The following is a 56,952-nucleotide window of genomic DNA, read 5'->3' as shown; positions in this document are numbered from 1 at the left end:
TCGTCGATTGGGCCGATGCCGTCGCGGTCGCGCAGCTTCAGCCAAGCCTGGTGAAAGTTCAGCCCGTCGAAATCGCGCCCGTGATGGCCGAAGGGGTGGAAATACCGATCCTCGCCCGTGTCCCAGCCGACGAATTCGATACCCAGCTTGTAGCTGCCGCCGGTGGCGGACAGGAACCGGCCTTCGTCTAGCCCAAGCAGGCGGTTGAAGCCGATGATCGGCGGGATCGTCGCCTCGCCAACACCGACCGTGCCGATCGCGTCCGATTCGACCAGGGTGATGCGGCGCTGTCCATCGTCGAGGAAGCGGGCAGCGGCGGCGGCGGCCATCCAGCCGGCGGTGCCGCCGCCGACGATGACGACATGGGAGATCGGCTGGGTCATGCGTGCCTCATGCGGGCGAGATAGGCGGGATAGGGGGGGAGGCGGGCGGGGAGGGCGGCGAGCGTGGCGTGGAGGTGGTCGAGCGGTGCGGGGGCGGGGGCGGAGAGGGCGATCGGGTCGGGGCGGGCGGGGCGGATGGTGGCGGCGAGGACGGCGAGCCAGCGTTCGGGGCCGACGCTTTCCTCCTCGAAATGGGGGAGGAAGCCGCGGCGGGCGAACTGGGCGAGGGTGTGGGCGAGGCCGGGGCGGGGGGGCGCGTGGCCGGCGAGGTGGTGGTGGGCCGAGAGGAGGTCTGCGAGGCGGTCCGCGCGGAGGGACGCGCGGCGGTTATATTCGGCGAGGAGGAGCGGGGGCATGTCGCGGCCGGGGAGCAGGGACAGGGCGAGGGATAGGTTCGCCAGCGCGAGCGCGAAGCCGGTCCAGCAGAGTGGGCCCATGACGGCGGCGGCGTCGCCAAGCGCCAGTCGGTTGCCCTGCCAGGGCTCCGCGCGGCGGCCGGGGCGGATGGGACCGGTGCCGAGCGTGGCGGTGCCGGTGAGCGTGCGCTGCGCAAGGGGCCATGTCGCCTGCCAGCCGGTGTCGGTGGCGCGGTAGGTGTCGCACGGGTCGGGAGCGGTGCCGGTCGTTTCCGCAAGAGTGAGGGTGGTGGCGGGCAGCGCGTCCGTCCAGTCGATCCAGTCGGGGGCGGATGCGGGGCCGGTCGCGTCGACGATCAGGTCGGCATCGACCCCGTCGCCAGACGCGATGCGCACGCCGGCGCGGGTGGCGCGGTCGGCGAGGAAGGGGGTGATCGCATCCGGATCGAAGCGCAGGCCATAGTCGTGGAAGCCGAGCGGACCGTCGGGCGCGGTCGGGTGGACGAAGCGCCCGGCATCGGCGAGCACCGCGGCGGGGCGATAGCGGTGAAGCGGGTGCCGGGGGGCGAGCGCATGATGGTGGTGCAGCGCGCCCGCGACGCCGAGCGGCATCGGCTGCCCTTCGCTGGTGATATAGTCCGCCGGGCCCCAGCCGAGAAAACGCTCGCCCAGCCGGTGCGTCGCGCCGGCGTATGCGACGAGGTCGGCCTCGTCCAGTTCGAGCTGTTCCAGCACGGGCGCGCTGGAGGGCAGGGTGGCGGGCAGGCGGTCGGTCAGCGCCGCGGGATCGACCGGCCGCATGATCCAGTCGATCCGCGCGCCGGGCAGCGCCTGCGCGAAGCCGAGCGCGGCGATGCCGGCGACCGGGCCGCCGCCAAGGATCGTGACGCTGCGCACCCTGTTCTGTCGGTTCATCGCGGCAGGCTCGCTTCATGGGGTGGCAGAGCGTCGATCGCGGTGCCGATGCCGGCGGCGAGCGCGGCCAGCGCCTGATCGAGTTTCGCAGGATCGGCGCCGTCCGCGCGCGGGTCCCAGCCGTCCGGCACGATGTTCTGGCCGAGATAGACCGCCAGCCAGCTGGGTTCGAGAAACAGGCCGTAGCTGTAATGCGCGACCTGCGCCGTTTGCCGCCACAGCGCAATCCGATCCGCCAGCGTGTCGGGGATCGCCATGGTGCGGACATGATCCCAGAAGGGGGAATCGTCGCGCGTGGTGGCGTGATAGTGCAGGATCAGGAAGTCGCGGATGCGGTCATATTCGGCATCGACCGCGGTGTTGAAGCCGTCGCGGTCGGCGTCGGTGACGCGCGCGTCCGGGAAATGTTCGATCAGCGCGGTGATCGCCATCTGCACCAGATAGATGCTGGTCGATTCGAGCGGTTCGAGAAAGCCCGAGGCAAGCCCCACCGCGACGACATTGTGCGACCAGCTATGCCGCCGCCGCCCGGCCCGGAAGCGGAGCAGGCGCGGCTCGGCCAGTGCCTCGCCCTCCAGCCCCGCAAGCAGCGCTTCTCGCGCGGTATCTTCGTCGCAGTAGCGGCTGGCATAGACATAGCCGTTGCCGACGCGGGTGGTGAGCGGGATGCGCCAGCGCCATCCGGCGGGCATCGCGGTGGCACGGGTCAGCGGCTCGATCGGCCCCGGCGCATGGGTGCAGGGCACCGCCACCGCCCGGTCGCAGGGCAGCCAGTGGGACCAATCCTCCCACGCCTCGTCCAGTTCGCCACCGATCAGCAGCGCGCGAAAGCCCGAGCAGTCGACGAACAGATCGCCCTCGATCCGGGTGCCGTCCGCCAGATGGATCGCGGTGACGCGGCCGTCCCGTTCGTCGCGGCCGACCGAGACGACGCGCCCTTCGGTGCGGCGGCAGCCCCGCGCCTCGGCATGGGTGCGCAGGAAGGGGGCGAAGCGGGTCGCATCGAACTGATAGGCGTAGCCGAAACTGTCCTGCAGTGCGTCGCTGGTCGGATCGGGGCGGGCGAAGCGGGCGCGCTCTCCGGCGACGACCCCGGCCGAATAGGCGCCAAGCGGCGTGGGATTGCCGCCATGGTGACGGCGCAGCCAGTAATGGTGGAAGCCGACGCCGCCGAGCGGCTGGCCATAGGTGCCGAAGGGATGGACGTAGCGATCGCCGATGCGGCCGAAATCGCGGAAGTCGATGCCGAGCTTGAAGGTGGCATGAGTCGCGGTCATGAACGCGATCTCGTCGATCCCCAGCCGCTGAATAAAGGCGCGCAAATGAGGCAGGGTGGCCTCGCCGACGCCGACGATGCCGATCTCTGCCGATTCGACCAGGTGAACGTCGGCCGCCGCAGGGATCAGCGTGGCCAGACCGGCGGCGGTCATCCAGCCGGCGGTGCCCCCGCCGACGACCACCACCCGCACGCGATTCCTCTCCTGCCCGGCCATGCTCCCCCTCCTGCGCGCTTGCAGCGCTTCTACGGCAGTAGCGGCTTTTCTGCCACGCCGCCAAGTTTACTTATATCAAGTTGCGTTATTTCACTTGTGGCCGTTTCGGTATCAGGTTAACTGACGAGAACTGAAACATTTTTTACTGCACGACGGAAGAACCGACCCGGCAAACAGACCGGATGGCGGTGGGGAAGTCATGTCTGGAGGGGGTTGCATGAAGGACCGTGTGTCGCGCGACGCTGCGCGTAATTGGCGTAATCTGAACATCGGTGTGTCGGCTCTGGCGCTGTTGTGCGCGGCGCAACCGGCATGGGCGCAGGACGCAACACCCGCCAAGCCGGCTGGCGAGGGATCGCAGGGCACCACGTCGGGCACGCCCAGCGTCGAGGCAGGAACGGCCCCGACCGCCATCGATCAGGCCGGTGCCACCACGGGCACGTCGGGTTCGTCGGAAGAAGCCGCGGTCACCCCGCCCGATACGGGTCGCGACGAAATCGTCGTCACCGGCGTGCGCCAGAGCCTGGCGACCGCGCAAAACATCAAGCGCAATTCGGACACCGTGGTCGATGCGATCACCGCGCAGGACATCGGCGCCCTGCCGGACCGTTCGGTCAACGAGGCGTTGCAGCGCGTGCCCGGCGTGGCGATCAGCCGCTTCGCCGCACCGACCGATTCCGCGCACTTCTCGGTCGAGGGATCGGGCGTCGTGATCCGCGGCCTGTCCTATGTCCGTGGCGAGTTCAACGGGCGCGACACGTTCGCGGCCTCGGGCGGTCGCGAGATCGGCTTCAACGACGTGCCGGCCGAACTGATCGGCTCGGTCGAGGTGTTCAAGAACCTGACCGCCGACCTGATCGAAGGTGGCATTTCGGGCACCGTCAACATCAACACCCGCAAGCCCTTCGACCAGGACCAGCGCCTGATCTATCTGTCGGGCAGCATGAATTACGGCGACATGGAGCAGCGCGGTGCGCCCTCCGTCGTCGGCCTGTTCAGCCAGCAATGGGATGCGCCGGGCGGCGGCCGCTTCGGTTTCCTGGCGAGCGGCAGCTATTCGCAGCTGCGCAGCCGGTCGGACGCGGTGTTCATCTCCGCCTATCTGCCGCGCTTCAACGACGACCGGAACGGCAACGGCGTGCAGGATGCCGGCGAGGGCCGCGTCATCAACGCCGGTACGGCCTATGCCACGCAGCCGCTGTTCGACACCTATCCGGTGCCGGCGGGTCGCGAGAGCGTCTATGTGCCGATGGGCGGCGGCAACCGCACCCAGTCGTTCAACCGCGAGCGTATCGGCGTGTCGGCGGCGGCGCAGTATGAGAATTCCGACCGCAGCGTGCTGCTGACCGCGCAGTATCTGCGCACCGACAGCCGGCTGGAGTGGATCGAGCACACGATCGAGCCGAGTCTGGGACTGGCCGATTCGTTGCAGGTCAAGCCGCTGCCCGGCACCACGCCGACCTATAACGACGATGGCGTGTTCACCAGCGGATCGCTGTACCGCCCCGGCTTGGTTCCCAGCTTCAACGGTGCGCCGCTGCCCCAGTTCGCCAATGAAGGCGGGCCGATCGTGATGGCCAACCGTTATACCAAGAGCAAGGCGGTCACGCAGGACTTCTCGCTGAACGGCAAGTTCGAGCCGGTCGAGCGCCTGCACCTGAATTTTGACGGCCAGTATGTGAAGTCGACGCTGAACAGCCGCGACGACAATGTCGGCAATCACACGTTCAGCGGGTTCAACCTGGACCTGACCGGCAACACGCCGCAAGTGACGTTCCAGCCGCAAGGTCGCGATGTGAACGCCTATTTCGGCAACCCCGCCTCGATCTACTTCCACGACGGCATGAACAACCGCAATCGCAACGACGGCACGGAATGGGCGTTCCGCGGCGATGCGCAATATGACGTCAGCGAGGACAGCTTCCTGCGCAAGGTCCGCGTCGGTGGCCGTTACGCCAAGCGCGACCAGACGGTGCGTACCAACGATTACAACAACTGGGGCGCGCTGTCGGAAACCTGGACGAGCGGCGGCCCGGTCGGGTTGAACACGCAGCCGGGTTCTATCGAGCGGTTCAACTTCGTCGATTATTATCGCAACCAGTCGACCCAGCCGCCGGGCACGCCGTTCATCTCGGACGCGGTGCTGCGCGATCACGAAGCCCTGACCCAGTTGCTGCGCGAAGTGACCGCGGCGGGCGGCGGCAGCTATGTCGCGCTGCAGGATCGTACCGGTCTGGTCGACGACTATTTCCGCGCATCGGAATATTACCGCAACCGGGAAGAGACGTGGGGCGCCTATGTCCGCGCCGATTTCGGGCTGGACGATTTTGCCGGCGGCATGTCGCTGTCGGGTAATATCGGCCTGCGTTTCGTGCGGACCAAGGATGCATCGTTCGGCTCGCTGACCTTCCCGGAACGCTTCCGCGTGCTGCCGGCGCAATATGCCAGCATCGCCGAATATTGCGCGGACCCGTCGCTTTCCACCGTGCCGACGCTGTGCACGGTGACCCCGGCGCAGCAGGCGGCGGCGCTCGCCTTCTCCAACGGCGCCTCGACGCCGGAGGTGGCACGCCAGGCGTTCAACCACTGGCTGCCCGCCGCCAACGTGAAGTTGCAGGTGACGGACACGCTGCTGTTCCGGGCCGCGGCGTCCAAGGCGATCTCGCGCCCGAACTTCGGCGACCTGCGCAACTTCGTCGGCGTCAGCTTCGGCGACAACAATGCCTATGGCTTCAACGCACAGTCGCGGAACCCCTTCCTGCGTCCGGTCGAGGCCAAGCAGGTCGACGTGACCGCGGAATGGTATTTCGCCAAGGTCGGCTCGCTGACCGGCGCGCTGTTCTACAAGAAGCTGTCGAACATCATCCTCGACAATTATGGTTATACGCGCTCGCTGACCAATAACGGCCAGACGTTCGACGTGACGATCAACGGCCCGGCCAACGCACCGGGCAGTGGCGACGTGAAGGGTGCCGAGCTGAGCTATCAGCAGACCTACGACTTCCTGCCGGGCTTCCTGTCGGGATTGGGCACGCAGGCGACCTTCACCTATGTCGATCCGGGCAACATCCCGAACGGCGTGCCGCTGAACGCCAATGCGGACAATGCGCCGCCGGTGGATACCGCGTCGCTCTATGCCAACCTGCCACTGGCCGGGCTGTCGAAGTACAACTTCAACCTCGCGGCCTTCTACGACAAGGCGAACATCTATGCGCGTGTCGCGTATAGCTGGCGCTCGAAGTTCCTGCTGACCAACCGTGACTGCTGCTTCCCGTTCCTGCCGGTCTATGCATTGGCGGCGGGGCAGATGGACGGATCGATCTTCTACACGGTCAACCGCAACTTCAAGATCGGCCTGGAGGTGCAGAACCTGCTCGATACGACGACCAAGACGTCCTACCTGCTGTCGGCGGACGGGCAGATGGCGCCGCGCTCCTTCTTCAAGAGCGATCGGCAGTTCTCGGTGACGACGCGCCTGACCTTCTAAGGTCGGCGCCGGCGAGGAAAGGGGGCGGCGGGCCGATGGGTCCGCCGCCCTTTTCCTATGGGGCGGTCGCATCCAGGAAGGCGGCGGCCCAGACCAGGGGTGCGTTCCAGTTGATCGCGACCTCGTTCATCGTATAGCTGCGCCAATCGTCCACCCAGCAGGTCTGACCGGTGCAGCGGCCCTTCAGCGGGGCGGCCACCTCGTCGTTCATCGCGGTGGAGTTGGGGCCGCCCGAGACGACGCCGGGCGGGGGCAGCGGATAGCGCGGGTCGGCCGCCTTGGCCCAGAAGCGGTGGTGCGGCTGCATCATCGGGCGCGCGCCCATGCCGGTGACATAGGACTGGTCGAGCGGATTGCGGCCGAGCAGATAGTCGATCACGCCGACCACCGCGTCGCGGTAGCGCGGATCGCGGGTGATCTGCCATGCGGTGCCCAGCAGCATGGCGCGGTTGAGCAGGTCGGAGTTCGAGCCCCAGCCGTAAGCGGTGCCGGCAAAGGGCACGCCGTAGCCGTTGCTGTCCTGCTCCTTCACCAGCCCGTCGGCGAGGGCGGTGATGCGGGACTGCAACGCCCGGCGACGGTCGGGGGACAGTGCCCCAGGATCGGTGGCGAGGGTCAGCAGGCCGGCGAAATCGGTCTTGCCCCAGGACAGCGCGAAGGCGGGGGCGGCGAGATAGGGGGAGCCCTCCACCACCTCGCGAAAACGCGCCTCGCCGGTGGTGGCGAGCAGTTGCGCGGCGGCCCAGAAGCGCTCGTCCGACCAGTCCTTGTCGCCGTATCCGCCGCTGCCGGCGAAGTCGGAGCTGGCGGGGATGGCGGGATTGCGCGCCGCGGCGTCCCAGGCGCGGATGGCGGCGGCCTGTGCGCGGGCGGCGAAGGCGGGGTCGATGTCGCGCCAGATGCGCGCGGCCTGTGCGGCGACCGCGGCGAGGTTCAGCGTGGCGGCGGTGGAGGGGGGGTAGAGCCGGCGCGGCTGCCGGTCCTCGTGCGGGGCGAGCGGCAGGCCGGTCCAGGCGATGTCCGCGACCTTGGTATGCGCCATCCCGCCCGCATCGATCGTGCGGAAGCCGGAGGCGGGGGCGCCGGTATCGGTGACGGTGGCGACCGTTACCCGCTTGCCACCCGGGATCTGCATGGCGAGCAGGAACTCGACCTCGACACGCGCCTCGTCGAGCAGGTCGTCGATGCCGTTGCCGGCTTCGGGGATCGGCAGTGCGCCGTCCGCGAACAGCGCCGGGCGCCCCCAGGCGGCGAGGCGTTCGTGAAGGTCGAGCAGCGTCCAGGTGCTGATGCCGCCGTTCACGACATATTTGCCGTGGTCGCCCGCGTCATACCAGCCGCCGGTGACGTCGAGGCTGTAGTCGCAGCCGGGCCAGCGGGCGCCGCGTTGGTCAGGCCCGGCGAAGCAGGTGACGCGCTCCGCGGCGTGGGCGGCGGGGCGGGCGAGGTCGGGGCGCTGGACGTGGGCGGGGAGGATGGGGGGGCCGCTGCGCTGTTGGTAGAAGAAGGTGGTCGCCTGGCGCGCGAGGGGGGCGAAGGGGTGGTCGGCGATGGGGAAGGGGCGGCTGGCGACGGGACCGACGGCGAGGCGGTAGCCGGGGCCGGGGGCAAGGGTGCGGGGCAGGGTGACGCGGTGGACGCGCGTTCCCGACGCCGGGTCGGGGCCGAAGGGCACCGACCGGCCGGTGGCGACGGTGCGGCCGGCGGCGTCGGTCAGGGTCCAGGGGAGCGGCGCGGGTGCGTCGGTGGCGACGATCGCCGTCTTCGGCCCGCGCGCCTCGAACCCCAGCTGGTCGAGGCGGACGGCGGGGAGCGGGGCGGTGGCGCCGAGGAGTGCCAGAAGGATCAATTGCGGCCTGCCTGTATCAGAATGGCGTCGGAGGGGAGGAGGTGGTCGAGGAAGGGGAGGATGGCGGCGCCGATGGCGGGGGCGTCCTGGGCCATGGCGGCGGGCATGATGCGCGCGCGGGTGGGCAGGGAAACGCCGTCGAGGGCGGCGGTGAGCTGTTCGGCGAGGCGGGCGATGAGCGGGCCGGGGAGGCGTCCGCCGATCAGGATCGCGTCGGGATCGAACAGGCAGGTGATCGCGACGCAGGGTTGCACCAGCGCACGCACCGCATCGGCGATCCAGGCGGCAATCACCGCCTCCTCCTCCTCGCACCCCGTGGGCAGCGCCGCGATCGTCTCGGCAGGGCAGCCGGCCGCGGCGAGGCGCGCGCAGAGCGCCACGAGCGAGACGGTATCCTGTACGATGGCGCCCGGATGCGCGCCGCCGGGATCGGGCATCAGCCCGATTTCGCCACTGCGCGCATGGGCGCCGCGGTGATAGGTGCGGTCGATCACCGGACCGCCGCCAAGCCCGGCGCTGATCAGCAGATAGAAGAAGCTGGGATGGTCAAAGGCGGGGCCATACTGCGTCTCGCCGAGCGCGGCCGCCGCCGCGTCATTGTCGCGGTGGATCGACCAGGGAAGGACGGGCCCGAGCAGGGCGACGATATCGGTCTCGTTCCACGCCTCATACCCGTCCGGTTGATGCGGCATGCGGATGCGGCCGAGATCGTCGGGCATCGCGACGCCGACACCCAGCACCCGATCGCGGTCGATGTCGCCGGCCGCGATCGCGCCGTCCAGTTCGGCCTGAACAAAGGCGACGACCTCGTCGGGCCGGGCAAAGGCGATCTCGCGGGTGATGCGGCTGCGCACCTCGCCGGTTAGGTCGAGGGTGACTAGCGTCAGGTGATCGCGGTCGATGTTGAGCCCGATGCCGAACGCACCGTCAGGTGCGACCTGGAGACGCAGCGCAGGCTGGCCGCGTCCGCCCTGGCGACGACCGGCGGTACGCACCAGCCCCATGTCGATCAGGCGCCCGGTGATGTTGGCGATGGTCGGAGCGGTCAGCCCGGTCTGCTGCGCGATCTCGACACGGGTGGTGTCGCGGTTGAGCCGGATCGCCTGGAGAACGGTGCGCAGGTTGTAGTCGCCGGCGCGTTCGAGATTGGTGCCGGACAAACCCCGCGACAGCCGCGCCGCGCGTGCCTCCGCCCCCACCGATTCGGGTCGCATATCCCTGGTAATCGCCAGTCCCATCCCGCTCTCCCCTTATCTCCCACGGTTATAATTTTCGCGGGACGCCCCTTCGGGTCAACATCTTTTATAGACCTGCACGATACCAAAACCCTACCTTTTGGGAATAGCGTTCATGGCGCGGATCGTAACGCGCAGATCGGGCGCAAATCCGCCCTCGCGGTCGTCTGTGTCTGGCCAAAGGACAGATAGGCGCGGGTCTTCACGTCATAGGCGGGCCAGCGCGGCAGGCCGGCGCCGTTGGGATCGCCGGTCTTCACGAAGTTGAGCCAGTAATGCGCGACCGGCGGCGCACCGGGCGCGGGCAGCGCGAAGACCGAGGCGAGTTCGCTGGCATGGCTGACGCTGCCGCCCGGTGGGGCATAATCGAACTGATATTGGAAAACCGGCACGCCGCGCGCGGCATTGGCGGCGGATATCGCGATGGTCGGGCAGCGAAAGGTAAGGTCGTTGGCGAGTTGCAGCGTGACGTCGCCCAGGCGGGGATCGTCGATCGGGGTGCCGCCGGGTTGCAGCCCGTAAAAGGCGAGCGCCCGCGGCGCACCGGCCCCGAATTCGCGGCGCACCGTATCGGCAGCGGCGGGCAGGCCGCCGTGCAGCGTCAGTTCCCTGGCGTTGACGCCGATCAGGAGCGGGCCGCGGTGGAAGCGGCCGGCGGCGATGGCGGTGGCGGGTGCCTCGCGCAGGAAGCGGCCGTCGACCACGGCCTGCAACCAGATGAAGCTGGCATCGGCGAGGCCGGGGACGGCGGTGCCCTGGTCCGCGGCGAGCAGGCGGGCGACGGGCACTGCGCGCAACGCGGCGGCGGAGGCGCGGTCGGACAGGCCGGCACGCCGGGCGATGATGGTGCCGACGACCTCGTTCTGGCGGAGCGAGCGGGCCGGCACGCCGAAGCCCGGCGTGCCGCTTTCCGCGATAGCGCGGGCGAACAGCGCCTGCGACGCCGGGGCAAGCCGGTGCAGGCCGACATCCTGCGCACCCGCCGATTCGCCGGCGATCGTCACGCGGGCGGGATCCCCCCCGAAAGCGGCGATGTTGCGGCGAACCCAGTCGAGTGCCGCCTGTTGATCCATCAGCCCGTAATTGCCGGACGTGCCCCCCTGTTCGCGGGTAAGCGCGGGATGCGACAGGAAACCGAGCGCCCCCAGGCGGTACTGGATCGATACCAGCACGATGCCCTGATCGGTGATGCGCGATTCGACCGTGCCGCCGCCCGATCCGGCGCGGTTCGATCCGCCGTGGATCCAGACCATGACCGGCAATCTGGCGTCGGGAGCGAGGCGGGGCGTGCGGATGTCGAGGAACAGGCAATCCTCGTCGCCGCTTTCGGCCGCGCGGCGGTTCCATTCGCCCGACATGGTCTGCGGGCAGGCGGCATGTTCGGCGACCGCCGCGCGCGGGGTGGTCCAGCGCGCGGGGCGTGCGGGCGGGCGCCAGCGCCGGGCGCCGACCGGGGGGGCGGCATAGGGGATGCGGCGAAACACCGCACCGGCACCGTCCGCTTCCCCGCGGACCGGGCCGTCGTCGGTGGCGACCACCGGCCCGGCGGCGGCAAGTGCAAGTGCAAGGGCGATCATCGCACGATCGCGCGCGGAGCGGGTTTGGCGAGCGCGGCCTTGAACGCGGCGTCCGCCACCGGCGCCATCGCGGCATAGCCCGCCTTGTTGGGGTGGACGCCGTCATAGGTCATCGATGCGCGCAGCGCCTGACCGTCGTGCAGGACGGACCAGTAGTCGGCATAGGTGTTGCCGGTCTTCCTGGCGTAATCCTTCAGCCAGGCGTTCATCGCGGCGATCTTCGGCGCGGTGTCGAGGCCGGGGCGCCAGGGAAAGCCGTCCGCCGGCGGGATCGAGGCGAAGATGACGCGGATGCCGTGCGCGCGTGCCAGCTCGGCCATCGACATGATGTTGGCCTGCGTCTGTTCGGGCGTCATCGGGCCGGTGTTGCCGGCGATGTCGTTGGTGCCGGCCATGATCTGCACCACCGCCGGTTTCAGGTCGATCACGTCCTGACGAAAGCGGAGCAGCATCTGGGTCGTCGTCTGCCCGCCGATGCCGCGACCGATGCGACCGGGGGTGAAGAAGGCGGGCACCATGTCGAACCAGCCTTGCGTGATCGAATCGCCCATCAGGACGATGCGCGGCGCACCAGGCGTCGGGCGAAGCGCGGCATTGTCCGCCTGATAGCGCTTCAGATAGCCGAAATCGGTGTGGAGCCGCTCTTCCCATTCGCGTTCCCACTGGGTCTTCTGCTCTGCGGTGGGGGTGGACTGGGCGGATGCGATGGCGGGGGCGCAGGCGAGCAGCGCGGTGAGAATCAGGCGCTTCAACATGGTCTGCGATGCTCTCTTAGAAATGTGATGGCCCGATCTTTCGATACGGTGCCTTTAGCGGCTACTTGCCCCTCCCCTTCAGGGGAGGGGTTGGGGTGGGGCCTCTCGGCAGGCGCCGCGTATGAGGAAGCGCCCCACCCCCGACCCAGTGGCAGGTCGGTTCTCGCCCCACGAGAACCTGAACAGCGTGGGGCGCTGTTCACCTACCACTCCTGAAGGGGAGGGGGGGGAAATGGATTGCTTTGGCATCATTGCCCCAGTTCCACCCGCGCCTTGGCGACGTTCCAGCCGCGCAGGGTGATGCCGGCGCGCTCGGCCTTGGCCGTCGGGTAGCGGACCTCGATCGTGCGGGTCTCGCCGGGCAGCAGCGAGACATAATTGTCGGTGAAGAAGGCGGGCAGCACCTGCTCGCCATTCTGGTTCATCACCGTCAGCTTCGCCTCGATCGCCGGTGTCGGCGTCTGGTTGGTCAGGGTGAGCGCGGCGATCGTCTCGTCGCCCTCGACGCGGGTGGCGACGCTGGTGTTGAGGCTGACCGGTGCCATGTCGTTCATCGCGCGGTAGCCGGCATCGTCCTTGGCCTGCCAATAGGTGTTGGTGGACAGGACCTGTCCGCCCGCATCGGTCGCCTCCAGCCGGACGATGGCGGGTCCGCGCTGGAGATGCTGGGCAAGGTCGAGCGTCAGCGCCGGGGTCGCCGTCTCGCCGCGTGCCTCCAGCTTGGCCTCCTGTTCGGCGAGCGTGCGGTTGTCGAGGCTGACGACGCGGGCGCGCACCACCACGCCCTTCAGCGCATCGCGGCCGTTATTGACCAGCACGACGCGGTAATCGGGCAGGTTCATCTGGACGTGGACCGGCTCCGACGCCTTTTTGACGCCGTAGAAGGCGGCATGGGTGTCGTAGTCCGAGGAGAAGATCTGCCACGCCGAGGACGGCCAGGCGGGCTGCGTCATCCACAGCATGCGGCCCGAATTCTCCGTCCACAGGCCGGCGTTCATCCCCTCGAAGATGGCGCGGTAGGACTCGTACTGGAGCATCTGCGCCTTGCGCTCGAAATCCTCCAGGCTGGTGCCGGGGCCGAAGCGGCGGTCCAGCACGTCGGTGAAGGTCTTGACCGCGCCGTTCCCGGTCTGGTGCCAGTCATGATAGGCCCAGGTGTCGCTGATCGGCCAGCGATCCGGTTCCGGAATGGCGCGCCGCCACGCCTCCAGCGTGGGCAGCGAGGGGGTGCCGACCTCCACCGAGAAGCCCTTGGCATGCTCGGTGAAATATTCGACCGGCGGGCGCCAGTTATAGGGGCCCGAGTTCTGGAGGTTCACCCGGTTGGACGAGCCCATGTAGAGGCGGGTGCCGTCGGCCGAATTGACCAGCTTTTCCAGCGCCTCGTTCAGAAGCGGCTGGGGCACGCCCTCGTTGCGGCCGAACCAGACGACGATGGAGGGATGGTTGCGATAGCGGCGCACCACATCGGCCGCGTTCGCCAGGAACAGTTGCGGGTCCTGCGTTTCGATATTGTAGTCCTGGGTCGATTCCCAGAAGTCGGACAGCACCATCAGGCCATATTCGTCGGCCAGGTCGAAGAAGCTGTCCTCGGTATTCTGGCCGACCCAGTTGCGCACGATGTTGAGATGCGCGTCGCGGTGCAGGCGGAACATCGGCTCCAGATGCGCACGGTCGATGCGCTTCATGAAGTCGTCCATGCCGATATTGCCGCCGCGTGCGGCGATGCGCACGCCGTTGACGCGGATGACGAGATGCGGGGCGAGGCGGGGATCGTCCTGCACGGGGGTGACCGCGGGCGACTTCTCCGCGCCGGGGACGAGGCTGGCCGTCCAGCCGTTCGTCGTCTTCCGGATGCCGGTATGGCTGCCGTCGACGACCTGCTGGCCGAGCGCGCGGGCGCGGGTGAGATCCAGCCCCACGCGCTCCAGATCGCCGTCCGCGTCCATCAGCGAGATGTCGTACGTCACCTGCCGCATGCCGAAGCGCGTCTTTTGCGTGTCGCTGGCCGTGCCGTTCACGATCGCGGTCAGCGTCAGGTCGTGCAGCGCCGGGTCGCCGTACCCGTTGGGCCACCACAGGCGCGGGTTTTTGACCGCAAGCTGCGCGAATTCGCGCGGGGTCATCGACACGTTGACGGTCTGGCCGGCGCCGACCTGTACCTGCTTTTCGACCACGACGTCGTCGAACACCGCGCGCACGGTGGCGGCGACCGCCTGGTCCGAGGTGTTGGTGACGGGGGTGACGATCTCCACCTCCGCCACCGAATTGTCGGGCTTGGGAAGGCTGGTGACGATCTGCGGATCGCCGATCGTGGCGGGGCCGGTGGCGGCGAGCGAGACGCCCTGCCACAGCCCGGTGTTGCGATCGCGGATCGAGGGGATCCAGTCCCAGCCCTCGGTCGCGACGAAGGTGGGGCCGTCCAGCATCATCATGCCGCCATTCTCGCCGACGCCGGCGGTGAGCGACTCCTCATGCGCGATGCCCGGGTGCGGCGGGGGCGAGACGCGCACCGCGACCGCGTTGCGCCCGGCCTGGAGCGTGACGGGGAAGCGGCCGCGGATGAAGGCGCCCTTCATGGTGCCGATACGCTGGCCGTTCACCCAGACTTCGGCGGCGTAGTTGACGCCCTTGAAGGTCAGCCACTGCTTCAGGCCGGCGGCCTCGGCCGGTACCTCGAACTCGGTGCGGTACCAGTAGTCCTGGCGCGCGAGGCTTTCCGGGATGGCAAGGTTGTTGAGGCCGTAGGCAGGGTCGGGATAGACGCCGCGATCGACCAGCGTGGTCAGCACCGTGCCGGGCACGGTGGCGGCATACCATTTGCCGGTGTCGTAGCCGGGGCGCGACAGGTCGGAGGCTTGCGCGGCGACCCTTGGCGCCTCGATCAGGCGCCAGCCGGCGACATCCCACTGGTTGGGGCCGGTGGCGACGAGGGCGGGGCCCTTGGGCTCGGGCTTCGCCTTGCCCTCGGTGGGAATCGGCGCCTTGGACTGGGGGAGCGTCCAGGCGTCCTGCGGCGCGGTCTGGCCGTACATCTGGCGGACCTGGACGGGCCAGTCGGGGCTGCCGGTCTGGAAGGCGATGCGCGACGGGTCGGGCGCGCGGCGGGCGAGAAGGCGGATGGCGACGCCGTCCAGCGTGCGCGGGTCGAGGCGGAAGTCGCCGACGCGGCCGACGAAATAGGGCGCGGTACCCGCCACCGCCGGGCGCGGGGCGAAGGTCGCGGTGGCGGGAACGGCGGCGGCGGCCATGCGGCGCTGCGTCACCTGGCGACCGTTGACGTAGAGGCGGGCGACCGCGCCGTCATAGCTGGCGGCGATGTGCATCCACTTGTCGCGATCGGGGCTGGCCCCGCCGGTCAGCGTGCCGCCCTCGGTGATCAGCGCGGGGTCGCCGTCGACCAGGGCCAGATAGCGATGCGCGCCCGAGGCGGGGTCGCCGAAGCCGGCGATCAGCACGGTGCCCTTGTTCGGCACCTGGCGCGGCTGGATCCAGCCGGCCATCGTCCAGTTGGTGGCGGCAATCGGCGTCGGTGCGATCGCGCGGGTATAGGCCGCCCCGCCGGCGGGCAGATCGACATGGATCGGACCCAGCGACTGGGCGGTGGCAAGCGCGCTCCACGCCAGTGCCCCACCCGAGACCAGCCCCGCAATCCAGCGCCTGCGCATCATCCATTCCACTCCCTGATCGACCCGGCGGCTTATGCCCCAATTCGTGCGCAGATGAAGCACGCACGCAGCCAAAAGCCAAATTGAATTATGAATTGTTGACAGCGGCCATGCCTGCCCGTCATCTGCCCGCCGCTGCCGCAACCCGAGACGGCACCAGGGAGAGTTCAGAATGCGCGCGAAGTTCAAGGCTTTGGTGGGCGTGGCCGGGATGACGGCCTGCGCGATCGGTGCGCCCATCGCGGCGCAGCAGGCAGCGGCACCCAATGCCTCGGCGGTGGCCAATCCGGCCAACTGGCCGCAATTGCCGATGAAATTGAAGCGCGATCCCAAGGTGGAAGCGCGCGTCGAGGCGATGCTGGCCAAGATGTCGGTCGAGGACAAGGTCGGCCAGCTGATCCAGGTCGACATCGCCAGCATCAAGCCGGCCGATCTGGAAACCTACAAGTTCGGGTCGATCCTGAACGGCGGCAACTCCGCGCCGAACAACGACGAACTGGCGCCCGCCCCGGAATGGCTGAAGCTGTTCGACGCCTTTTACGATGCGTCGATGAAGCGCAGCGACGGTCGCCCGAAGGTGCCGGTGATCTGGGGCACGGACGCGGTGCACGGCGCGAACAACATCGTCGGCGCGACGCTGTTCCCGCACAATATCGGCCTGGGCGCGATGCGGAACCCCGATCTGGTCCGCAAGATCGGCGCGGCGACCGCCGCCGAGACCGCGGCGACCGGCATCGACTGGAGCTTCGCGCCGACGGTCGCGGTGGTGCAGGACGACCGCTGGGGCCGCACCTATGAGAGCTATTCGGAAGAGCCCGAGGTCGTCGCCGCCTATGCCGGCGCGATGGTGGAGGGCATCCAGGGCACGATCGGCCGCGATTTCATGAAGCCGGGCCATGTCATCTCCTCGGTGAAGCACTTCCTGGGCGATGGCGGCACCGGCGGGCGCGATCAGGGCGACACCCGCGTGTCGGAGGCGGTGCTGCGCGACGTGCACGGCGCGGGCTACATGACCTCGCTGCCCGCCGGCGCGCTGACCGTGATGCCCAGCTTCTCGAGCTGGAACGGCGAAAAGATGACCGGCAACAAGAGCATGCTGACCGGCGTGCTGAAGGACCGCTGGGGCTTCCAGGGCTTCACGGTCGGCGACTGGAACGCGCATGGCCAGGTGCCGGGCTGCACCAACGAGGACTGCGCGGCGGCGATCAACGCGGGCCTCGACATGTTCATGTATTCGGGCCCGGGCTGGAAGCAGCTTTACGCCAACACGTTGCGCGAGGCGAAGGACGGCACCATCCCGCGCGCACGTCTGGACGACGCCGTGCGCCGTATCCTGCGCGTCAAGGTGATCGCCGGCACGTTCGACGCGGGCCGCCCGTCGGCACGGCCGCTGTCCGGCAAGTTCAACCTGCTGGGCGCGCCGGAGCACCGCGCGATCGCCAGGCAGGCGGTGCGCGAATCGCTGGTGCTGCTCAAGAACAACGGCGGCGTCCTGCCGCTGAAGCCGAGCGCCAACATCCTGGTCGCCGGCGCCGCGGCCGATGACATCGGCCAGGCCTCCGGCGGCTGGTCGATCACCTGGCAGGGCACCGACGTGTCCAACAAGGATTTCCCCAACGGCCAGTCGATCTGGTCGGGGATCGACCAGGCGGTGCGCGCAGGCGGCGGCAAGGCGACCCTGTCGCGCGACGGCAGCTTCACCGCCAAGCCCGATGCGGCGATCGTGGTGTTCGGCGAAAAGCCCTATGCCGAATTCGCCGGCGACCGTGCGACGCTGGAATACAGCCCCGAGGACAAGTCGGATCTGGCGCTGCTCAAGAAGCTGAAGGCGGCGGGCGTGCCCGTGGTCGCGGTGTTCCTGTCGGGCCGGCCGATGTGGGTGAACCCGGAGCTGAACGCGGCCGATGCGTTCGTCGCGGCGTTCCTGCCGGGCACCGAGGGCGGCGGCGTCGCCGACGTGCTGGTGGCAGGCAAGGACGGCCGGCCGGCGCACGACTTCAAGGGCAAGCTGTCCTTCTCCTGGCCCAAGCGCGTCGACCAGTATGTGCTGAACCGGCGCGACGCCAATTACGACCCGCTGTTCCCGTTCGGCTATGGCCTGACCTATGCGGCGGGCGCCACCGTGCCGGTGCTGGACGAGACCAAGCCCGACGTGGCGGCGGGCGATGCCAGCCAGTTCTTCGGGCGCGGTCGCGCGGCGCCGGGCGTGATGCTGGAGGCCGGCGGCGCGCTGACCAGCGCGCGGGTCGACCGCCGGGCGCAGGAGGATTCGCTGCGCTTCGTGTTCAAGGGCGGCGGCGATGGCCGGGTGGCGCTGGCCGCGGGTACGCCGCGCGACCTGAGCCGTGAGGCCAATGGGCAGTTGAGCCTGGTGGTCGAATACCGCGTCACCGCCAAGCCGCAGGGCCCGGTGATGCTGGCGATGGAGAATAACGGCAAGTCGGCCGCCGTGCCGATCACCGCCGCGCTGAACGGTGCGGGCAGCGACTGGGCGACGCTGGCGGTACCGTTGTCCTGCTTTGCGTCGAAGGGCGTCGACATGACCAAGGTGGCGCGCCCCCTCGTGCTGACCAGCGCCTCGGCGCTGGGGATCGACATCTCCGACGTGCGGCTGGCGATGGCGCAGGGGCCGATGGCCTGCCCGTCGAAGTGAGGTGATAGGGGCCCCTTCCCGGTGGGGAGGGGGCCAATTCACGGCGGCGTGGTCGAAGTGCGGGACTACACGACCATATCCAGCGCCTCGCCGATTGCGTGCCAGACGCGGGCGAGGTCGTCCGCTGCGATGCTGTAGGGCGGCATGACGTAGAGTGTGTTGCCGAGCGGGCGGACGAGCAGGTCGCGGTCGCGGAAATGCGCGAGCAGGCGGGGCGCCAGGTCAGACAGATAGCCTTCGTCGTGCCCCACCTCCAGCGCGGCGATGGTGCCGAGCTGGCGGGGATTTGCTGCACGGCGATGCTGCGCGGCATCGGCGAGGTGGGCGGCCTGACGCGCCGCCAGCGTGGCGATGCGGTCCGCCACCGGTTCTTCCCGCCAGATCGTGAAATTGGCGCGGGCGGCGGCGCAGGCGATCGGGTTGGCGGTGTAGCTGGACGAGTGGAAGAACTGGCGCGACCGGTCGGTTGATCGATGCGCCTCGAAGATCGCCTCGCTGGCCAGCGTGACGGCGAGCGGCACCGCGCCGCCGGTCAGGCCCTTGGACAGGCACAATATGTCGGGCACGACGCCGGCCTGTTCGCAGGCGAACAGCGTGCCGGTGCGGCCCCATCCGGTCATTACCTCGTCGGCGATGAACAGTACGCCGTGGCGGGCGCAGATCGCGCGCATCTCGGCCAGCACCGCGGGCGGGTAGATCAGCATGCCGCCCGCGCCCAGCACCAGCGGCTCGACGATGAAGGCGGCGGCGCCGGCGCGCGCCTGTGCCTCCAGTGCGTCGAGCGTTGCCTGCGGGTCGGTGGGAAAGGGGATGGTGCCGACATCGAAGAGCAGCGGCGCATAGGGGCGGTTGAACACGCCGCGCGCGCCGACCGACATCGCGCCGATCGTGTCGCCGTGATAGCTGTGCTGCATCACCAGAATGCGCTCGCGCGGCTCGCCACGGTTCGCCCAGAAGCCGAGCGCCATCTTCAGCGCGACCTCGACCGCGGTGGAGCCGGAGTCGGAGAAGAAGACGCGGGTGAGTTCGGGCGGGGTGAGGCGGATCAGTTCGGCGGCGACGTCCTCGGCGGGTTCGTGCGTCCAGCCGGCGAAGATGATCTGGTCCAGGGTCGCGGCCTGGGCGGCGATGGCGGCGGCGATGCGCGGGTGGCCATGGCCATGCGTCGTCACCCACCAGGACGAGATGGCGTCGACGATACGCCGCCCGTCCGCGGTGTGGAGGATCGCGCCCTCGCCATGTGTGACGCGCGGGATCGGCTCGTTCAGGCCGTGCTGGGTGAAGGGGTGCCAGACGGGGGAGGTCATGCGGTGAGGCCGGGGAAAGCGGCGGCGAAGGCGTGCGCGAGGATCGCCGGGGTGAGCGGGGCGAGGCGGGGCAGGCGGCCGAGGCGCTCGACCTGCGCGATGTCGGCGATCGTCGCCTCGCTGTCCTCGACCGCGTCGCCGACAAAGGCGATGCCGTGGATGGGCACGTGGCGCGCGCGCAGCGCTTCGATCGAGAGCAGGCTGTGGTTGATCGTGCCGAGCCCGGTGCGCGCGACGAGGATGACGGGGAGCTGCCACGCGGCGAACAGGTCGGCGAAGAGATGCCGGCGGGTGACGGGGACGAGGACGCCGCCGGCACCCTCGATCACCAAGGGACCAGCGACGGCGGGGGGTGTGAGCGCGGCGGGATCGATGGTGACGCCGTCAAGCTCGGCCGCGCTGTGCGGGGAGCAGGGGGTGGTCAGGCGCCATGCGGACGGATGGATGCGCGTGCCGGGCGCCAGCGTGGCGACGGTATCGGCATCGGCCCCGTCCTCCAGCCCGGCCTGGATCGGCTTCCAATAGGTCGCGCCGAGCGCGCCGGCGAGGCCGGCGGCGAACACGGTCTTGCCGATCTCGGTATCGGTTCCGGTGACGATGAATTTCATGGCAGGACCTGGGGGAGGAGGGTGGCGAGGGCGGCGAGGTCTTCGTCGCGGACGTTGAGGGTGATCGACAGGCGCAGGCGGGCGGTGCCCGCAGGGACGGTGGGCGGGCGGATGCCGCGTATGTCGAAGCCGTGCGCCTGAAGGGCGGCGGCGGTGCGCATGGTGGTGCCATCGTCGCCCAGGATCAGCGGCATGATCGGAGTGCCGGTGGGCGTGGCGCCATGGGGGGCGAAGAGCCGTCCGGCGGAGGCGATGCGGGTGTGGAGCGCGGCCCGGCGTTCGGGTTCGTCGCGCAAGATGCGCAGCGCCTCGCGCACCGCGCTTGCCATCAAGGGCGAGGGCGCGGTGGAGAAGATGAAGCCGCGGCCGCGATTGACCAGAAAGTCGCGCATTACCGTCGGACCGGCGACCAGCGCGCCTTCGCATCCCAGGGCCTTGCCGCAGGTGTGCAGCGTGATCGTGCGCGGCGAGGGGGTGGCAAGGCCCTGGCCGCGGGCACCGAAGACGCCGGTGGCATGGGCCTCGTCAACCAGCAGCATGGCGTCGTGGCGCTCGGCGATGGCGGACAGGTCGGCGAGCGGGGCGGTGTCGCCGTCCATGCTGTAGAGGCTTTCCACCGCGATCCAGGGCGTGCCGGTATTGCCGGCCGCGCGCCAGTTGCGGATCGCGACCTCGACGGCGGCGGCATCGTTGTGCGGGACCTCGATCGCGGGGGCGCGCGCGAGGCGCAGTCCTTCGCGGGCGCTGGCGTGGATCAGCGCGTCGTGGACGATCACGTCGGCGGGCTGGGGCAGGGTGGCGAGCAGCGCGACGTTGGCGGCATAGCCGCTGGAAAAGAACAGGCAGGATTCCGGACCCAGAAAGGCAGCGGCCTCCGCCTCCAGCGCCTCGTGTTCGGGATGGTTGCCGTGAAGCAGGCGCGAGCCGCCCGCGCCGACGGGAACGCCGCGCGCGATGGCATCGGTGACGGCGGCGGCGAGCCGCGGGCTGGCGGCGAGGCCGAGATAGTCGTTGGAGGCGAGATCGACCGCCAGGCGGGGCTGGAGCGTGCGCAGCCGGTCGCGCGCGGCCAAGGCGGCGAGGTCCTGCTGATGAAAGGCGAGCATGGGGGGCGCCTTATAGCATCGCGGGCGGTGGCGGAATCAACTTTGCCGGGGTGCGGATGGCGTCAGGTCGATGCGGAGCCCGTTCAGCCGCATACCGGGAGACACGGCGCCACGTGCGGCACTGTCTCGATACAAGCTCTCGTTACGCTCCTGCGGAGCTACTCGATCTTTACTCGACACGAACGGCTTGGGGGCGGCTTGGGGGTGAGGTGTCGGTCCATGGGGAGGGGCTTCGACGTCGCTCAGCCCGAAAGGATGGAGTTTCGCCGAAAGAGTTCAGGGTACGGCACATACGAAAAAGGCCCGGCGAACCAGGCCTTTTCCATTTGCGATGTCGCGGTGCGTCCTTTCGGGCGCACCCGTCCGATCAGTCGCGGTCGCCGGTCAGGAAGGCGGGGGCGAATTCGGGCGCGGGGCCGTCATCACGGCCGCCGCCGTTGCCGCCGTTGCCGCCTTCGCGACGGGGGCCGCGATCGCCGCGGTCGCGGCGCGGGCCACCCCGACCACCTTCGCGGCCGCCTTCACGGTCGCCGCCCTCGCGACGGGGGCCACGGCCACCCTCACGATCGCCGCGCGGACCGCGGTCGCCGCCTTCGCGCGGTGCGCGGGCGGGGCGGGTGTCCTCCAGCTCGGCACCGGTTTCCTGGTCGACGACGCGCATCGACAGGCGAACCTTGCCGCGCGGATCGATCTCGAGGACCTTTACCTTGACCTGCTGCCCTTCGGACAGGACGTCCGCGACCTTTTCGACGCGCTCGTTCTTGATCTCGGAGACGTGGACGAGACCGTCCTTGCCGCCCATGAAGTTCACGAACGCACCGAAATCGACCAGATTGACGACCTTGCCGTCATAGATCTTGCCGACCTCGGCCTCTTCGACCAGGCCCTTGATCCAGGCGATCGCCGCCTCGATCTGCGCCGGATCGGACGAGGAGACCTTGATCACGCCCTCGTCGTCGATGTCGACCTTGGCGCCGGTCGTCGCGACGATCTCGCGGATCACCTTGCCGCCGGTGCCGATGACTTCGCGGATCTTGGACTTGTCGATCGAGAAGGTCTCGATGCGCGGCGCGTGCGCCGACAGCTCCGAGCGGGTCTCGCCCAGCGCCTTGGCCATCTCGCCCAGGATGTGCGCACGGCCTTCCTTGGCCTGTTCCAGCGCGACCTTCATGATCTCCTCGGTGATGCCGGAGATCTTGATGTCCATCTGGAGCGCGGTGATGCCCTCCGACGTACCGGCGACCTTGAAGTCCATGTCGCCCAGGTGATCCTCATCACCCAGGATGTCGGACAGCACGGCGAAGTTCTTGCCCTCCAGGATCAGGCCCATCGCGATGCCCGAGACCGGGCGCTTCAGCGGCACGCCGGCATCCATCATCGACAGCGAACCGCCGCAGACGGTGGCCATCGAGGACGACCCGTTCGACTCGGTGATGTCCGAGGTGACACGGATCGTGTAGGGGAACTCCTCCTTCGAGGGCAGCACCGGGTGCAGCGCGCGCCATGCCAGCTTGCCGTGGCCGATCTCGCGACGGCCCGGCGCGCCGAAGCGGCCCACTTCGCCGACCGAATAGGGCGGGAAGTTATAGTGCAGCATGAAGTTCTGATACGACAGGCCGTTCAGGCCGTCGATCATCTGCTCGGCATCCTTGGTGCCCAACGTCGTGGTCGCGATGGTCTGCGTCTCGCCGCGGGTGAACAGCGCCGAGCCGTGCGCGCGCGGCAGGAAGTGCACTTCCGATTCGATCGGACGCACCGTCTTGGTATCGCGACCGTCGATGCGGCGGCCGTTCTTCAGGATCGCGGAGCGCACGATATCGGCCTCAAGCTTCTTCACGAGCTTGAGCGTGCCGAGATACTGGGCGGGATCGCTTTCCTTCAGGTCGGCGAAGGCGTCGCGCGCCTTGGCGCGGGCCTCGTTCAGCGCGGTCTGGCGGGCCTGCTTGTCGGTCAGCTTGTAGGCCGCCTCGACATCCTTGCCGATCGCCTTCTTCAGCTTGGCCATCGTGTCCGACTTGTCGGCGACTGGGGCCAGTTCCCACGGATCCTTCGCCGACTGCTCGGCCAGGTCGATGATCGCGTTGATCACCTGCTGCGACGCCTTGTGCGCGAACATGACCGCGCCCAGCATCACCTCTTCCGACAGCTCCTTGGCCTCGGATTCGACCATCATCACCGCGTCGTGCGTGGCGGCGACGACCAGGTCCAGCTCGCCCGCGATCGCCTCTGCGTCGGTCGGGTTGAGCTGATATTCGCCATTCTGGTAGCCGACGCGCGCGCAGCCGATCGGGCCCATGAAGGGCACGCCCGAGATGGTGAGCGCGGCCGACGCGGCGATCATCGCCAGGATGTCGGGCTCGTTCTCGCCGTCATAGGACAGCACCTGCGCGATGCAGTTGATCTCGTTGTAGAACCCTTCCGGGAACAGCGGGCGGATCGGGCGATCGATCAGGCGGCTGACCAGCGTCTCACGCTCGGTCGCGCCACGCTCGCGCTTGAAGAAGCCGCCGGGGATGCGACCCGCGGACGAAAACTTCTCCTGGTAATGCACGGTGAGCGGGAAGAAATCCTGCCCCTCCTTGACGGTCTTGGCGGCGGTCACGGCGCACAGCACCACGGTTTCGCCCAGCGTCGCGATAACGGCGCCGTCGGCCTGGCGGGCGACCTTGCCCGTTTCGAGGGTCAGCGTCTTGCCGCCCCACTCGATTGCCACCTTCTTGGTATCGAACATGCTATTTCCTTACTCCGGCGGGCCTATCCCGGCCGGGGCCTATGAGGGAGCCAGTAGTGGCTCTGGTGCGGGGCCGAATTGCCCCGCTTGCCTGTGTGCTCCGGACTTCGCAGCGCCGGAGGATGCTGGTTAGACTAAACGTGTTTCGGCGATAAGAAAATGGCGCCCGAAGGCGCCATTTTTTACTTGCGAAGGCCGAGCTTCGCGATGAGGGCCAGATACCGCTCGCCATCCTTGTGGCGGAGATAGTCCAGCAGGCTGCGACGCTTGTTGACCAGCATCAGCAGGCCGCGGCGCGAATGGTTGTCCTTCGCATGGCCCTTGAAGTGCTCGGTCAGGTTCTTGATCCGCTCGGTCAGGATCGCGACCTGAACCTCGGGCGAACCCGTGTCGCCTTCGGCGCGGGCATGATCCTTGATGAGTTCCTGACGGCGCTCGGCAGTGATCGACATCGTTGATCCTTTCTAATCGAGGTTGAAGCCACGCAAGACCCGGACTTCGCCGTTCGCGATCTCGACCAGTGCCACGGGCACCTGATCGAGCGTTGCGAGCGTCATGCCGTCCTGCATGGCGATCCCGGCCAACACACGCCCCTGACGGAGCGCCCCTGCCTGGTCGGGGGAGAGCGCAAGAGCCGGGATGTCGTCCAGCCCCGCACTCAGCGGCAGGAGTATCTGTTCAAGGGTGCGCGCCTGCCCCAATTCGTTCAATTTGTCCAGCGTAATCGCGTTTTGCAGCGTGAATGGCCCGGCCTTGGTCCGGCGCAGCATGGTGACGTGGCCGACGGTGCCGAGGGCCAGCGCGATGTCACGCGCCAGGCTGCGGATATAGGTGCCCTTGGAGACATAGGCGGTGAGGGTGATCTCCTCCAATGCCTCATCCGGCTGGCCTGGCGGGGTTTCAGGGCCTTTGTCTTGTGCCTCGATCCGTTCGTGCTGAGCGAACGGATGGTGCGGACCGGCGTTTGTTTTCGGCGCGTGGAGTCGGTGCACCGTCACGTTGCGCGTCGCCAGCACCACCTCTTCGCCGGCGCGGGCGAGGTCATAGGCGCGCTGGCCATCGACCTTCAGCGCGGAATAAGCGGGCGGCACCTGCTCGATCGCGCCGGTGAAGCGCGGCAGCACCGCGTCCAGCGCGGCGCGGGTGGGGCGGGTGTCGCTGGTCGCGACCACCGCTCCCTCCGTATCCAGCGTCGCGGTCTGGGTACCGAAGCGGATGGTGAAGTCGTACACCTTGTCGCTGTCGAGCAGCCGGCCGGCGAGTTTCGTCGCCTCGCCGATCGCGATCGGCAGCACGCCGGTCGCCAGCGGATCGAGCGTGCCGCCATGCCCGACCTTCCACTTGCCATAGCCGCCCTGGCGCAGCACGCGCTTGACCGCGCTCACCCCTTGCGTCGAGCCCATCTCCAGCGGCTTGTCGAGAATGATCCATCCATGCATGGCGCGGGGGCCTAGCGGCACGGCGCTCAGGGCGCCAGCGCCTCGCAGAAATGGCGGCGGCACAGCGCGACATAGCGTTCGTTGCCGCCGATCTCAGTCTGGCGGCCTTCCGCGATCGCCCGGCCGTCTTCATCGACGCGCAGGTTCATCGTCGCCTTGCGCCCGCACATGCAGACCGACTTTATCTCGATCAGCGCATCGGCGAGCGCCAGCAGCCGCGCCGAGCCCTCGAACAGCGCCGCCCGGAAATCGGTGCGCAGCCCGTAGGCGAGAACGGGGATGTTGTGCACGTCCGCCAGCCGGGCGAGCTGATCGACCTGCGTCGCGGTCAGGAACTGCGCCTCGTCCACGAACACGCAGGCGATGGCGCCCTCGGCATGGCGATCCAGCACGCAGCGTTCGATATCGGTGGTGACGTGGAAGGGCGTGGCGGTCTGCGACAGGCCGATGCGCGAGGTGATCGTGCCATAAGCGAACCGGTCATCGATCGCGGCGGTGAACAGCATCGTGCGCATGCCGCGTTCGCGATAGTTGAAATCGGCCTGGAGCAGGTTGGTCGATTTGCCCGCATTCATCGAGGCGTAGTAGAAATAGAGCTTGGCCATCAGGCGCTCGATACCGCAGGTCGGGTGGTTCGCGTAGAGGCAGATTGACGCTGTCACCTCATGACAGCGGCCTGCTCCGGCTCGTTAGGCGGACTCGCGTGGGACGCAGCGATGCACCGATCGGATGCACGGCGTTGCTGCTATTCCCGAAGAACGGGTATGTGGTCCGCAGGAAGTGGCGGACAGGGCTCGATGAGGATGCCCTCTTCCACGGCCCTTATGCGGAGCGGCTGACCCGCCTGCCAGCCCAGTCGTGCCAGCGTTTCGGGCGGGAGTGTGACGATCCCGTCATCGTCCATGATAGCATATGTGCCCATGGACGTATGATGATCGCGCGCTTGTGGGCCGTCAATCCTCGCCCAGATCGCGCGCCACGTCGGGCGAGCGGAGGATGGCGTCGATATGGCTGCCTTCGTCGAAGCTTTCGTCCGCCAGGAACTTCAGCTTGGCGGCATATTTCATCTTCACGCGGGTGGCGACCTCGCGTTGCAGATAGGCGGTGTTGGTGCGCAGCGCCTTCAACACGGCCTCCTCGTCTTTGCCAAGCAGGGGTTTCACGAAGACGGTGGCGTGGCGCAGGTCGGGGGACATGCGGACCTCGGTCACGCTGACCATGTGCTTGGCGAGCGTGTCGTCATGCACGTCGCCGCGCTGGAGCACTTCCGACAGCACATGGCGCACCTGTTCGCCGACGCGCAGGGTGCGGACCGATTTTTCCTGGGGATCTTTGTTCATGGCTTTTGTCCGTTACCTGCCCCTCCGCGTGCGGAGAGGCAGGCATCCGGTTGTTACAGCGTACGATCGCGCAGTTCGACCTCGAAGGTTTCGAGATAGTCACCGGCACGAATGTCGATGAAGTTGTTGGAGAAGGTCACACCGCATTCCAGACCGGCGCGCACTTCGGCGACATCGTCCTTAAAGCGGCGAAGGCTGGCGATCTCGCCCACATAGACGATGACGTCGTTGCGGGTGATGCGCGCTTTGAGTGCCTTGCGGATGACGCCTTCGGTGACGAGCAGACCCGCCGCCTTGCCGTGCTTGCCCGCCGAGAAGACCTCGCGGATTTCCGCACGGCCGACCACCGTCTCGAACGCCTCGGGACCGAGCTGCCCGGCCATACCGGCGCGGATCTCGTCGATCAGGTCATAGATCACGTCATAATATTTGAGCGCGACCTTGTTCCGCTCGGCGATCTCGCGCGCCTTGGCGTTGGCGCGGACGTTGAAGCCGATGATCGGCGCGCCGCTGGCAGCCGCCAGCGTCACGTCGCTCTCGGTGATGCCGCCGACGCCCGAGTGCAGGATGCGCGCCTTGATGTCGTCGGTCGAGATCTTGTTGATCGACGCGACGATGGCCTCGACGGTGCCTTGCGTATCCGCCTTTACGACCAGCGGATATTCCAGCGCCTGATTGGCCTTCAGCGCCGAGAACATCGATTCCAGGCTGGCCGGCGCCGCGGTGGTCCGCTTCTGCGTCAGCACGCCCTGGCGGTATTCCGCGACCTCGCGGGCACGCGCCTCGTTCTCGACCACCTGCAACTGGTCGCCCGCCTGCGGAACGCCCGACAGGCCCAGCACCTCGACCGGCATCGCAGGGCCAGCCTGCTTCACCTGACGGCCCTTGTCATCGACCAGCGCACGCACACGGCCCGATTCAGCGCCGACGACGAACACGTCGCCGACCTTCAGCGTACCGCGATTGACGAGGATCGTCGCGACGGGCCCGCGGCCCTTGTCCAGCTTCGCCTCGATCACGGCACCTTCGCCGCCACGATCGGGGTTGGCCTGCAACTCCATCAGTTCGGCCTGGAGCTGGATCTTCTCCATCAGCTCGTCGAGACCGATCTTCTTGAGCGCCGACACCTCGACGTCCTGCGTCTCGCCGCCCATCGCCTCGACCTGCACGTCATGCTCGAGCAGACGCTCGCGCACGCGCTGGGGATTGGCGTCGTGCTTGTCGATCTTGTTGATCGCCACGATCATCGGCTTGCCCGATGCCTTGGTGTGGTTGATCGCCTCGATCGTCTGCGGCATCAGCCCGTCATCGGCCGCGACCACCAGCACCACGATGTCGGTGACGTCCGCGCCGCGGGCACGCATCTGCGTGAACGCTTCGTGGCCCGGCGTGTCGAGGAAGGTGACCTTCGACTTGTCCTTCAGCGTGACCTGATACGCACCGATATGCTGCGTGATGCCGCCGGCCTCGCCGCGCACCACATCGGTGCCGCGCAGCGCGTCCAGAAGGCTGGTCTTGCCGTGATCGACGTGACCCATGATGGTCACCACCGGCGGACGCGGCTTCATCGCATCGACCGGGTCCTCGCTGGTGTCGATCGCCAGATCGATGTCCGAGTCGGAGACGCGCACGATGTTGTGGCCGAATTCGGTCACCAGCAGCTCGGCCGTGTCCTGGTCGATCGTCTGCGTCATGGTGACGGGCATGCCCATCTTGAACAGCGTCTTGACCAGATCGGCGCCCTTTTCCGCCATGCGGTTGGCGAGTTCCTGAACGGTGATCGCCTCGGGCACCTGCACGTCGCGGACCTGCTTGACCTGCGGTTCGCGCGGGCCGCCGAAGGAACGCTTCTCCTTTTCGCGAGCACGCTTGAGCGCGGCGAGCGAACGGGCGCGGGCGCTGCCGTCCTCGTTCAGCGCGCGGTTGACGGTCAGCTTGCCGCCACGACGCTCGTCACCCTTGCGGTCGCGCTGCTGCGGCCGGCTGGGCGGCGCGTTGCGCGGGGTCGCCTGACCGGACGGCAGCGAACGCGGTGCCGAGGACGACGCCGTGTTGCCGGCGGCCGGTGCGGCGGCCTGGGCAGGCGTGGGCGCCGGTGCCGGGGCAGGTGCGGGCCGGGGCGGAATGACGGGACGCTGCACCGGCGAGAAGCGGCGCGGGGCCGGCATCGCGGGGTCGCGGCCCAGCAGGGGCGCGGGGGCGGGCGTCGGCGCCGGGGCGGGCGCAGGCGCCGGAGCGGGCGCAGGCGCCGGAGCGGGCGTCGGCGCAGCCTTCGGAGCGGGCGCGGGTGCGGGCGTCGGCGCCGGGGCAGGCGCGGCGACGGGTTCCGGCTTGGGCGCGGGCGGCGGGATCACCGGCCGCTCGACCGGGCGGAACATGCGCGGCTGCACGCTGATCGTCGGCGGCTCGGGCGCGGCGGGGGCCGCCGGCTCTGCCGCGACGGGCGCCTCCGGTTCGGGCGCGGGCGCGGGCGCAGGAGCCGGCTCGGGCGCAGGCGCAGCCTTGGCCTCTGCCTCGGCACGGGCGCGTTCCTCGGCGCGGCGACGCTCTTCCTCGGCGGCGCGCTGACGCTCGGCGTCCTCGCGGCGGCGCGCATCCTCGAGCGCGTTCATGCGCTGATCCTCGGCCTCGCGCAGCAGGCGTGCCTGACGCTCCTGCGCGGTCTCGTTGACCGGCGGGCGGGGCGGCTGGGGCGCCGGGGCGGGGGCAGGTGCCGGCGCCGGTGCGGCCTCAGGCGCGGGCGCCTGTGCCTCGGGCGCAGCTTCGCCCGGACGGCCGAGGACGCGGCGACGCTTGGTCTCCACGATCACGGTGTTCGAGCGGCCGTGGCTGAAGCTCTGCTTCACCTTGCCGGTCTCGACCGTGCGCTTCAGCCCCAGAGGCTGGCGCATTCCGAGTTTCGGCTTGTCGTTGTCGGTCTCGCTCACTCAAATTCCTCGTGTACGTTCACGGCCGGTCGGTCACCGGAAAGGTCGGACGCCGATGCGCCTTGCGAGGCCGTTTCGCAAGGCGTTGCCACAGGGTCGGGTCCGATAAAATGCAGCCAGCGGTCGAGCGCTTCGCTCACCCGCTTTGCTGCGTTACGATCTGTCAGGCCGATATGTACCACATTCTCGCGGCCCAACGCCAACGACAATATGGGGCGTGCCACCGGCAACGCCAACCCCTTCAGGTCGGAGCCTTCGCGGTCCGAACCGACCCGCCACGCCTGTGCCAGACGGCGGGTGCCATCGGGCTTGGCATCCGCGGCATGGTAGAGCGCCTGCAACTGCCCCGAGCGCGCCGCGGTCTCGATCCGGTCGGACCCGGTGAGCAGCGCACCGGACCGCGACTCGAGCCCCAGCCGGTCGAGCGCATTGCGCTCCAGTGCAGCAGCGATCAGCGCGGGCAGGTCATCGGGGATCTGGAAATCGGCCGATTTGAAGGCACGCGCCAAGGCGCCCTTCAGCCGGCCCTTTTTCAGCGCGACCTCCAGTTCCGCACGCTTCACGCCGATCCACGCGCCGCGGCCGGGCGCCTTGGCACGGACATCGGGCAGCACGCGGCCGTCGGGCGCCAGCGCGAGACGCACCAGCCCGTCGCGCGCCTCGCGCTCGCCGGACAGGATGCAGCGGCGGACGGGGGCACCGTCCGCTGCCGCCTCTGCCTGCCTTACAGCGTCGCGCTCATTGCCCCGGGACCGCATGCGCGTCTCCCTTCGGGGCATCGCGGTCGGCGATCAACTGACCGCCGGCGCCGTAGTTTTCCGTAGACACTTCCTCGATCACGATCTGGACGGCGGCCGGGTTCTTGCCCAGCCGCTCCACCATCGAGCGGGTCACGTCGGCGACGATATCGGCCTTTTGCGCCTTGGTGGCGGAGCCGGCCAGGCGGATGGAAATAAACGGCATCAGGCCTGTTCGTCCTCCCCGGTTGCAGTGTCGGCGTCGGAGCCGGCCGCAGCCTCGGTGCCCTCTTCGCCCTCTTCGTCGGCGAACCAGTGGGCGCGCGCGGCCATGATGATCTCGTTACCCTGCTCGTCGCTGAGGCCGTATTCGGCAAGGATGCCGCCCTTGGCCTCGCGCTTGGGCGCATCGTCGCCGCGGCGACGCGGCTCGGCGCGCTTCTTCTCGACCAGCTCGTCGGTGGCGAGATCGGCGAGATCGTCCAGCGTCTTGATGCCCGCCTTGCCCAGCGTGACCAGCATCGCCTCGGTCAGATAGGGGATGTCGGCCAGGGCATCCTCGACGCCCAGTGCCTGACGCTCCTCGCGATTGGTCTGCTCGCGGCGGTCGAGCGCTTCCTGCGCACGGCTTTGCAGCTCCTGCGCCAGATCGTCGTCGAAGCCCTCGATGCTCGCCAGCTCGTCGATCTCGACATAGGCGACCTCTTCGAGCGCGCCGAAGCCCTCGGCGACCAGAAGCTGGGCCAGCGTCTCGTCCACGTCCAGCTCGTTCTGGAACAGTTCGGAGTTCTGCACGAACTCCTTCTGGCGCTTCTCGGAGGCGTCGGCCTCGGTCAGGATGTCGATCGCCTTGGCGGTCAGCTGGCTGGCGAGGCGGACATTCTGGCCGCGGCGGCCGATCGCCAGCGAAAGCTGGTCGTCGGGCACCACCACCTCGATCCGGTCCTCTTCCTCGTCGATCACGACGCGGCTGACGTTCGCCGGCTGGAGCGCGTTCACCACAAAGGTCGCGGTGTCGGGCGACCAGGGGATGATGTCGATCTTCTCGCCCTGCATCTCCTGCACGACGGCCTGCACGCGGCTGCCCTTCATGCCGACGCAGGCGCCGACCGGATCGATCGACGAATCGTGGCTGATGACGCCGATCTTGGCGCGGCTGCCCGGATCGCGGGCGGCGGCCTTGATCTCGATGATGCCGTCGTAGATTTCGGGCACTTCCTGCGCGAACAGCTTCTTCATGAAGTCCGGGTGCGCGCGGCTGAGGAAGATCTGCGGCCCGCGATTCTCGCGGCGCACGTTCAGGATCAGCGAGCGGATGCGGTCGTTGACGCGCACCGCCTCGCGCGGGATCTGCGCGTCGCGGCGGATCACGCCCTCGGCGCGGCCGAGATCGACCACGATGTGGCCGAATTCGACGCGCTTGACGACGCCGGTGATGATCTCGCCCTGGCGGTCGCGGAATTCCTCATACTGACGCTCGCGCTCGGCATCGCGGACCTTCTGGAAGATCACCTGCTTGGCGGCCTGCGCCGCGATGCGGCCGAATTCGATCGGAGGCAGCGGATCGACGATAAAGTCGCCGACATTCGCGCCCTTTTGCAGCTTCTCGGCACCCTTCAGGTCGATCTGCTTGTAATAATCGTCGACCTGCTCGACCACTTCCACGACGCGCCACAGGCGCAGGTCGCCGGAATTGGGGTCCAGCTTGGCGCGGATGTCGTTTTCCGCACCATAGCGGGCGCGGGCGGCGCGCTGGATCGCATCTTCCATCGCCTCGATGACGATCGCCTTGTCGATCATCTTCTCGGATGCGACGGCGTTCGCGATCGCGATCAGTTCCGCCTTGTTGGCGGAAACGGCGGTGGCCATCAGTGCTGTCCTTCCGTGGTGGCGCCGTCCTCGGGCGCGTCCTGGTAAAAGAATTCGTCGGCGCCCTCGGTGGAGAGCGGCTGGGTGGCGGCGATCAGGCGATCGGTCATGAGTAGCTTTGCGTCGGCGATCTGGTCGAACCGCACCGTCATCGGCTTGAACTTGTTGACGTCGATCGTCACCGCATCACCCTCGACCCCGATCAGGTCGCCGGTCAGTTGCTTGCGGTTGTCGATCGGCTCGGCAAGGTAGATGCGTGCCTCATGCCCGGCCCAGTCGGCAAAGTCCTGAAGCCGGGTCAGCGGGCGATCGATACCGGGCGAGGATACCTCCAGCCGGTACGCATGGTCGATCGGATCGCGGCCCTCTGCCTCCATCTGGTCGAACACGTCGGAGATGCGGCGCGACAGGGCGGCGCAGTCGTCGATGGTCAACTGGCGGGTATCGGGACGCTCGGCCATGACCTGCAGCGTCGGGTCCGACTGGCCGCCATACATCTTCACGCGCACCAGGGCGAAGCCGAGCGCCTGGGACTCGGGTTCGATGATCGACGTGAGAAGGGCGATGTCCGCCATGCAAGATCCCGGATATGCAGGTTCGGCGCCGCGGTGCCGTTGCCCCGCAGCCTCTTTCACCTGACGATGTTAGAGAGTGATGCAGGATATACGCCCGAACGGGGCAAGGTACAAGCATCCTTCGGCACGGTTCCGCGTTGGATGGCAAATTCGGGAGGATGTTGATGCATACAGGTCTGCTCGCGCTGTTGCCGGTGGCGCTGATCGCCTGTTCGGGCAATGTCGAGGCGCCGGGTGCCGACAACGCGACGATGCAGGGGGCCGCGACGCAAGGGGCCGCCAACGTCCCGGCGGGCGCCAAGCCGTTTACCGAGACGGTGATCGCCGACTTCGATTCGCCCTGGGCGGTGGCCTTTCTTCCCGACCGGCGGATGCTGGTCAGCGAAAAGGACGGGCGGATGCTGATGCTGTCCGCCGATGGCCGGACGCGGCGCGTGATCGCGACGCTGCCGGTCGATTCGGCCGGACAGGGCGCGCTGATGGATATCGTGCCGGCGCCGGGCTTTGCGCAGAACAAGCAGGTCTATTTCAGCTATTCGGCGGCAGGCGATGGCGGCAAGGGCGTGGTGCTGGCGCGCGGCGTGCTGGCCGACGACCGGCTGCGCCAGATCGAGGCGCTGTTCCGCGCCGGGCCGCTGGTCGAGGGCAACGGCCATTATTCGGGGCGGATCGCCTTCTCGCCCGATGGCAAATACCTGTTCTTCACCGCCGGCGACCGGCAGAAATTCACGCCTGCGCAGGACAAGCAGGCGACGCTGGGCAAGGTGCTGCGCCTGACGCTGGACGGCAAGCCGGCGCCGGCCAATCCGCTGGCAGCGCAAGGATTCAACCCGGCGGTCTGGTCCTATGGCCACCGCAACCTGCTGGGCCTGGCGTTCGATGCCCAGGGTAATCTCTGGGAGCAGGAGATGGGGCCCAAGGGCGGCGACGAGGTCAATCTGATCCTGCCCGGGCGCAACTACGGATGGCCCAACGCGTCGAACGGATCGCATTATGACGGTCGCGACATTCCCGACCACAAGCCCGGTGACGGTTACGAGCCGCCCAAGGTGTCGTGGAACCCGGTGATCTCGCCGGGCGGGCTGATGATCTATGCGGGCAACCGCTTCCCGCAGTGGAAGGGGGACGCGTTCATCGGCGGGCTGTCGAGCACGTCGCTGGTGCGCGTCGACCTGAACGGGACCGCGGCCAGCAAGGGCGACCAGTGGGACATGGGTGCCCGCATCCGCGACGTGGCCGAGGGGCCGGACGGCGCGATCTACGTGCTGGAGGATGGTGACGACGGGTCGCAGGGGCGGCTGATCCGGCTAGACCCGCAGTCATGAACCCGCGGCGTGCCACGCCGTTCGCGCTCGCCCTGTTGCTGCTGGCGGGCGCGTGCGGCGACGATGACGGCGGCGGATCGATCGCGCCGGTGCCCGCCCCGACCGGTACGCCGACCCCGACCCCGACGACGCCGACCCCGCCCACGACCAGCGTGACGCAAAACGCGGTCGCCACCTTCGACAACCCCTGGGCGATGATATTCCTGCCCGACGGGCGGATGCTGGTGACCGAAAAGCCCGGACGGCTGCGCATCGTGACGACGACCGGCACGGTCTCGGCCGCGGTCGCCGGGGTGCCGGCGGTGGCCTTTGCCGGGCAGGGCGGGTTGCAGGACGTGGCGCTGGACCCGCAATTCGCGACCAACAACCGCATCTATCTGAGCTATGCCGAGGCGGGCAGCGGCGGCAAGGGGCTGGCGGTGGCGCGGGGCACGCTGGTCACCGACGGCACCGGCGGGCGGCTGGACAATGTCAGCGTGATCTGGCGACAGGACCCCAAGGTCTCGGGTGACGGGCATTTCGGCGGGCGCATGGCGTTCTCGTCCGACCGTCGGCTGTTCGTGACCGCGGGCGAGCGGCAGAAGGGCGCGCCGGCGCAGGACCTCGCCCAGACGCTCGGCAAGATCGTGCGGATCGACCCCGATGGCGCGGTGCCCTCCACCAACCCGTTCGTCGGGCGCAGCGGCGCCAAGGCGGAAATCTGGACGCTGGGCCATCGCAACCCGTACGGACTGGTCTTTGCCGCCGATGGCCGGTTGTTCGAAAGCGAGCAGGGGCCGGAGGGCGGCGACGAGTTCAACCTGATCGAAGCGGGCCGGAACTATGGCTGGCCGAACGTGTCGGAGGGGAACGACTATGGCGGGGCGCCGATCCCCCGGCATTCGACCAACACCGCCTTTACCGCACCGCTCGTCAGCTGGACGCCGGTGATCGCGCCGGGCGGGATGATCCAGTATACCGGCACGCGCTTTGCCGGCTGGACCAACGATTTCGTGCTGGCCGGGCTGGTCAGCCAGGGACTGGTGCGGGTGCGGGTGAACGGCACGACGGCGAGCGAGGTCGGCCGGCTGGCGCTGGGCGCGCGCATCCGCGAGGTGGAACAGGGCCCGGACGGCACCTTGTGGGTGCTGGAGGACGGCGCGCGAGGTCGGCTGGTGCAACTGACCCCGGCGCGGTGATGGGGCCGGTCAGGCGACCGGCACCGCCTCGCGCTCGTCATCGAACTGGTGCTTGGGCGGCAGCGGCACCGGGCGGGGTTCCTCCTCCGGCTTGAAGTTCGCCTGTCCCCAGGCGGCGACGAGCAGGAAGAAGTGGACGATGCCGACCGAATAGCGCCTGGCGAGGCGCTGCGGCTCGCTGGCCAGGCGATAGGCCCATTCCATGCGCGCGTCGCGCACCCATTGCGGCGCCCGCTGCTTGGCGCCGGTCAGCCATTCGAACAGCGCGCCGACCCCCATGGCGAGCGGCACCTCCAACCGGTCCGCATGGTCGAGGATCCAGCGTTCCTGGAGCGGATTGCCCATGCCGACGATCAGCACGTCGGGTCTCGCATCGCGGATCCGCTCGATCACCGCGTCCTCGTCCTGCCACAGCGAAAAGCCGTCCTGCGTGCCGACGACCTCGGTCGACCAGCTTTCGGCAAAGATGCGCGCTGCCGCCTCGACATTCTCGGGCGTGCCGCCGACCAGGAACAGGCGCAGCTTGCGCCCGAGCCGCTCGAAGAAGAATGGCGTGAAGTCGGTGCCGTTCAGATTTTCGACGAAACCGCGTCCGCTGACCAGCCGCGCGCCGATCTCCGCCCCGATCCCGTCGCTGACCACCAGCACGTCCCGACGCGACGCCATGCGGCGGCCGATCTTCTGGCATTCGACGACGAAATTCTGATTGGCGAAGAACAGGATCGTCCGCCGCCTGAGCGCGAGACGATGCCGTAGCGCTTCCGCCAGAACATGACGGTCGCAGTTGATGACCGGGAATCCCCCGATCGACCTTTTCGTGCTTGCCCCCTGCATACCTGCCCCCAGGTCCGCTTTCGTTGTGAGGCAAAGCTTAGATGTGGCGCAGGGGCAGGTTCCAGCGCGAAGAGGGGCTAGGCCGGGTGCGGAGATACTACTCCGAAAGAACGGGCTCCGGCCGGCTGATCCGGTAGGTCATGCGGGCAGCCGCGATCGGGCGGTCGCGGTCGTCCTGCCAGGCGATCGCCTCGACATTGGCGATGCGGCGGCCCAGGCGGACGATGCGTGCGGCGGCACGGGTGGTGTGATCGCGCCCGCCGCGCATGAAGTCGACGGTGACGGTGACCGGCTTGATCCGGCCCCCGCCCTCCTCCTCCAGCCCGTGCGCCAGCATCGCGATCGCCGCCACCTCCAGCAGCCCCGCGATCGCACCGCCATGGAGAAAACCGGGACGGCCGATGACGTCGTCGGCGAAGGGGAGGATGAGTTCGGGCACGCCATCGGGCGTGCGTTCGATCGTGCAACCCAGGAGGTGCGCATAGGGCGGCAGCGTCTGGGGCGGGTTCATGGCTGGCGGGTGTCGCGCAGGCCGGTGGTCATGAAGGTGCCGGTGACGTGTGCGACGGGATCGTCGGGGTTGCCGTCATGCGCCTGTCCGCGGACAAAGGCGATGGAGTGGGTGACGCGGTAGCATTCACCGCGGCCGATGACGGTGGCGCCGGGCGTGGCGGGGCGGAGATAGTCGACGCGCAGATCGAGCGTCGCATGGGCCACGAAACGCCCGCGTTTCAGCCAGACCGCCAGGCTGGTCGCCATGTCCATGATGGTGATGATCGGCCCCGATGCGATGACGCCGCTTTCCGGATCGCCAACCAGCGCCGGATCATAGGGCAGTGCCAGTTCGGCCCAGTCGGGCCCATGCGCATGATAGCGCATGCCCAGCCGGCCGCCATGGCCGCCAAAGCCGCCCGCTGCGGCGAAACGGTCGATATCGAACCTCATCGCGACATGCTGTACACCGCTGGGCATGCGGCGCAATCGGCGCCAGGCGTGAGTGGAGAGTGGCGATGGAAGACCGGGTGGCGATCACGCTGGCCGATGGCGTTGCCGAGGTGCGGCTGGCCCGCGCCGCCAAGATGAACGCGATCGATGCGCCCATGTTCGCGCAGATCGCCGACACGATCGCGGCGCTGGCGACGCGGGCCGAGGTGCGCGTCGTCATCCTGTCGGGTGAGGGCAACGCCTTTTGCGCCGGGCTGGACATGGCGGCGATGGCGGGCGGCGGCTCCGGCCTGTTGACCGAGGAACGGACGCACGGCGCGGCAAACCTGGTGCAGCAGGCCGCCTGGGGCTGGCGGACCCTGCCGATACCGGTGATCGCAGCGGTGCACGGCGTCGCCTTCGGCGGCGGGTTCCAGATCATGTCGGGCGCAGACATCCGGCTGGCGCACCCCGCAACGCGCTTCGCCATTCGCGAGATGCACTGGGGACTGGTGCCCGACATGGCGGGCGTCGCCTTGTGGCGGGGCATGGTGCGCGACGACGTGGTGCGCGAGTTGACCTATACCGCGCGGGAGTTCTCGGCCGAGGAAGCGCAGGCGTTCGGCTTCGTCACCCGCCTGACGGAGGATCCGATGGGGTCGGCGCGCGATTTGGCGCGGGTGATCGCGGCACGCAGCCCCGATGCGGTGCGCGAGGCCAAGGGCCTGTTCGCGGTTGCCGCGGACGGTGATGCCGCCACCATCCTGCGCGCGGAAAGTGCCGCACAGTTGCGGCTGATGCGAGGGGCGAACCAGCGGGAGGCGGTGATGGCGAATCTGGAGAAGCGAGCGGCGCGCTTCGCTGATTGAAGGAGTTTGGTTCACGCGAAGACGCGAAGACGCGAAGCAGAAGATACGATGTTTGCGCAGAGGCGCGGGTTCGCCGTTTCTGCGCTCTAGGCGCCTCTGCGCGCGCAATCCATCTGGTGACGCCGCGTGCCGGGCATCCCGGCGAACCGCCGATGGACGGCGTTAGAGCACCACCGTTTGCGGTTTCGGCTTGGCCTGTTCGATCGCGACCAGAACCATGGCTTCCCAGATGGCGGGATCGCCCGCGGCCGCCATGTGCTGGTCGGGTTCGCGCAGCGTGCGCAGGACCGCGAGCGCGTCGGGCAGGTGATCCCTCCAGTGATCGTCGACCATCGCGGAGGCCGATTCGGTCTCGCCGCCGGCGTTGATGCTGATCCGCTGGCCGCAAAGTACCCGTGCGATACGTTCGGCAGCGGGTGTGTGGGCGATGTCCATGGCATCCTCCTTTTAGGGATCGATGCCGGGACAACGCCCTGACCCTGATGGTTTATCCCTGCCCCTGGCCTTTAGCCCTGGGCGGGCGCGCCGGCGCTGCGGCCACCACCGCCCCCGCCGCCACGGCGACGCTGACGGCCACGGGGTCCGCGCGGATCGCTGGGGCGTGCCGCATGCGTCGCCTTGGGTCGCGGCTGCTGGCGCGGCCGGTCGGCGCGCGGGGCGGGGTCCGCCCCGATCGCCTTGACGCGCTGTGCCTTGATCGCCTCGGCCCGCTTCACGAAGTCGGCGGGAAGCGGGGTGACGGGGATCTTCTGGCGCGTCAGCTTCTCGATGTCGCGCAGATAGGGCCGCTCGTCCTCGGCACAGAAGGCGATGGCGATGCCCGAGCGACCGGCGCGCGCGGTGCGGCCGATGCGGTGGACATATTGTTCGGGCACGTTGGGCAGCTCGAAATTCACCACATGGCTGACGCCCGAAACGTCGATGCCGCGTGCGGCGATGTCGGTCGCGACCAGGATGCGGACCTCGCCCGACTTGAACGCGCCCAGCGCACGCTCGCGCTGTGCCTGGCTCTTGTTGCCGTGGATCGCGTGCGAGGCGATGCCGTTGCCCGCCAGCAGCTTCACCACGCGGTCCGCGCCGTGCTTGGTACGGGTGAAGACCAGCGCACGGTCGATCGCCGGATCGCCCAGCACGATCGTCAGCAGCGCCTGCTTCTCCGTCTGGGTGACGAAGGTGACATATTGCTCGACCCGCTCGGCGGTGGTCGCGACGGGCGTGACCGAGACGGTCGCCGGGTCGTCGAGGAACTTGTCCGCCAGCTCGCGGATCTGGGTCGGCATGGTGGCCGAGAAGAACAGCGACTGGCGCTTCTTCGGCAGCATCTTCACGATGCGGCGCAGCGCATGGATGAAGCCCAGGTCGAGCATCTGGTCCGCCTCGTCGAGGACCAGGATCTCGATCATCGACAGGTTCAGGAGCTGTTGCTCGACCAGATCGATCAGGCGGCCGGGCGTGGCGACGAGGATGTCGACGCCGCGCGACAGGTCGTTCTTGTTCTTGGCGATGCTGGTGCCGCCGAAGACGGTGGCGACGGTCAGCTTCGAGAACTTGCCGTAGCCGCGCGCATTGTCGGCGATCTGGCTGGCGAGTTCACGCGTGGGAGCGAGCACCAGCATGCGGCAATGCGTCGGCAGCACACGCTTGTTGGCGGCGACCAGACGCTGGATCGAGGGCAGCACAAAGGCCGCGGTCTTGCCGGTGCCGGTCTGGGCGATGCCCAGCAGGTCGCGACCCTCCAGCAGGGTCGGGATCGAATCGCGCTGGATCGGCGTGGGCTCGGCATAGCCCTTGGCTTCGAGCGCGCGGACGAGCGGCTCCGACAAACCGAGTTCGGAAAAGGACATGAGAATAGCCTTGGCAGCGGGCGCAGCCGCGATCGGCCGGCGCACCGGGGGGAAGAATGATGCCCCGCGTGACAAGGACAGCCTTTGATCGAAATATCGCGCCGGCGCCGGGACCAGGGTCCGTTCACGCTTGCCATGAACCGGCACGATCGGCGGCTCCCTTGGCTTGCAAATGTGAAAAAGTCAAGCCGTTGGCTGGTTGCGTCGCGGGGTTGATCCGCGCTCCCGCTTCCGGCACGCCTGTGCCAAACAACGGAGAGGAACGCCCATGAAGCTTGCCAGCCTGAAGGGGGGTCGCGACGGCCGCCTCGTCGTCGTGTCGGACGATCTGGCCTGGTATGCCGATGCCGCGCACATCGCGCCGACATTGCAGGCGGCGCTGGACGATTGGGACCGGCTGGCGCCCGACCTCGCCAATCTGGCGACCGACCTGGCGCATGACGCGATCCCCAAGGGACGCTTTCACGAACATGATGCCGCCGCCCCGTTGCCGCGCGCCTATCAATGGGCGGACGGGTCGGCATACGTGAACCATGTCGCGCTGGTGCGGCAGGCGCGGGGCGCCGAGATGCCCGACAGCTTCTGGCATGATCCGCTGATGTATCAGGGTGGTTCGGACGGGTTTCTGGGCCCGCGCGATCCGATCCCGCTGGTCGACGAAAGCTGGGGCTGCGACCTGGAGGCCGAGGTGGTGGTGGTGACCGGCGACGTGGCGATGGGCGCCAGCCGCGACGAGGCGCTGGCGGCGGTCCGGCTGGTCGGGCTGACCAACGACGTATCGCTGCGCGGGCTGATCCCGGGCGAACTGGCCAAGGGGTTCGGCTTCTTCCAGTCGAAGCCGGCCTCTGCCTTTTCGCCGGTGTTCGTGACGCCGGATTCGCTTGGCGACTGGTGGCGGGACGGCAAGCTGCACCGCCGGCTGATGGTCGACCTGAACGGCAAGCCGTTCGGCCGCGCCGAGGCGGGCGAGGACATGACCTTCGATTTCGGCACGCTGATCGCGCATGCGGCGAAGACGCGCGCACTGGGGGCGGGGACGATCATCGGATCGGGCACCGTATCCAACCGGGATGCGGATGGCGGGCCGGGCAAGCCGATCGCGCAGGGCGGGGTCGGCTATTCGTGCCTTGCCGAGTTGCGCACGGTGGAGACGATCCAGGGCGGCGCGGCCAGGACACCGTTCCTGAAGGCGGGCGACACGGTGCGGATCTGGGCCGAGGACGACCGGCATCACCCGGTCTTCGGCGTGATCGAACAGGTGGTGGGCGGCTGATGCTGCTGCTGGCGGTGCTGGCGGTGGCGGCACAGTCGGGCCCGCCCGTCGATGCGCCGGGTGCGATCCTGCAGCAGATGGGGGCGTGGGATGCGCAGCGTGCCGCCCCGCTGCCGCCGCTGGAGCCCGCCGTGGTGGCGGCGGGCCAGGCGGCGCTGGACGGGCCCTATGCCGCCGATCGCCTGTCGCCGCGGCCGACCGACGAGCAGCTTGCCGCGGCCTGGAAGGCGGGCGGCGAGGATGCGGCGGCGGGCACGTTGCGGGCCAATGGGTGCCGGCTGTCGTCACACGAGCATCTGGTGTTCGTGTGCGGCTATGAACGGCGCGGCACGGACGGCATCTGGAAACCGGGCGTGGCGGCGATGACGATCGCGCAGGATCGGTGGCGGATCGTGGCGCGGCCGTAAGGGCGCGTGCCTGGCCCTATCCGTCCGACAGCTTCATCAGGACCAGGCCGGAGACGATAAGGACCGCCGCGCCGATGCGCATGGGATGCGCCGATTCGCCAAGGATCAGCACGCCCAGCACGAAGGCGCCCACCGCGCCGATGCCGGTCCATACCGTATAGGCGGTACCCAGCGGCAGGCTGCGCATCGCAAGCGAGAGCAGGCCGAAGCTGATAAACATGCCGGCAAAGGTGATGACCGAGGGCCATAGCCGGGTGAAGCCATGCGATTGCTTCATCGCATAGGCCCAGACGACCTCGAACAGACCGGCGATGGCAAGGATGATCCAGGGCATGGGGCAGCTTCCTTCAAAGGCTTGCTGCCGGGCCGTCCCGGTCTTGAACACCCATAAGGGGCGGGAACGTGGTCGCCGCCCGCGCCAGATAGGCGAGCCGGCGGTTCGCGGCAAGACGGGGACGAAAAGCATCACGGGGGCTTGAAATTTTATAACAGGCGGTTGAAACGAGTGATCGACCCGAAAAACGGGCGCCACTGAATGGAGAGAGCATGGCCGGACATTCCCGCGCCAATCTGCCGCCGCTGAGCCTGCATGTGCCCGAACCGCGTTTCCGGCCGGGCGATGCGGTCGATTTCAACGGATTCGACGTGCCGCCCGCGGGCGCTGCGCGGCGCCCTGACACCGGCGATGCGCCGGCCGATTTCCATGAATTGTCCTATGGTCTGGTGCGGGTGCTGGACGAAGAGGGCCACGCCGTCGGCCCCTGGGACCCGAAGCTGTCGCCGGACCTGTTGCGCCGGATGCTGCGCAGCATGGTGTTGCTGCGCGCGTTCGACGAGCGGATGTTCCGGGCGCAGCGGCAGGGCAAGACCAGCTTCTACATGAAGGCGCGGGGCGAGGAGGCGGTGGCGGTCGCGGCGGCCTATGCGCTGGACGCCGACGACATGTGCTTTCCGTCGTACCGGCAACAGGGGCTGCTGATCGCGCGCGGCTGTCCGCTGGTCGACATGATGAACCAGATCTATTCGAACACCGGCGACAAGCTGGGCGGCAAGCAGCTGCCCATCATGTATTCCGAAAAGCGGTTCGGCTTCTTCTCGATCTCCGGCAACCTGACGACGCAATATCCGCAGGCGGTAGGCTGGGCGATGGCCTCCGCGGCGAAGGGCGACAACCGGATCGCGGCGGTATGGTGCGGCGAAGGGTCGACCGCGGAGGGTGACTTCCACTCTGCCTGCACCTTTGCCGCGGTGTACCGGGCGCCGGTCATCATGAACGTCGTCAACAACCAGTGGGCGATCTCCAGCTTTTCGGGTTTCGCGGGGGCGGAGGCGACGACCTTTGCCGCGCGCGCGATCGGATACGGGATCGCCGGCCTGCGGGTCGACGGCAACGACGCGCTGGCGGTCTATGCCGCGACGATGTGGGCGGCCGAGCGGGCGCGGCTGAACCAGGGATCGACGCTGATCGAGCTGTTCACCTACCGCGCGGAGGGGCACTCCACCTCCGACGATCCCACCCAGTATCGCTCCGCCGAAGAATCGGGCGCGTGGCCGCTGGGGGATCCGGTGGTGCGGTTGAAGGATCATCTGATCGCGCTTGGCGAGTGGAGCGAGGAACAGCACGCCGAACAGGACAAGGCGTGTGCCGAGGAGGTGCGCGCCGCGCAGAAGGCGGCAGAGGCGAACGGGATATTGGGGCACGGGCTGCACCAGCCGCTCGATTCGCTGTTCGATGGGGTGTTCGAGGAGATGCCCTGGCACCTGCAGGAACAGCGCCAGCAGATGCTGGACGAGGAAGAAGCGAGCGGGCGGCCGTGGGCGAGGAAGTGATGGGGGGCGAGGAAGCGATGACGGCAGGCACCCAGCCCGAAACCGCCCGGATGACGATGATCCAGGCGATCAACTCCGCGCTGGACGTGGTGATGGCGCGCGACCCGGACGTGCTCGTGATGGGCGAGGATGTCGGCTATTTCGGCGGCGTGTTCCGCGCGACCGCGGGGTTGCAGGCGAAATATGGCAAGACGCGCGTGTTTGACACGCCGATCACCGAAACCGGTATCATCGGCGTCGCGATCGGCATGGGCGCCTATGGCCTGCGCCCGGTGCCCGAAATCCAGTTCGCCGACTATATCTATCCCGCGCTCGACCAGTTGGTCAGCGAGGCGGCGCGGCTGCGCTATCGCTCGGCGGGCGAGTTCACCGCGCCGATCACGGTGCGCTCGCCCTTTGGCGGCGGCATCTTCGGCGGGCAGACGCACTCGCAGAGCCCGGAGGGCATCTTCACCCATGTCTCCGGCATCAAGACGGTGATCCCGTCGACGCCGTACGACGCCAAGGGGCTGCTGATCGCAGCGATCGAGGACAACGACCCCGTCCTCTTCTTCGAGCCCAAGCGCATCTATAACGGCCCGTTCAACGGGCATTGGGATCGCCCCGCGTCGAACTGGTCGCAGCATCCCGGCGGTGCGGTCCCGACCGGATACTACAAGGTCGAACTGGGCAAGGCCGCGGTGGTGCGTGAGGGCGAGGGCGTGACGGTCCTGTGCTACGGCACGATGGTCCATGTCGTCGCCAACACCGTGGCCGACATGGGGGTGGATGCGGAGATCATCGACCTGCGTACGCTGGTGCCGCTGGACATCGACACGATCGAGGCGTCGGTGAAGAAGACCGGGCGCTGCATGATCGTGCACGAGGCGACACGCACCGGCGGCTACGGTGCCGAACTGTCCGCGTTGGTGCAGGAGCGCTGCTTCTATCATCTGGAAGCGCCGATCGAGCGGGTGACGGGGTTCGACACGCCGTATCCGCACAGCCTGGAATGGGCATATTTCCCGGGGCCGGTCCGCATCGGACAGGCGCTCAAGAAGATCATGAAGGACGCTTGAGGATGGCGCGTTTCACCTTTCGCCTGCCCGATATCGGTGAGGGCATTGCCGAGGCGGAGATCGTCGCATGGCATGTCGCCGTGGGGGATCGTGTGGAGGAGGACCAGAACCTTGCCGACATGATGACCGACAAGGCGACCGTGGAGATGGAGTCGCCGGTGTCGGGCACGATCGTCGAGGTGGCGGGCGAGGTCGGCGAGATGGTGCCGATCGGCGCGGCGCTGGTGGTGATTGAGACCGAGGCGGCGGAGGCGGCGGAGGCGGTCGGCTCGGACGAGGTGGCCGAGCAGATCGAGGCGGAAAATCCGGGGGTCGAGGAGGTTGTCGCTCCGGCTCAGGCTCAGGCTCAGGCTCCGGCTCCGGCTCCGGAGAAGGTGGCCACTCAGAGCGTGCCTCCTGTGGCGGCCCCTCACCCCGGCCCTCTCGGAGGGGAGAGGGAGGCGCAGGCGGATTCGGTTTCGCGTGAGCATCGGGCGCTGGCTTCGCCGGCGGTGCGGGCGCGGGCCAAGGAACTTGGCGTCGATCTGTCGCAGGTGCGGGCGGCGGAGGGGGACCGTATCCGCCACGCCGATCTGGACGCGTATCTGCGCTACGGTTCGGCGCAGGGCTATACATCCGATGTCCCGCGTGCCTGGGCGGACGAGAGCGTGCGGGTAATCGGCATGCGGCGGCGGATCGCCGAGAACATGGCCGCCGCCAAGCGCAACATTCCGCACTTCACCTATGTCGACGAGATCGACGTGACCGCGCTGGAGGCGATGCGCGGCGATTTGAACGCCCACCGCGGCGATCGGCCAAAGCTGACGCTGCTGCCGTTCCTGATCGTCGCGATGTGCCGCACCCTGCCCGACTTCCCGATGCTGAACGCGCGCTATGACGACGAGGCGGGCGTGGTGACGCGGTCGGGGCGGGTGCATTGCGGGATGGCGACGCAGACCCCGGCCGGGCTGACCGTGCCCGTGATCCGCGACGCGCAGGATCGCAACGTCTGGCAGCTCGCCGCCGAGATCACGCGGCTGGCCGAGGCGGCACGGGCCGGCACGATCCGCAGCGAGGAAATGGGGGGCGGCACGATCACCGTCACCTCGCTGGGGCCGCTGGGCGGCATCGCGACGACGCCGGTGATCAACCGTCCGGAGGTGGCGATCGTCGGGCCGAACAAGATCGTCGAGCGCCCGGTGTTCCGGGGCGACGATATCGTGCGCGCCAAGCTGATGAACCTGTCGATCAGTTGCGACCACCGGGTGGTCGACGGCTGGGACGCGGCCAGCTTCGTCCAGGCGCTGCGGACCTATCTGGAAACGCCGGTGTTGTTGTTCGCGTCCTGATCGGAGGAACGGCGATGCGCGGGATGCATGGTGGCGACGTGACGGTGGACCGGGACGGGACGTTCCGGGGCATGGTGATGGGGGACCTGACCGTGGCGTCCGGATGCACGGTGGATGTCGCCGCGATGGTCCAGGGCGACGTGGTGGTCGGCGCGGGTGCGGACGTTTGCGTGACCGGCATGGTGATGGGACGCGTCGTCAATCGCGGCGGCCGCGTCAGGGTGGAAGGGATGGTTTCGGGCTAGGCTGTTGCGGTGTTGCCTTAGGCCAAGATCGCGCTGGCTTTGGGGGAGCTGCTTCGTGCGCCAGCCTGTCTCTCGATACACCGCCTCGATAGGCGGCTGCGCCGCTACTCGACGGTTACTCGAGACGAACGGGTCGGGCGGTGCTGGTTTTGGGGAGCCGCTTCGTGTGCCAACCTGTCTCTCGATACGCCGCCTCGATACGCGGCTGGGCCGCTACTCGGTGGTTACGTAAGACGAACGGGTAGGGCGGGGTAACGTCAGCAGTTGCGGGCTCCCCAGGCGGCCGGGCGCCATCGTCGCTTGCCAATCATGCTGCGCTGCAGGACAGGGCGGTTCATGACCGCCACCGCTTCTCCCGCCTGTACCGGCCTGATCCTGGGCATCGGCGCCTATGTGACCTGGGGGCTGTTGCCGCTGTACCTGAAGCTGTTGGCGGGAGTGCCGGCGTTTCAGGTGGTGGCGCATCGCATCCTGTGGTCGGTGGCGCTGTTGTTGCTGGTGGTGCTGGCCATGCGGCGGGGAGCGGCGATCCAGGCGGCGGCGCGGGGGCGGACGCTGTTGCTGCTGTGCGGGAGCGCGGGCCTGATCGCGGTCAACTGGCTGGTCTATATCTGGGCGGTGCAGCACGCACATGTGCTGGAGGCGAGTCTGGGTTATTTCATCAACCCGCTGGTCAACGTCGCGCTGGGCGTCGCGGTGCTGGGCGAGCGCGTGCGGCGTGGGCAGGCGGTGGCGATCGGGATCGCGGCGGTGGGCGTGCTGCTGCTCGCGGTGTCGGGCGGCGGCGCGCTGTGGATCTCGCTGACGCTGGCGGTGACGTTCGGCGTCTATGGCCTGCTGCGCAAGGTGGCGGCGATCGATGCGCTGGGCGGCCTGACGGTGGAGACACTGCTGCTCTCGCCCTTCGCCGCGATCTTTATCACGCAGGCGCAGGTGGCGGGAACGGGGGCGTTCGGGCAGTCCATGCGCATGGACGTGCTGCTGGTACTGGCGGGCGCGGTGACGACGGCGCCGCTGCTGATGTTCGCGGCGGCGGCGCGGCGGATGCGCTATGCGACGCTGGGGCTGCTCCAGTATCTGGCGCCGACCTTGCAGTTCCTGCAGGCGGTGCTGCTCTTCGGCGAGACGCTGAAACCCGTCCACATCGCGACCTTTACCCTGATCTGGGCGGGATGTGCGCTCTACGCCTATGACAGCGTGCGCGGCAGCCGGACGCCGGCGACGCGCGCCTGATGCCCCTCAGCCCATCCAGCCGCCGCTGAACCCGGCGCGTTCCAGACCGCGGCGCAGGTGCGGATTGCGCTTCATGGTGTTCCAGACGAGGCCGGTGCGATGGTTCTCGATCATCGCGACGATCGGGCCCTGATCGATGCCGAGATGGTCGGTTGCGACCCAGCCGGTGCCGGGGACGATGGAGCCGTGCTGCAACCGGTGTTCGGTCTGTTTCAGCGTCAGGTTGAAGCTGTCGCGAAAGCCGTATTCGTCATAGATGCCCGGATAGCGCGCGATCATCGCCTGGGCGGTGGGAATGACGATTTCGGGCGCGAAGGCGATCGAGCCGAACGCGGCGGTGGGCGCGATCGTGCCGTCGTCGCGGTCGCCGGGACCGCGGGCGGAGTAGCTGAAGAATTCGCGGTTGCGGCCGTCGATCTCCTGCACGAAGTCGCCGGGGCCGTCGCAGGCGGTGAAGCCCCAAACATCCGCGCCGTAGCCGACCCAGCCGCCCGGATTGGCGATGGCATAGCGTTGCTGCGCATAGGTGGCGCGGCGGCTGTTCTCGAAATAATCGATGCCGCGGCGGCGCGAATAGGCATCGGTCATGCCGCGGAAATCGACCCACACCTGGCTGTACTGGTGGCCGAACAGCGGCGGGAAGGCGGTATAGGCATCGACGTAACTGGCATCCCATGAGGGATCAAAGGTGTCGGTCCAGCGCGTCCAGGTGTCGGCGGGCAAGGGGTGGCTGGGGGAGCCGAGCGCCAGCAGGTAAAGGATCAGGCTTTCGTTGTAGATGTTCCAGTCGCTGGAGATGAAGCCGCTTTCCGGCATCCAGCCCATCGACACAAAGGGCGCGCGCGGGGTGATCCAGGTCCATTCGACCGCGGTGTAGAGTTGCTCGGCAAGCGCGCGGATTTCGGATTCGCGAATATCCTCGGCATCGAACCAGCTTTGCACGAACAGCACGCCCGCCATCATCAGCGCGGTATCGATCGTCGACAGCTCGCATTTGGCGAAGCGATGCCCCTTCGTCATGCCGAGGAAGTGATAGAAGAAGCCTTTATACCCGGAAAAACCAGTGGGTTGATCGCCCTGCGGGGCGGCGGCGAGGAAGCGCAGGGTGGCCAGGGTGCGGGTGCGGGCCTGGTCGCGGGTGATCCAGCCATTGGCGGCGCCGATGGGGTAGGCGGTGAGGGCGAAGCCGATGGCGGCGATCGAGGCGAAGGAGGGGGTGGGCCAGCGATCGGGCGCAAGGCCGGTCGCGGGGTCGGTCGAGTCCCAGAAATAGCGGAAGGTGCGCTGCTGAATGTCCTTGAGCAGCGCATCGGGCGCCGAGATCGGCGGGCCGAAGGGGGCGACCAGGATCGGCGGCGGGCTGACGCGGGCGGGGGTACAGGCGGTGACGATACCGGCGGTTCCGGCGGCGAGCAGGCTGCGGCGGGTCAGGGTCGACATGGGATCGGAAACGCCCGCCGCCTGCAAGCGGATGCATTGCAGGCGGCATGTCCGCGGGTCAGAAGCGATAGCCAAGGCGGAACTGCACCCGGCGCGGCAGGGTCAGCACGCGCGTGGCGTTGGCCGCATCGGCGGGGCGCAGCGTATCGGGCGGAGTGGCGGACAGGTTGATACCTTCGTCGAAGCCGGCAAAATTCTTGTTGTTGAAGGCGTTCAGCACATCGACCGCTGCCTCGAAGCTGTCGCTGTTGCCGAAGATCGAGAAGCGCTTGGCCAGCGTCAGGTTGACCTCGCAAAAGGCGAACAGCCCCTTGATGCAGTTCTTTTCCGGATAGCCGACGCGGAACTCGCGCTGGCCCGGCTCGGTACCGTTGGTGGTATCGACGATGTTGTAGGCCGAGCCGCTGCCCAGCGTGGTAATCGTCGAGAATTTGAAGCCGAGCGGCAGGTCGACGATGCCGGACAGGACGACGCGGTGACGCTCGTCACCCACCGAGGGGCGCCAGCCATAGGCGTCGGGAACGACCTCATCGAGGCTGAACAGGTCGAACACGTCGTTCGCGCCGTTCTTCTCCGCCTTGCCGAGCGTATAGGCGATGTTGAGGCCCCAGCCCGACGCCTCGGTATAGGTCTTGTCGAGGGTGAAGAAGAGCGCCTTGTAGCGGGTGTCGAGCCCGTCATAGCCGATCAGCACGTTCTGATAGCCGAGCGCGCGGACGGTGGAGAGGAGCGCCGGATCGTTGGGCGCGCCGAGGCCGCCATTCTGCCGCGTGGCGAACAGATAGGTATAGCCGTTGCGACCCCGCTGGTACGATCCGGAGAGCGACGCCTGGAACGGGCCGACGCGCTGGCGGATGCCGAACGAGACCTGATCGTTGACCGGGGGCTTCGTGTTGTTCTTGGTGGCGAGCAGTTCGGGCAGGCCGGTCTCGGGCTGCGTCGAGAGCAGCGTCAGCAGGCCATCGCGGGTGAGGTAGCTGGGGTTCCAGGCGACGGTGGGCAGGCCGCGGCGCGGCGTGCCGTTCGGCGAGAAGCGGAACACGCCGACCGGGTTGATCGTGCGGCTGAGTTCGTCGACGGTGTTGTTGAAGTTGTTGCGGTCATAATAGCGGCCGGCGCCGCCGAAGATGACCGTCGACTGGTCATCCTTGATATCCCATGAAAAGCCGAAGCGCGGGGCGATGGCGCCGGCGAACGGCTTGCGGTTGTTGCCCGTTGATATGTAGTTTTCGGGATCGAAGTAGAAGGTGCTGGGCAGCGCGCGCAGCGCGGCGGCGGCATTGTCGGGCGTCCGGAAATTGTTGTTCTTGGCGTTGGTTTCGTAATCCCAGCGCACGCCGATGTTGAGTTGCAGCCGGCCGGTGACGTCCCAGTCGTCCTGCGCATAGACACCGACCTGGGTGTTGGAGCCGTAGATGCGGCCATTGCCGAGGCCGAGGCGCGCTTCCGACGGAAAGGCGAAGGTCAGGTCGTCGCTGGTGTCGTCGGGCGTGCCGGCATTGTCGGCGCGATTGAAGGTGTAGCGCGGCTGGATATAGGCGTTGTTGATGAATTCGATGTCGGTGATCTCGACGCGGCCACCGACCTTGAACACATGGGTGTCGAGGCCGGTATAGGTCAGGTCGTTACGGAAGGTGTAGCTTTGCTGCACCTCACGCCTGGTCGAATCCTTGCCGCCGAAGACGATGACGCCGGCATAGTCGAAAGAGGGCAGGTCCGGGTTCAGCGACGTCGGATTGAAGATGTAGCTGAGATAGTTGGCGTTGAATTCGTTGACGAAGCTGTCGCCGGTATAGGTCCATTTGAACAGATAGGTGTCGACCGTGTTGATCTTGTTCTCGGCGCTTTCATAGCTGACATTGCCGTCGAAGCCCTGGATGTCGGTTTCCTGACGGCGACTGAACGACAGGTCGAACACCTGGCGCTCGTCCGGGGTCAGGGTCAGCTTGCCGAAGTAGAAATCCTGGCGGAACGGGCTGACAAAGGCGCCTTCGAACTCGCTCAGGCGGCGGCCGGAGAATTGCTCGAACTCGTTGATCGCGGCCTGTTCGCCGCTGGAATTGACGATCAGCGCGCGGTCCTGATCGTTGCCCTCATAGGCGCCGAAGAAGAACAGCTTGTCCTTGATGATCGGGCCGCCGAGCGAGGCGCCGTACTGCTTGCGCTCGAATGCGGGCTTGGGATCGCCGCGGCGGCGGACGATATAGTCGGTCTGGCTGAGCGAGCGGTCGGTATATTGGCCGAAGACCTCGCCGTGGAATTCGTTGGTGCCCGACTTCGTCACCGAGGTGATGATCGCGGAGCCGGCCTGCTCATACTCCGCCTTGTAGTTCTGCGTCAGGACGCGGAATTCCTGCACCGCGAGCTGGCCGAAGGGATTGCCGCGGCTGTTCTGTTGCCCCGCGACGCCGCCCTCGCGCAGCTTGTTCTTCAGGCTGACGCCGTCGATGAAGACGTTGACCTGGCTGGCCGCCGAGGCGCCGGCCTGAAACCCCTTGTTCGTCTCGGAATCATTGTAGCGGACGCCGGGGGCAAGCGCGGCGAAGCTGAGGAAGTTGCGGTCGGTCTGCGGCAGGGTGCGGATCTGTTCCTGGGTGATGTTGGTCGCGATCTCGCTGGTCTTCACCTCGACGAGGCGGTTGCCGGTGACGACGATTTCGCCGCCATCGCCGCCGCCGGGAGCGGCCGGCGGCGTGCCGTCGATCGTGGTTTCGGTCTCCGTCCCCGACGCCGGGGTCGGCGCGGGCGCGGCGAGGCGGATGTCGAGCGTCGCGGACTGGCCGATCGACACGATGACGAGGCGTTCGGCGGTCTCCCCGCTGGTGGCGGTGGTGGTGATGCGGTACTGGCCGGGACGCAAGCCGTTGAGGACAAAGGCGCCGTTTCCGTCGGCGGTGCTGCGCTGCGTCTGATTGGTGCCGGTGTTGACCGCGGTCACCGCGGCGCCGGCGGCGGGCGCGCCGTCCGGCCCGGTCACCTGGCCGCGGATCGACGCGGTCGTCGTCTGCGCGGCGGCGGGCGCGGACAGGATCGCCGCACTTCCCAAAATGGTGGTGGTGGCCAGCGTGGCGCGCAGTGCGGCCGTCATCATCGTCTTCATCACGTTGTTCCCCATGGGCCGGACCCGATCGGGCCCGTGCCGGTCCTGCCTGTCGGGCTGCCGGCGCCGTGGGGCCCCCGTCGCCGCCGGTTCTACCGGCCGGGACGTAAGGCTGGGCGGGGATGACCCGCCATCGGCAATCCTCTCCGTAACGGAGCCGTGCGCAACCCTGATGCCGTCGCCGCCGGGTGCGGGAGAGCCGCCCCTGCTTGTCGTTGCAGCAGAGCCGAACTGCTAATCCCGATCGCTTGTGTACGCCAAGCGACCTTTTGATGAAGCGTGGTGCATTCAGGGCCCGCTGTGGCGTGGCCGCCACGCGTCAGGAGAGCGGTGCGGTCAGGACCGGCCCTCGGGACAAAAATCGTTTGCGGCCAGGAACCATCCGGCGGGTGATGCGTGCGCACGTTCCCGTGAGCCGGCGCGCCACGCCCCGCCATCTCTCCCGCACGGCTGGCTTGCCGGCCGGGTGCAGCGAAGGTGATGCGCCGGCCATCATGCCGACGCACCGGACCTCCTCAGCGCATCAGGACGAGTTCCTCGGCCATGGTCGGGTGCAGGGCGACAGTGGCGTCGAACTGCGCCTTGGTCAGACCCGCCTTTACCGCGATCGCCGCAGCCTGCAGGATTTCGGGTGCGTCGGGGCCGATCATGTGCAGGCCGAGGATGCGATCCGTCTCGCTGTCGCACACCATCTTGTAGAGGGCGCGCTCGTCACGCCCGGCCAGCACGTTCTTCATCGGGCGGAAGTCGGACGAATAGACCTTGACCGATCCCAGCTTCGACTTGGCCTCCGCCTCCGTCATGCCGACGCCGGCAATGGGAGGATGGCTGAATACGGCAGAGGGGATGCAGTCATAGTCGACGCTGCTCGGCTTGTTGCCGAACACGGTGTCGGCAAAGGCCTGACCCTCGCGGATCGCCACCGGCGTGAGTTGGACGCGGTTGGTGACGTCGCCGACCGCATAGATGCTGTCGCAGGTGGAGCGGTTCGCCTCGTCCACCTTGATCGCACCCTTGTCGTCCAGCTCGACGCCGGCGCTTTCCAGGCCGAGGCCATGGGTGTTGGGCACGCGGCCGGTGGCGAACATCACGCAATCGACCACCACGGGTTCGTGGTTCGCCATGCTGACCTGCAGGCAGCCATCGTCCAGCTTCTCGATCCCCTGGAAGGTGGCGTCGAAGCGGAACTCGATCCCCTTCATCATCGAGATCTGAAGCAGGCGGTCGCGGATGGCCAGTTCATAGCCGCGCAGGATCTCCTTGCTGCGGTTCATCAGGATGACATGGGCGCCTAGCTGGTGAAAGATGCCGGCGAATTCGTTGGCGATATAGCCGGCACCGGCGATCAGGATGCGCCTGGGCACGGCGGGCAGATGGAACGCCTCGTTGGAGGTGATGCCGAGTTCATGGCCTTCGCATTCGGGCACGGCGGGGTGGGCGCCGACCGCGATCAGGATCTTGCCCGCGGTCTTTTCCGTGCCGTCGGCGAGGCGGACGCTGTTCGGGCCGGTCACGACGGCGCGCTGGTTGATGATGTCGACCCCGTGGCTTTCCAGGGTGTTGGTATAGGCGCCGTTGATCCGGTCGACCTCGGCCAGCACATTGTCGCGCAGCGTCGGCCAGGAAAATTCGCACTGGTCGGGCACCTGCCAGCCGAAGCGCTTGGCATCGCTCAGATCCTCGGCGAAATGTGCACCGATCGCGAGCAGCTTCTTGGGCACGCAGCCACGGATGACGCAGGTGCCGCCAACGCGGTATTCCTCGGCCACCGCGACCCTGGCGCCATGCGCCGCGGCAACCCGGCTGGCGCGCGTGCCGCCCGACCCGGCGCCGATGACGAACAGGTCATAATCAAAGTCGGACATCAATTCACTCCGGATGCGGGTTCCAGCACTGGGATCAGCCCCAGATGCCGTACGAAAGGGTCGAAGTCCCGGTCACTGTAAAGCAACGGGGTGCCATCAAGGATGCAGCGCGTGGCGATGAGCGTGTCGATGGTCTTGCGGATGGTGATGCCAAGCGTGCGCAGGGTACGGTAGTGGTGGGCGGCTTCCACGGCGCATCGCTCCCCTCCGACCGGCACCACCGGATACACCGTCATCCTGCCGTGCAGCCGCCTGTATTCCGCATCCGTCCGGCAGCCCTGCAGAACCTCCGTAAGTACCAGATCGGGAATGCCGATCGGCCTTTTATCGAGAATGGTATCGAGGTGATCGGCCTGGCGCGACGGGCGGCCGGTCAGATAATCGATCCAGACACTGGAATCGACGAGGATCAATCACGCCTCATCGCGTCGAGGTCGCCGATCCAGTCCATCTTGCCGCGCAACTCGCGGATGCCGGCCTGACGTTTCAACTGCACCAGTTGACGAAGGGCGGCCTCGACCGCCTCCTTCTTTGTACGTGCGCCGGTCGCCTCCATGGCTTCGGCCATGAGTGCATCATCGATCTCGATATTGGTCCGCATGTGTATGGCTCCCAGGAGCCATACACATAAGGATTGCCGCGGCGTCAGTCGAGGCCGGCGCGGGCGATCAGGTCGGTGGTGGAGGGGTCGAAATCACCGCCGCCCTTTTCCGCCGCCTTGGCCATTTCCTTGCCGAGTTCGACGCCGAACTGGTCGAAGGAGTTGATGCCGAGCAGTACGCCGTTCACGAAGACGCGCTGTTCGTAGAAGGCGATGAGGGCGCCGAGCGTGCGGGCGTCGACCGTGTCGAGCAGCAGGGTGGAGGAGGGGCGGTCGCCCGAGTAGCTGCGCGCCGGGTCGTCCGCCTGCTTGCCCTTCATGAGCGCGGCCCCTTGCGCGAAGGCGTTGAGGAGCAGTTGGCGGTGATGCTCTTCGGCAAGGGTGTCGCCGGGTTCGATGGAGGCGATGAACTCGACGGGGACGAGGTGGGTGCCCTGGTGGAGGAGCTGAAAGACGGCGTGTTGCGCGTCGGTGCCGACGCCGCCCCAGGTGATGGCGGCGGTGGGGCGTCCGACGGGCTGTCCGTCGATGGTGACGCCCTTGCCGTTCGATTCCATTTCGAGTTGCTGGAGGTAGCTGGGGAGGAGGCGCAGGCGCTCGTCATAGGCGAAGGGGGCGCGCGTCTCGGCGCCGCAGACCTGGGTGTAGTAGAGGTCGGCGAAGGCGGCGAGGGCGGGGGCGTTCTCGTGGAGCGCGGAAAGGCGGAAATGGCGGTCCATTTCGGCTGCACCCTCCAGCAATTCCTCGAACTGGTCCCAGCCGAGCGCGAGCGCGGCGGGAAAGCCGATCGAGGACCAGAGCGAGTAGCGCCCGCCGACCGATTCCGAGAAGGGCAGCACGCGCGTCTCGTCCACGCCCCATTCCACCGCCTTGTCCGGGCTGGCGGTGAGCGCGATCACGCGGCCATACGGATCCTCGACGCCGTGTTCGGTCATCCATTGCAGGACCGAGGTGGCGTTCAGCATCGTCTCGGTCGTGGTAAAGGTCTTGGAGGCGACAACGAGCAGCGTGGTCGCAGGGTCGAAGCGCTTGAACGCTTCCTCCAGCGCGACACCGTCGACGTTGGAGACGATCGCCACGTCGTAGCGGTCGCTTTCGCGGCCCAGCGCATCGACCAGCAGGTCGGGCCCAAGCGCCGAGCCGCCGATGCCGACGTGCAGGATGGAGCGGACGGGGCCGAGCGCCTCCGCCTCGATCGCGTCGATCAGCGCGCGCATCCGGTCGTGGAAACCGCGCGAGCGGGCGACGCTTTCGGGATTGCCCTCGCCGCGCTCGGCGGTGTGCTCGACCGCGCGGCCTTCGGTGACGTTGACCACCTCGCCGCCGAACAGCGCGTCGCGCTTGGCGGCAAGCCCCTGCGCCCTGGCGAGTTCGGCGAAGGCGGCGACCGCGTCACGGGTCAGGTGCGTCTTGGACCAGTCGAAATGGATGCCCGCGACGTCGAGGCTGAACGTCTTCAGCCGGTCGGGGTCCTCGGCGAAAAGCTGGAGAAGCGGCGTCCGGGGAAGCGCTTCGATCGTCGACCAGTCGGCAGCCATGGGTATATGTCCTTTGCATAAGGGGCCGTTATCCTGTCGGGGGTATGACAAGGCGACGGCGAAAGCCAAGCCCGAACGTTTCGCACCTGCGAAGGGATGCAGACGACCTGCCGCTTGACGCCGCCCAAGCGTTGCGCGAACCGATGACGCATGGCCGATACACCACCGCCCGCCGCCGCCCCGAAGGCGCAACCCGACAGCCCCAAGCGTTCGGAAGCGGGGGAGACGTTGCGCTTCCTGTTGAAGCTGGCGCTGTTCGTGTTCGTTATCCGCAGCTTCCTGTTCGCGCCCTATTCGATCCCGTCGGAATCGATGCTGCCGCGCCTGCTGATCGGCGACTATCTGTTCGTGACCAAGTGGAATTACGGCTATTCGCGCTGGTCGCTGCCCTGGGGCCTGCCGCTGATCCCGGGGCGTATCCTGGCGAGCGATCCGGCGCGCGGCGACGTGGTGGTGTTCCGCAGCCCCGACCCGGCGCCCGGCGATACCGACCCGGCGCATGACGATCACGACGTCATCAAGCGGGTGATCGGCCTGCCCGGCGATACGGTGCAGGTGCGCGGCGGGCAGGTGATCCTGAACGGCAAGCCGATCCCCAAGGCGCGGGTCGCCGACTTCACCCTGCCGCTGAGCCCGAATTTCGATGCGGAGAAATGCGGCGCCGATCATCTGGACGTGGTCGGCGGCACGCAGATCTGTCGCTATCGCCGCTATCGCGAGACGCTGCCCGGCGGACGCAGCTACGACGTGCTGGATCAGGGCGACTTTCCCGATCGCGACGACACCGACGTCTATACCGTGCCTGCGGGCAACGTGTTCCTGATGGGCGACAACCGCGACGATTCGGCGGACAGCCGCTTCCCCGCACCGTTCGGCATGGGGTACATCCCGATGGAGCGGCTGGAAGGCAAGGCGGCGATCACCTTCTTCTCGACCGATGGCAGCGCATCGTGGCTGTTGCCATGGACCTGGTTCCAGGCGGCACGGCCGGCGCGGATCGGAGAAGGGTTTTGAACGTGCCTTCGGAATGGCTGGCCAGCGTCTTCGGCC

The 56,952-nt window shown here is 68.0% G+C and carries 48 protein-coding genes (2 of these 48 cut by a window edge); 14 read left to right on the top strand and 34 right to left on the bottom strand.

The genetic code is table 11. From position 1 onward, the window contains the following. The 3 genes in view from GQR91_RS04075 to GQR91_RS04065 are tightly spaced (each overlapping or abutting the next) and all read right to left on the bottom strand, a layout consistent with a single transcriptional unit that may run on beyond the window. Window positions 1–383 carry the beginning of a tryptophan halogenase family protein gene (locus GQR91_RS04075; protein ID WP_149681264.1) on the bottom strand. 1,123 nt of this gene lie to the left of the window's left edge, so 383 of the gene's 1,506 nt are visible here — the first part of the coding sequence; the start codon lies at window positions 381–383; the stop codon falls past the left edge of the window. Further along, window positions 380–1,654: a tryptophan 7-halogenase gene (locus tag GQR91_RS04070; RefSeq protein ID WP_149681263.1), complete on the bottom strand. Its 1,275-nt coding sequence runs from the start codon at window positions 1,652–1,654 to the stop codon at window positions 380–382. The genes GQR91_RS04075 and GQR91_RS04070 overlap by 4 nt, the downstream gene beginning before the upstream one ends. Then, a complete protein-coding gene (locus GQR91_RS04065; protein WP_149681262.1) occupies window positions 1,651–3,147 on the bottom strand; it encodes a tryptophan halogenase family protein in 1,497 nt (498 codons plus the stop codon). Before GQR91_RS04065 ends, GQR91_RS04070 begins: the two co-directional genes overlap by 4 nt. 217 nt (window positions 3,148–3,364) lie before the next feature. On the opposite strand from GQR91_RS04065, the gene GQR91_RS04060 reads away from it, so the two are divergent. Further along, a complete protein-coding gene (locus GQR91_RS04060; protein ID WP_160146732.1) occupies window positions 3,365–6,634 on the top strand; it encodes a TonB-dependent receptor in 3,270 nt (1,089 codons plus the stop codon). Between the two features lie 55 nt (window positions 6,635–6,689). Here the strand turns inward: GQR91_RS04060 and GQR91_RS04055 are convergent, their stop codons facing one another. The 5 genes from GQR91_RS04055 to GQR91_RS04035 all read right to left on the bottom strand — a co-directional run bounded on the left by GQR91_RS04055 (window position 6,690) and on the right by GQR91_RS04035 (window position 15,721). Beyond that, entirely contained in the window at window positions 6,690–8,483 is a 1,794-nt protein-coding gene (locus GQR91_RS04055) for a glycoside hydrolase family 9 protein (RefSeq protein ID WP_149681260.1), read from the bottom strand. Beyond that, window positions 8,480–9,721: an ROK family transcriptional regulator gene (locus GQR91_RS04050; RefSeq protein ID WP_235903860.1), complete on the bottom strand. Its 1,242-nt coding sequence runs from the start codon at window positions 9,719–9,721 to the stop codon at window positions 8,480–8,482. Before GQR91_RS04050 ends, GQR91_RS04055 begins: the two co-directional genes overlap by 4 nt. 110 nt (window positions 9,722–9,831) lie before the next feature. Further along, a complete protein-coding gene (locus tag GQR91_RS04045) occupies window positions 9,832–11,295 on the bottom strand; it encodes a carboxylesterase/lipase family protein (RefSeq protein WP_149681259.1) in 1,464 nt (487 codons plus the stop codon). Beyond that, a complete protein-coding gene (locus tag GQR91_RS04040) occupies window positions 11,292–12,050 on the bottom strand; it encodes a GDSL-type esterase/lipase family protein (protein ID WP_149681258.1) in 759 nt (252 codons plus the stop codon). Before GQR91_RS04040 ends, GQR91_RS04045 begins: the two co-directional genes overlap by 4 nt. 248 nt (window positions 12,051–12,298) lie before the next feature. Continuing rightward, on the bottom strand, window positions 12,299–15,721 hold the full coding sequence (locus GQR91_RS04035) for a glycosyl hydrolase 2 galactose-binding domain-containing protein (protein WP_235903859.1): 3,423 nt from the start codon (window positions 15,719–15,721) through the stop codon (window positions 12,299–12,301). A gap of 169 nt (window positions 15,722–15,890) precedes the next feature. Here GQR91_RS04035 and GQR91_RS04030 point away from each other — a divergent pair, with 169 nt between their 5' ends. Beyond that, window positions 15,891–18,371 (top strand): glycoside hydrolase family 3 protein, encoded by a 2,481-nt coding sequence (locus GQR91_RS04030; RefSeq protein ID WP_149681257.1) that lies wholly within the window; start codon window positions 15,891–15,893, stop codon window positions 18,369–18,371. 65 nt (window positions 18,372–18,436) lie between these two features. Here GQR91_RS04030 and GQR91_RS04025 read toward each other — a convergent pair whose 3' ends face one another. The 14 genes from GQR91_RS04025 to rimP form a co-directional block, all read right to left on the bottom strand. Beyond that, the gene (locus GQR91_RS04025; protein WP_149681256.1) at window positions 18,437–19,678 is read right to left on the bottom strand and encodes an adenosylmethionine--8-amino-7-oxononanoate transaminase; all 1,242 of its coding nucleotides are present in this window, start codon (window positions 19,676–19,678) and stop codon (window positions 18,437–18,439) included. Continuing rightward, window positions 19,675–20,286: a dethiobiotin synthase gene (gene bioD, locus GQR91_RS04020; protein WP_149681255.1), complete on the bottom strand. Its 612-nt coding sequence runs from the start codon at window positions 20,284–20,286 to the stop codon at window positions 19,675–19,677. Before bioD ends, GQR91_RS04025 begins: the two co-directional genes overlap by 4 nt. Continuing rightward, window positions 20,283–21,392, bottom strand: coding sequence for an 8-amino-7-oxononanoate synthase (locus GQR91_RS04015; RefSeq protein WP_149681254.1), 1,110 nt, complete (start codon window positions 21,390–21,392; stop codon window positions 20,283–20,285). Before GQR91_RS04015 ends, bioD begins: the two co-directional genes overlap by 4 nt. A 367-nt stretch (window positions 21,393–21,759) precedes the next feature. Next, a complete protein-coding gene (gene pnp, locus GQR91_RS04010) occupies window positions 21,760–24,123 on the bottom strand; it encodes a polyribonucleotide nucleotidyltransferase (RefSeq protein WP_112381588.1) in 2,364 nt (787 codons plus the stop codon). A 182-nt stretch (window positions 24,124–24,305) separates the two neighbouring features. Beyond that, window positions 24,306–24,575, bottom strand: a complete 270-nt coding sequence (rpsO, locus tag GQR91_RS04005; RefSeq protein ID WP_112381587.1) for a 30S ribosomal protein S15 — start codon at window positions 24,573–24,575, stop codon at window positions 24,306–24,308. 12 nt (window positions 24,576–24,587) lie between these two features. Then, on the bottom strand, window positions 24,588–25,562 hold the full coding sequence (gene truB / locus GQR91_RS04000) for a tRNA pseudouridine(55) synthase TruB (RefSeq protein WP_149681253.1): 975 nt from the start codon (window positions 25,560–25,562) through the stop codon (window positions 24,588–24,590). 26 nt (window positions 25,563–25,588) lie between these two features. Next, the gene (locus GQR91_RS03995) at window positions 25,589–26,167 is read right to left on the bottom strand and encodes a thymidine kinase (RefSeq protein ID WP_149681252.1); all 579 of its coding nucleotides are present in this window, start codon (window positions 26,165–26,167) and stop codon (window positions 25,589–25,591) included. Between the two features lie 140 nt (window positions 26,168–26,307). Continuing rightward, complete coding sequence (locus tag GQR91_RS19925) at window positions 26,308–26,466, bottom strand: AbrB/MazE/SpoVT family DNA-binding domain-containing protein (RefSeq protein ID WP_375781601.1); 159 nt, start codon at window positions 26,464–26,466, stop codon at window positions 26,308–26,310. 49 nt (window positions 26,467–26,515) lie between these two features. Next, a complete protein-coding gene (gene rbfA, locus GQR91_RS03990) occupies window positions 26,516–26,902 on the bottom strand; it encodes a 30S ribosome-binding factor RbfA (RefSeq protein ID WP_112381582.1) in 387 nt (128 codons plus the stop codon). A gap of 53 nt (window positions 26,903–26,955) precedes the next feature. Then, complete coding sequence (gene infB, locus GQR91_RS03985) at window positions 26,956–29,829, bottom strand: translation initiation factor IF-2 (RefSeq protein ID WP_149681251.1); 2,874 nt, start codon at window positions 29,827–29,829, stop codon at window positions 26,956–26,958. Then, complete coding sequence (locus GQR91_RS03980; RefSeq protein WP_149681250.1) at window positions 29,826–30,587, bottom strand: DUF448 domain-containing protein; 762 nt, start codon at window positions 30,585–30,587, stop codon at window positions 29,826–29,828. Before GQR91_RS03980 ends, infB begins: the two co-directional genes overlap by 4 nt. Beyond that, entirely contained in the window at window positions 30,568–30,792 is a 225-nt protein-coding gene (locus GQR91_RS03975) for a tautomerase family protein (protein ID WP_149681249.1), read from the bottom strand. The genes GQR91_RS03980 and GQR91_RS03975 overlap by 20 nt, the downstream gene beginning before the upstream one ends. Beyond that, the gene (gene nusA / locus GQR91_RS03970; protein ID WP_112381578.1) at window positions 30,792–32,435 is read right to left on the bottom strand and encodes a transcription termination factor NusA; all 1,644 of its coding nucleotides are present in this window, start codon (window positions 32,433–32,435) and stop codon (window positions 30,792–30,794) included. Before nusA ends, GQR91_RS03975 begins: the two co-directional genes overlap by 1 nt. Then, window positions 32,435–33,010, bottom strand: coding sequence for a ribosome maturation protein RimP (gene rimP / locus GQR91_RS03965; protein WP_149681248.1), 576 nt, complete (start codon window positions 33,008–33,010; stop codon window positions 32,435–32,437). Before rimP ends, nusA begins: the two co-directional genes overlap by 1 nt. A 164-nt stretch (window positions 33,011–33,174) precedes the next feature. On the opposite strand from rimP, the gene GQR91_RS03960 reads away from it, so the two are divergent. Continuing rightward, window positions 33,175–34,335, top strand: coding sequence for a PQQ-dependent sugar dehydrogenase (locus tag GQR91_RS03960; RefSeq protein ID WP_149681247.1), 1,161 nt, complete (start codon window positions 33,175–33,177; stop codon window positions 34,333–34,335). Beyond that, complete coding sequence (locus tag GQR91_RS03955) at window positions 34,332–35,513, top strand: PQQ-dependent sugar dehydrogenase (RefSeq protein WP_149681246.1); 1,182 nt, start codon at window positions 34,332–34,334, stop codon at window positions 35,511–35,513. The genes GQR91_RS03960 and GQR91_RS03955 overlap by 4 nt, the downstream gene beginning before the upstream one ends. 9 nt (window positions 35,514–35,522) lie before the next feature. Here the strand turns inward: GQR91_RS03955 and GQR91_RS03950 are convergent, their stop codons facing one another. From GQR91_RS03950 to GQR91_RS03940, 3 genes are all read right to left on the bottom strand, one after another. Further along, window positions 35,523–36,347, bottom strand: a complete 825-nt coding sequence (locus tag GQR91_RS03950) for a WecB/TagA/CpsF family glycosyltransferase (RefSeq protein WP_149681245.1) — start codon at window positions 36,345–36,347, stop codon at window positions 35,523–35,525. 97 nt (window positions 36,348–36,444) lie between these two features. Further along, window positions 36,445–36,858, bottom strand: coding sequence for a PaaI family thioesterase (locus GQR91_RS03945; RefSeq protein WP_149681244.1), 414 nt, complete (start codon window positions 36,856–36,858; stop codon window positions 36,445–36,447). Continuing rightward, a complete protein-coding gene (locus GQR91_RS03940; protein ID WP_149681243.1) occupies window positions 36,855–37,292 on the bottom strand; it encodes a PaaI family thioesterase in 438 nt (145 codons plus the stop codon). The genes GQR91_RS03945 and GQR91_RS03940 overlap by 4 nt, the downstream gene beginning before the upstream one ends. 65 nt (window positions 37,293–37,357) lie before the next feature. Here GQR91_RS03940 and GQR91_RS03935 point away from each other — a divergent pair, with 65 nt between their 5' ends. Next, window positions 37,358–38,140, top strand: a complete 783-nt coding sequence (locus tag GQR91_RS03935) for a crotonase/enoyl-CoA hydratase family protein (RefSeq protein ID WP_149681242.1) — start codon at window positions 37,358–37,360, stop codon at window positions 38,138–38,140. Window positions 38,141–38,302: 162 nt separating this feature from the next. On the opposite strand, the gene GQR91_RS03930 is transcribed toward GQR91_RS03935, so the two are convergent. Both GQR91_RS03930 and GQR91_RS03925 read right to left on the bottom strand, forming a co-directional pair. After that, window positions 38,303–38,575 carry a hypothetical protein gene (locus GQR91_RS03930; RefSeq protein ID WP_112381572.1) on the bottom strand — a complete coding sequence of 91 codons (273 nt, stop codon included), beginning with the start codon at window positions 38,573–38,575 and terminating at the stop codon, window positions 38,303–38,305. Window positions 38,576–38,646: 71 nt separating this feature from the next. Continuing rightward, entirely contained in the window at window positions 38,647–39,984 is a 1,338-nt protein-coding gene (locus tag GQR91_RS03925) for a DEAD/DEAH box helicase (RefSeq protein ID WP_149681241.1), read from the bottom strand. Between the two features lie 268 nt (window positions 39,985–40,252). Here GQR91_RS03925 and GQR91_RS03920 point away from each other — a divergent pair, with 268 nt between their 5' ends. Both GQR91_RS03920 and GQR91_RS03915 read left to right on the top strand, forming a co-directional pair. Next, window positions 40,253–41,257: a fumarylacetoacetate hydrolase family protein gene (locus GQR91_RS03920; RefSeq protein ID WP_149681240.1), complete on the top strand. Its 1,005-nt coding sequence runs from the start codon at window positions 40,253–40,255 to the stop codon at window positions 41,255–41,257. Continuing rightward, window positions 41,257–41,664, top strand: a complete 408-nt coding sequence (locus GQR91_RS03915) for a hypothetical protein (RefSeq protein WP_149681239.1) — start codon at window positions 41,257–41,259, stop codon at window positions 41,662–41,664. The genes GQR91_RS03920 and GQR91_RS03915 overlap by 1 nt, the downstream gene beginning before the upstream one ends. Before the next feature lie 16 nt (window positions 41,665–41,680). Here the strand turns inward: GQR91_RS03915 and sugE are convergent, their stop codons facing one another. Continuing rightward, window positions 41,681–41,998 (bottom strand): quaternary ammonium compound efflux SMR transporter SugE, encoded by a 318-nt coding sequence (sugE, locus tag GQR91_RS03910; RefSeq protein WP_112381568.1) that lies wholly within the window; start codon window positions 41,996–41,998, stop codon window positions 41,681–41,683. A gap of 212 nt (window positions 41,999–42,210) precedes the next feature. On the opposite strand from sugE, the gene GQR91_RS03905 reads away from it, so the two are divergent. From GQR91_RS03905 to rarD, 5 genes are all read left to right on the top strand, one after another. After that, window positions 42,211–43,494 (top strand): 3-methyl-2-oxobutanoate dehydrogenase (2-methylpropanoyl-transferring) subunit alpha, encoded by a 1,284-nt coding sequence (locus tag GQR91_RS03905; RefSeq protein ID WP_149681238.1) that lies wholly within the window; start codon window positions 42,211–42,213, stop codon window positions 43,492–43,494. 50 nt (window positions 43,495–43,544) lie between these two features. Further along, on the top strand, window positions 43,545–44,552 hold the full coding sequence (locus GQR91_RS03900) for an alpha-ketoacid dehydrogenase subunit beta (protein ID WP_112381803.1): 1,008 nt from the start codon (window positions 43,545–43,547) through the stop codon (window positions 44,550–44,552). A 2-nt stretch (window positions 44,553–44,554) separates the two neighbouring features. Then, the gene (locus tag GQR91_RS03895) at window positions 44,555–45,880 is read left to right on the top strand and encodes a dihydrolipoamide acetyltransferase family protein (RefSeq protein ID WP_149681237.1); all 1,326 of its coding nucleotides are present in this window, start codon (window positions 44,555–44,557) and stop codon (window positions 45,878–45,880) included. Window positions 45,881–45,894: 14 nt separating this feature from the next. After that, window positions 45,895–46,125, top strand: a complete 231-nt coding sequence (locus tag GQR91_RS03890) for a hypothetical protein (RefSeq protein ID WP_112381565.1) — start codon at window positions 45,895–45,897, stop codon at window positions 46,123–46,125. A gap of 336 nt (window positions 46,126–46,461) precedes the next feature. Continuing rightward, window positions 46,462–47,358, top strand: coding sequence for an EamA family transporter RarD (gene rarD, locus GQR91_RS03885; protein ID WP_149681236.1), 897 nt, complete (start codon window positions 46,462–46,464; stop codon window positions 47,356–47,358). Window positions 47,359–47,364: 6 nt separating this feature from the next. Here the strand turns inward: rarD and GQR91_RS03880 are convergent, their stop codons facing one another. The 6 genes from GQR91_RS03880 to pgi form a co-directional block, all read right to left on the bottom strand. Beyond that, window positions 47,365–48,798: a glucoamylase family protein gene (locus GQR91_RS03880; protein ID WP_149681235.1), complete on the bottom strand. Its 1,434-nt coding sequence runs from the start codon at window positions 48,796–48,798 to the stop codon at window positions 47,365–47,367. A 58-nt stretch (window positions 48,799–48,856) separates the two neighbouring features. Then, the gene (locus GQR91_RS03875) at window positions 48,857–51,898 is read right to left on the bottom strand and encodes a TonB-dependent receptor (protein ID WP_149681234.1); all 3,042 of its coding nucleotides are present in this window, start codon (window positions 51,896–51,898) and stop codon (window positions 48,857–48,859) included. Window positions 51,899–52,413: 515 nt separating this feature from the next. Next, window positions 52,414–53,763, bottom strand: a complete 1,350-nt coding sequence (gene gorA / locus GQR91_RS03870) for a glutathione-disulfide reductase (protein WP_149681233.1) — start codon at window positions 53,761–53,763, stop codon at window positions 52,414–52,416. Beyond that, window positions 53,763–54,176, bottom strand: a complete 414-nt coding sequence (gene vapC, locus GQR91_RS03865) for a type II toxin-antitoxin system VapC family toxin (protein WP_149681232.1) — start codon at window positions 54,174–54,176, stop codon at window positions 53,763–53,765. Before vapC ends, gorA begins: the two co-directional genes overlap by 1 nt. Continuing rightward, complete coding sequence (locus GQR91_RS03860) at window positions 54,173–54,364, bottom strand: type II toxin-antitoxin system VapB family antitoxin (RefSeq protein ID WP_149681231.1); 192 nt, start codon at window positions 54,362–54,364, stop codon at window positions 54,173–54,175. Before GQR91_RS03860 ends, vapC begins: the two co-directional genes overlap by 4 nt. 44 nt (window positions 54,365–54,408) lie before the next feature. Continuing rightward, a complete protein-coding gene (gene pgi / locus GQR91_RS03855) occupies window positions 54,409–55,902 on the bottom strand; it encodes a glucose-6-phosphate isomerase (RefSeq protein WP_149681230.1) in 1,494 nt (497 codons plus the stop codon). Window positions 55,903–56,052: 150 nt separating this feature from the next. On the opposite strand from pgi, the gene lepB reads away from it, so the two are divergent. Together lepB and rnc are read left to right on the top strand one after the other, a co-directional pair. Continuing rightward, window positions 56,053–56,916, top strand: coding sequence for a signal peptidase I (gene lepB, locus GQR91_RS03850; RefSeq protein WP_112381558.1), 864 nt, complete (start codon window positions 56,053–56,055; stop codon window positions 56,914–56,916). Continuing rightward, window positions 56,865–56,952, top strand: partial view of a ribonuclease III gene (rnc, locus tag GQR91_RS03845; protein ID WP_149681229.1) — the 5' portion only. 626 nt of this gene lie beyond the right edge of the window; 88 of the gene's 714 nt are visible here — the first part of the coding sequence; its start codon is at window positions 56,865–56,867; its stop codon lies off the right edge, out of view. Before lepB ends, rnc begins: the two co-directional genes overlap by 52 nt.

The organism is Sphingomonas carotinifaciens (assembly GCF_009789535.1).
GTDB lineage: Bacteria > Pseudomonadota > Alphaproteobacteria > Sphingomonadales > Sphingomonadaceae > Sphingomonas > Sphingomonas carotinifaciens.
The sequence above is the reverse complement of the archived record's forward strand: the minus strand, read 5'-3'. Positions and strand labels throughout refer to the sequence as shown.

Bases quoted from the DNA above. Each gene is read 5' to 3' on its own strand.
- GQR91_RS04070 (WP_149681263.1), bottom strand. From the start codon at position 1,654: ATGAACCGACAGAACAGGGTGCGCAGCGTCACGATCCTTGGCGGCGGC.
- GQR91_RS04065 (WP_149681262.1), bottom strand. From the start codon at position 3,147: ATGGCCGGGCAGGAGAGGAATCGCGTGCGGGTGGTGGTCGTCGGCGGG.
- GQR91_RS04060 (WP_160146732.1), top strand. From the start codon at position 3,365: ATGAAGGACCGTGTGTCGCGCGACGCTGCGCGTAATTGGCGTAATCTG.
- GQR91_RS04050 (WP_235903860.1), bottom strand. From the start codon at position 9,721: ATGGGACTGGCGATTACCAGGGATATGCGACCCGAATCGGTGGGGGCG.
- GQR91_RS04045 (WP_149681259.1), bottom strand. From the start codon at position 11,295: ATGATCGCCCTTGCACTTGCACTTGCCGCCGCCGGGCCGGTGGTCGCC.
- GQR91_RS04040 (WP_149681258.1), bottom strand. From the start codon at position 12,050: ATGTTGAAGCGCCTGATTCTCACCGCGCTGCTCGCCTGCGCCCCCGCC.
- GQR91_RS04035 (WP_235903859.1), bottom strand. From the start codon at position 15,721: ATGATGCGCAGGCGCTGGATTGCGGGGCTGGTCTCGGGTGGGGCACTG.
- GQR91_RS04030 (WP_149681257.1), top strand. From the start codon at position 15,891: ATGCGCGCGAAGTTCAAGGCTTTGGTGGGCGTGGCCGGGATGACGGCC.
- GQR91_RS04025 (WP_149681256.1), bottom strand. From the start codon at position 19,678: ATGACCTCCCCCGTCTGGCACCCCTTCACCCAGCACGGCCTGAACGAG.
- bioD (WP_149681255.1), bottom strand. From the start codon at position 20,286: ATGAAATTCATCGTCACCGGAACCGATACCGAGATCGGCAAGACCGTG.
- GQR91_RS04015 (WP_149681254.1), bottom strand. From the start codon at position 21,392: ATGCTCGCCTTTCATCAGCAGGACCTCGCCGCCTTGGCCGCGCGCGAC.
- pnp (WP_112381588.1), bottom strand. From the start codon at position 24,123: ATGTTCGATACCAAGAAGGTGGCAATCGAGTGGGGCGGCAAGACGCTG.
- rpsO (WP_112381587.1), bottom strand. From the start codon at position 24,575: ATGTCGATCACTGCCGAGCGCCGTCAGGAACTCATCAAGGATCATGCC.
- truB (WP_149681253.1), bottom strand. From the start codon at position 25,562: ATGCATGGATGGATCATTCTCGACAAGCCGCTGGAGATGGGCTCGACG.
- GQR91_RS03995 (WP_149681252.1), bottom strand. From the start codon at position 26,167: ATGGCCAAGCTCTATTTCTACTACGCCTCGATGAATGCGGGCAAATCG.
- GQR91_RS19925 (WP_375781601.1), bottom strand. From the start codon at position 26,466: ATGGACGATGACGGGATCGTCACACTCCCGCCCGAAACGCTGGCACGA.
- rbfA (WP_112381582.1), bottom strand. From the start codon at position 26,902: ATGAACAAAGATCCCCAGGAAAAATCGGTCCGCACCCTGCGCGTCGGC.
- GQR91_RS03980 (WP_149681250.1), bottom strand. From the start codon at position 30,587: ATGCGGTCCCGGGGCAATGAGCGCGACGCTGTAAGGCAGGCAGAGGCG.
- GQR91_RS03975 (WP_149681249.1), bottom strand. From the start codon at position 30,792: ATGCCGTTTATTTCCATCCGCCTGGCCGGCTCCGCCACCAAGGCGCAA.
- nusA (WP_112381578.1), bottom strand. From the start codon at position 32,435: ATGGCCACCGCCGTTTCCGCCAACAAGGCGGAACTGATCGCGATCGCG.
- rimP (WP_149681248.1), bottom strand. From the start codon at position 33,010: ATGGCGGACATCGCCCTTCTCACGTCGATCATCGAACCCGAGTCCCAG.
- GQR91_RS03960 (WP_149681247.1), top strand. From the start codon at position 33,175: ATGCATACAGGTCTGCTCGCGCTGTTGCCGGTGGCGCTGATCGCCTGT.
- GQR91_RS03955 (WP_149681246.1), top strand. From the start codon at position 34,332: ATGAACCCGCGGCGTGCCACGCCGTTCGCGCTCGCCCTGTTGCTGCTG.
- GQR91_RS03950 (WP_149681245.1), bottom strand. From the start codon at position 36,347: ATGCAGGGGGCAAGCACGAAAAGGTCGATCGGGGGATTCCCGGTCATC.
- GQR91_RS03945 (WP_149681244.1), bottom strand. From the start codon at position 36,858: ATGAACCCGCCCCAGACGCTGCCGCCCTATGCGCACCTCCTGGGTTGC.
- GQR91_RS03940 (WP_149681243.1), bottom strand. From the start codon at position 37,292: ATGAGGTTCGATATCGACCGTTTCGCCGCAGCGGGCGGCTTTGGCGGC.
- GQR91_RS03935 (WP_149681242.1), top strand. From the start codon at position 37,358: ATGGAAGACCGGGTGGCGATCACGCTGGCCGATGGCGTTGCCGAGGTG.
- GQR91_RS03930 (WP_112381572.1), bottom strand. From the start codon at position 38,575: ATGGACATCGCCCACACACCCGCTGCCGAACGTATCGCACGGGTACTT.
- GQR91_RS03925 (WP_149681241.1), bottom strand. From the start codon at position 39,984: ATGTCCTTTTCCGAACTCGGTTTGTCGGAGCCGCTCGTCCGCGCGCTC.
- GQR91_RS03920 (WP_149681240.1), top strand. From the start codon at position 40,253: ATGAAGCTTGCCAGCCTGAAGGGGGGTCGCGACGGCCGCCTCGTCGTC.
- GQR91_RS03915 (WP_149681239.1), top strand. From the start codon at position 41,257: ATGCTGCTGCTGGCGGTGCTGGCGGTGGCGGCACAGTCGGGCCCGCCC.
- sugE (WP_112381568.1), bottom strand. From the start codon at position 41,998: ATGCCCTGGATCATCCTTGCCATCGCCGGTCTGTTCGAGGTCGTCTGG.
- GQR91_RS03905 (WP_149681238.1), top strand. From the start codon at position 42,211: ATGGCCGGACATTCCCGCGCCAATCTGCCGCCGCTGAGCCTGCATGTG.
- GQR91_RS03900 (WP_112381803.1), top strand. From the start codon at position 43,545: ATGACGATGATCCAGGCGATCAACTCCGCGCTGGACGTGGTGATGGCG.
- GQR91_RS03895 (WP_149681237.1), top strand. From the start codon at position 44,555: ATGGCGCGTTTCACCTTTCGCCTGCCCGATATCGGTGAGGGCATTGCC.
- GQR91_RS03890 (WP_112381565.1), top strand. From the start codon at position 45,895: ATGCGCGGGATGCATGGTGGCGACGTGACGGTGGACCGGGACGGGACG.
- rarD (WP_149681236.1), top strand. From the start codon at position 46,462: ATGACCGCCACCGCTTCTCCCGCCTGTACCGGCCTGATCCTGGGCATC.
- GQR91_RS03880 (WP_149681235.1), bottom strand. From the start codon at position 48,798: ATGTCGACCCTGACCCGCCGCAGCCTGCTCGCCGCCGGAACCGCCGGT.
- GQR91_RS03875 (WP_149681234.1), bottom strand. From the start codon at position 51,898: ATGAAGACGATGATGACGGCCGCACTGCGCGCCACGCTGGCCACCACC.
- gorA (WP_149681233.1), bottom strand. From the start codon at position 53,763: ATGTCCGACTTTGATTATGACCTGTTCGTCATCGGCGCCGGGTCGGGC.
- GQR91_RS03860 (WP_149681231.1), bottom strand. From the start codon at position 54,364: ATGCGGACCAATATCGAGATCGATGATGCACTCATGGCCGAAGCCATG.
- pgi (WP_149681230.1), bottom strand. From the start codon at position 55,902: ATGGCTGCCGACTGGTCGACGATCGAAGCGCTTCCCCGGACGCCGCTT.
- lepB (WP_112381558.1), top strand. From the start codon at position 56,053: ATGGCCGATACACCACCGCCCGCCGCCGCCCCGAAGGCGCAACCCGAC.